Here is a 57671-nt window from a genome sequence, read left to right as displayed (position 1 = left end):
GGGCGCGACCTCGTTCCCGGCCGGCTCACTCGGTGCCGCAAGCGCGACCTTCCCGGCCGGCGCGGCAGGTTCTTCGGCGGTGCGCAGCTCGGCTGCCGCCACCGCGACCGCTGCCTTGCCCTCAGTCCCGGAGGCGCCCGCCTCCGCCGAAGCATCGGCGGGAATGGGCTGAGCAGCAGCCGTAGCCGCGCTGGCGCTTTCGGTCGGCTCGTCACGGGGAACGAGCGTGCCGTCCGGCTTGACGATCATGGTCCGCACCTTGCGCGGCGCCACAGCCGGGGCAGCTTCCTCTTCGGCAGCGGCATTGTCCGCAGATGCATCAGGCGTCAGACGCGCGACTTCTTCCTCTTCCGGCGGAGATACGCCAGGCAAGGCGTCCCCGTTTTCACTGCCTTCAAGCGGCAGGGATTCCGGCGTCAGCGTTCTCTGCACCACGTCCATCGGTTCTTCCGTCGAGGAGACCAGAGCCTCCTGGCGCGGAGCGGTGCCCTGGTCGCCGGCCACCCGGTCGTAGACCGCTTTGTCCTGGTTCGGCACGGTTTTGCCGCCCTTCTGTTCCGGGACGATCTTGACCGGGTCCTTGTCGGCTAGGATGATCCTGGGGCCGTCGCCCGACAGGACAGCACTGCTTCCGCCCATCCAGGCGTAGACGGCGGCGCCGCCGAGGATGATGACACCGGCCACGCTTGCAGCCAGCAGCATCGTGCGCTGCGAGCGGCGGCCATAGCCCTGTTCGGCGAAATCTTCGCTCTCGGCCCGCGGCATCGCCGCCAGCCGCTCGGCGTCCTGCGCGGCGCTGCGGCGCTCCGACATGGAACGCTGGAAGTCCTCTTCCATCGCCTTCTCGAATTCCTCGAAGTCGTCGAGCGACGCGAGCGGCGCGCCGCCATTGCCCGCCGATCCGGCGCGCGCTGCGGGCGCGGCGTCGGCCTGGCTCGAGCGTCCGCTCTTTGCGGCCGGCGCCGGCGTATTGAAGAGCTGTGCCATTTCCGCGTCGATATCGAGGTCGAAATCGCCAGGATAGGAAACCGGTTTCTCTTCGGCTTCCAGCGACGGAAGCTGCGGGACATCGAGATCGGCGATCGGCGCGACGCCGCTTTCCATCTCACCGATCATGGCGGGATCGAAAGGCAGCGGACTTTCCGATGACGTTTCTACGGCCTCGGCAACCCCGGGGGCTTGATCCACTGCTGACACCGGCGCCTGTTCGCGACGCAGTTCCGGCGCGCTCACCGGAGCAAGTGCCTGCAGGAACGGCTGAGCCGCCGGCTCCACCAGCGCAGGATGCCCTGCGACCGGAGGCGCTTCGGCAACTGCCTTCGGCGCGTTCACCGGAGCAAGCGCCTGCAGGAACGGCTGAGCCTCCGGCTCCACCAGCGCAGGATGTCCCACGGCCGGAGGCGCTTCCGCAGCTGCCTTCGGCGCATCGTCTTTCAACAGATCCATGTCCAGCGCAATGTCGGCGAGTTCCAGCTCGAAATCATCGAGATCGAAGCTCGGCTCGGACTCGGCCTGCGGCGCTACGTTTTGCGCGAACTCCGCTTCCCGCACGGCGGGCGCCTCAGGGGCGACGGCCGGAGCCGGCGCCTGCACGGCGGCAGGCGCCGGCATCGGAGTGGCGTAGGCGCGCTGCTGAGATGCACCGGCTGCCGACGCGACGGGCGTCGCGCGGCTGAACATCGGCGTAAAGGGGTAAGTGTTCTTCTTTGCGACAGGCGCGGAAACAGCGGGCGCCGGCTGCGCGGCAACCGATGCGGCCGCAACGGCTGCAGCCGGGACGATCGGTATTATCGGAAAGCGCTCCACATCGGCGAGCAGCCGATCCACGGGCTCGGGAGCCGCCGGTTCGGGCGGCAGGGCCGGCGACACATGCGCAGCAACCGCCTCGGTGACCGCTGCCTCCTGCGGCTGTTCGGGCTCCGCCATATACAGGTAAACCGGTTCCGCGATATGGGCGCGTTCGGCAGCCTTGCCGGCCGCGGCGAGCCTGGAGGCAAGCGGCTCCTGCCAGTCTTCGAATACCGGGAGGTCCGGGGTCTCGGGCTGCTGGACCGGCTGCATGCCGTCGCCAACGGGCGCGGCCTCGGCCGACAGATCTTCATAGCCGAGCGACAGTTCGAGTTCGCGTTCCAGATCGACGGCGGAATCGACGTCCTGCGTCACAAAGACATCCGCCTCGCGATCGCTCGGCACCTGATCTTCTTCTGGAGAAAACGCTACCGGCTCGCCGGAGAGTTCTGCAGCGCGTTCTACGGCCGGCGCCGACGGCTCCATGAGCGGCGCTTGGCTTTCCGGCTCTCGGCTTTCCAGCACAGGCTCAGGCGAGCCCGCCGCAGTCGCGGCCGGATGCTCGACAAGCCCGCTATCGGGGTGGACCGGTGCCGCGCGCGGGGCGTCATAGCTGTCGAATGCGCGCAGCAGCTCGTCTTCGAGATCGAAGGCCGGATCGCGCCGGATCGTCTCCTGGTGTCGCTGCAACTCCTGCAGTTGCTGAACTGCTGGCCGAGCATCGTAACCGACAATGCGGGCAAGTTCGCTCAACGGATCATCATCGGCCAATTTGTCGAATTCTGCCGGCCCGCTTCGTGCGAATTGTTTGTCTGCCATAGTTTCCACTCACAACTGCCTGCGTTGAATTGCCAGCGCATTGTGGGGAAATGGTGACACTACTTACCGCATCTCTTCCGGCGCCGAGGTGCCCGTAACGGACAGACCCGACCTCAATACCGAGGCGACAGCATGCACCAGCCCGAGTCTGGCAATGCTTAATTCTCTGTTCTTATCGTTAACAAAACGTAATTCCGGATTTTCTTTACCTTTGTTCCAGAGAGCGTGGAAGGCTGCAGCAAGATCATACAGGTAAAAAGCGATTCGATGAGGCTCCTGCGAGAGTGCTGCGGCCTCGACGACGCGAGGATATTCTGCGAGCTTGGCGACGAGCTGCAATTCGGCAGGATCGACGATCGCTCCGATAACTGCACCGGCAAGATCGATCGAGGGCAAGTCGAGATCCGGGAAAGCTTCTTTCGCCTGGCGGAACACCGAGCAGCAGCGTGCATGCGCATACTGAACGTAAAAGACCGGGTTGTCCTTCGACTGTTCCGTCACCTTAGCAAAGTCGAAGTCTAGCGGCTCCGAATTCTTCCGGTAGAGCATCATGAACCGGACCGGATCCCGGCCGACTTCATCGACCACGTCCCGCAGCGTCACGAAGTCGCCCGAGCGCTTCGACATCTTCACCGGCTCGCCGTTCCGGTAAAGCTTGACCAGCTGGCACAGCAATACAGTCAGCTTCGCCGTGCCATCGGATATCGCCCGCGCCAAGGCTTCCAGGCGCTTGACGTAGCCGCCGTGGTCGGCCCCGAGGACGTAGATCATCTCGTGGAAGCCTCGGTCGAACTTGTCCTTGAAATAAGCAACGTCGGCGGCGAAGTAAGTATAGCTGCCGTCCGACTTGATGAGCGGCCTGTCGATGTCGTCGCCCACTTCGGTGGAACGGAACAGCGTCTGCTCGCGGTCCTCCCAATCCTCGGGCAATTGGCCCTTCGGCGGCGGCAGCGTGCCCTTGTAGACATGTCCCTTGAAGGTCAGGTCGTTGATCGCGGTGCGAATCCGCGCTGCGCCATTGTCGTGCAGCATCCGTTCGGAGAAGAAGACGTCGTGGTTGACGTTGAGCGCGGCCAGGTCCTCACGGATCATCGCCATCATCGCGTCGATGACGCGCTCCTTGACGAGCGGCATCCACTTGTCTTCCGGCATGATCCTGAGGCTCGTGCCGAATTCGTCGGCAAGCGCCTCGCCGACCTGTACGAGGTAATCGCCGGGGTAAAGCCCCGGCGGTATCTCGCCGATCTCTTCGCCGAGCGCCTGCCGGTAGCGCAGAAAGGCCGAGCGGGCGAGCACGTCGATCTGCGAGCCGGCGTCGTTGATGTAGTATTCCTTGGTGACGTCGTAGCCGGCGAAGGCGAGAAGGTTCGCCAGGGCATCGCCGACGACGGCGCCGCGGCAATGGCCGACATGCATCGGCCCGGTCGGGTTCGCCGAAACATATTCGACGTTCACCTTCCGCCCGGCACCGATAGTGCTGCGTCCGAAATCCGTGCCCGCCCGCACCATCGCCGAAAGAAGCTTCTGCCAATAGGAGACCGACAACCGGACATTGATGAACCCGGGCCCGGCAACGGACACGTCGGCGACCTCCGGATCCTGGCGCAACTTGTCGACGATGAGATCGGCAAGGGCGCGCGGGTTCGTGCCCAGCGACTTTGCGAGGACCATTGCCGCGTTCGTCGCCACGTCACCGTGGCTGAGGTCACGCGGCGGCTCCACATTGACCCGTCCAAAATCGATCTCTGATCGCTTTTCACGAACGATATCAAGCGATTCCAGAATGTTTTTAACTCTTGATTCGAAGTCTGTGAAAAGGTTCATCTGATCCATCCGCTCTTTCCCAGTCCAACTGGAGAATGGCGCAAAACTCAAAAAGGAGGCCGGGTCCGTAGGAACCTGCAGCCTCCGCGCGGCGCGTCACTACCGCAAATCCGGCGTGTGGTCAAACAAGCGCCGATGCACGCTGATCGCGAAGGTATCGGTCATGCCGGCGAGATAGTCTCCCACATGGCGCGCGCGGGCCGGCTCGGCCATCCCGGCGATCTGGTCGATCCAGTAGTGTTCCTTCATCAACAGCGGGTCGGCCATGAACGCCCGATAGAGATCCGTGACGATCGATGCCGCCGCCTGCCGCACGCGCATCACCTCCGGGTGGCGATAGATGCGTGTCATCAGCAGGTTCTTGATCTGCCGGTCGGTCTCGCTCATCTCCTCGGAGAACATGGCGATAACCCTGCCGGCCTTGCGCAGGTCGCTCGCGCTCTCGGGTCGAACTTCGCGCAGACGCGCCTGGGCGACGCCGATGACGTCCTCGACCATTGCGGTGATCTGCCGGCGCATGATCTCGTGGGTGAAGCGGCCATCGTCCAGGCCGGGATAGCGGTCGTGCACGTCGCGCATCAGGCGGGCAAGGAACGGCACCTCCTCCAGCATGTCGAGCGTCAAGTACCCTGCTCGCAATCCATCGTCGATGTCATGGGTATTATAGGCGATATCGTCGGCGATTGCTGCGACCTGGGCTTCGAGGCTTGCGAAACTTGCCAATTCGAGATCATGGACGGCGCAATAATCCAGGATCGGCTGCGGCACCGGTCCGCGGATGCCCTCGCCTTCCGGCGTCATCAGCGGGCCATTGTGCTTGACCAGTCCTTCGAGGCTCTCCCAGGTGAGATTCAGGCCGTCGAATTCCGCGTAGCGGCGCTCGAGCTTGGTGACGATGCGTAGCGACTGCGCATTGTGGTCGAAGCCGCCATAGGGTTTCAGCACCTCATGCAGCGCATCCTCGCCGGTATGGCCGAAGGGCGTATGGCCGAAGTCGTGGACCAGCGCCACCCCCTCGGCCAGGTCCTCGTCGAGCTTCAAGGCCCGAGCCAGGGCGCGGGCGATCTGCGCGACTTCGATCGTGTGCGTCAGCCGGGTGCGGTAGTGATCGCCGTCGGCGGCAATGAACACTTGGGTCTTGTGCTTCAGGCGACGGAAGGCGGTCGTGTGGACGATGCGGTCGCGGTCGCGTTGAAAATCGGAACGCGTCGGACTAGAAGCTTCGGGATAGAGCCGGCCGCGTGATGCCCAGGGATTGGAAGCAAAGATCGCGTGCTCACCATAACCGAAGCCGAGCGCCTGTCTGTCGAATGCCATTTCACACCTGTGATGCGGTCCCATTGACGGGACATTCAAGCCTTCATACCTATAGTATGCGTTGCAGGAAAGCGACGAGGGAATAGCTGATCAATCACCGCTGATCCCGGTGGCTTGCCTCTCGAGCCCAGCAATTGTAGCGCCGGGTTGCAAACGAATCTCTCCGGTTCTTGACCCCGGCAGGAGGCCAGACATGATGCAGGATACAGTGACGCTTTCGGATGCGGCAGCCCGGCGCATCGCCGCCATACTCCAGACCGAGCATGACAAGACGGCAATGCGCGTCTCCGTCGAAGGCGGCGGCTGTTCAGGCTTTTCCTACAAGTTCGACTTGGTGGACAAGGAAAACGACGACGACCTGGTTCTCGAGAAGGGCAATGCGAAAGTGCTGATCGACAGCCTCTCGCTGGTCTATATGGGCGGTTCGGAGATCGACTTCGTCGACAACCTGCTCGGCCAGTCCTTCCAGATCAAGAATCCGAATGCCGTTGCAAGTTGCGGCTGCGGAACAAGCTTCTCCGTCTAGCCTCTTTTCCGATTGCCTCTACAGATAGGGTGAGCCCAGCCAGAGCAGGCGGTTCGCAAGCCGGTTGAGCATGGGCTCGGCTTCAAGGCTCGCGAGCGTCACCTCGGCGGCCATCTCGCGCACAGCGCAGAATTTCTCGCTGATCGCCTGCGCAAAGGCGTCATCGAGAATCTCGAGGTCGAATTCGAAATTCAGCCGCAGGGAGCGCGGATCGAGATTGCTCGATCCGACATAGGCCCAATGGCCGTCGACGACGATCAATTTCGAATGGTTGAAGCTTCCCTTCGCCCGCCACACGCGACAATGGCCTTCGAGCACCTGGTCGAATTGCGCCGTCATGGCGCGGTCCACGAGCGTCAGATTGTTGACCGCCGGCACGATGATGTCAACTTCGACGCCTCGTCGCGCAGCCGTCACCAGCGCGCTGATGAGCTCCCTATCCGGCAGGAAATAGGGCGACATCACCCGGATGTGCCGACGCGCAATCGAGAAGGCGCCCATCAGCATCTTGTGGTTGGTCTCGTTGGTGCTGTCGGGTCCCGAGGGCACGGCGCGCATCAGCACCGACGGCACATCGCCCCGCTCCTCCAGATCCGCCAGCCGCCAGGCTTCGCCCGACAGCAACTCTCCGCTCGAGAATTGCCAGTCTTCGGCCGCCACCTGGAAGATGTCGGCGACGATCGGCCCGGCGACGCGGAAATGCGTGTCGTAGGAAGCGGCGATCCCGGCGACCTCGGTAGTGAAGCCGGCGCGAATGTTCATGCCGCCGGTGAAGGCGACCCCGCCGTCGACGACGACGATCTTCCGGTGGGTCCTGAGATTGGCATAGGGCAGCCGCAGGCCGATGATGATGTTGCCGTTGAAGACGGCCGTCGTGACGCCTCCCTCCTGGAGATAGCCGACGATGCTCGGCACGGAATAGCGGGCGCCGACCGCGTCGATCAGGACCCGCACGCTGACGCCGCGCTTGACTGCGGCGATCAGCGCATCGGCAAAGCGAAGCCCGATCTGGTCGCGATCGAAGATATAGCTTTCGAAGAGGATGCTGCGGCGAGCGCCGGCGATCGCCTCGAGCATTGCCCCATAGACCTCGTCGCCGCCCTCCAGCGTGGTGATGTGGTTCCCGGTCGACATGGAGAAACGTGATACGCGATCGCCGAGAATTTTCATCGCCGCGAATCGCTGCCCGAATCGGACTGCCACGTTTTCATCCGTGACGTCGGAACCGAGAAACGGGTCCGGGCCGCTCGCGCGCAGGAGCGAGCGCTGCAGGCCGATCGAGGATCGGCGAATGCGGTTGATGCCGGCTACCGCATAGATGGCCGCGCCGATGACCGGAGAGAGGAGAACGACGCCGACCCAGCCGGCCGCGGCGCGGACATCGTCCTTCGTCATCGCCGCATGAATGATCGCCGGCACCCCCAGCGCGAAGGACAGGAGCGCCAGGAAATGCGGCCAATAGTTCTCGATGAACGCGATCATGCGCGGGACTATAGACGGACCGAATGAGGAATCAATTCCGCCACCGACGGCTGGATTCCTTCAGCGAACGCGCAAGGAAATGGGCCTCTTAGCGGCAATCCCGCCTCTCGCTGGGGATTTGTCAAAAGAAACCGCAGCCGCTAAAACGACTCGGCGCCAATGCGAGACCACAAAAGAAAGGCAGATGCGGCCCATGAAGATCGCCACCTGGAACATCAACGGCGTCAAGGCGCGGTTCGACGGTCTCGTTTCCTGGCTCAAGGCATCGAACCCGGACATCGCCTGCCTGCAGGAGATCAAGTCGGTCGACGATGCCTTCCCGCGGGAGGAGATCGAGGCGCTCGGCTACCACATCGAAACCTACGGGCAGAAAGGGTTCAACGGCGTGGCGCTGCTTTCCAAGCTGCGGCCGGACGAAGTCAACCGCGGTCTGCCCGGCGACGATTCGGACGAGCAGTCACGCTTCATCGAGGGCGTCTTTTCCGTTGCAGGCGGATCGATTCGCGTCTGCTGCCTCTACCTGCCGAATGGCAATCCGGTCGGCACGGAGAAATATCCCTACAAGCTCGGATGGATGCAGCGGCTCACGTCCTTCGCGAAGGAGAGGCTGCTGCTCGAAGAGCCGCTGATCCTCGCCGGCGACTACAACGTCATTCCCGAGGCCCACGATTGCTGGGACGTGAATGTGTGGCGCAACGACGCGCTGTTCCTGCCCGAGACACGTTCGGCCTTCCGGCGGCTGCGCAATCTCGGCCTCACCGACGCCGTACGCGCGACGACGGATGAAGTGCCGCTCTATTCCTTCTGGGACTATCAGGCCGGCTGCTGGCAGAAGAATTTCGGCATCCGCATCGACCACCTGATGCTGTCGCCCGAGGCCGCCGACAAGCTGGTTTCGACATCGATCGAAAAGCATGTCCGCGCCTGGGAAAAGCCGTCCGACCACGTGCCTGTGGCTGCCGAATTTGCTTTTTGACACTGCAGCGCCGGGCTTCCCGTCCGAAGGCTCATTCCTGTGCTTGTCACAGGAATCCAGCCAGCCCAAGTCTTTGGGCTGAAAAAGTCTCTTCCGCGCCGCGGACGCGCCGCTGCTGGATCCTGCGATCTAAGAAGGCATGCGACAGCTGGAACTACAGGTCCGGCCCGGCCCGCCTATTCGTCGGCCTGCGGATGCATGTTCTGGGCCATGGCGATCGCGACGCGGCGGTCGTCCTCGGTCGCAAGCGAGAAGGCCTGCTCCTGCATGGACTGGAGCCACGGCCTGTCCTTCGGCGAACACTGGTCGAGCGCCGCCGTCATATAGGCGAGGCCGCGCACCGTCTGGCCTTCCTGGAAGATGACGTTTCCGAAGACACCCATGGCACCGGCATGGCCGTTCTTGCGCGCCCGGTTCAGCCATTTCTTGGCCTGCTGAACATTGACGGTGCCGCCCTCGCCCGAAAGCAGCATCCGCGCCAACTGGAACTGCGCTTCGGCGATGCCGAAGGTCGATGCCGCCTGGAAATAGAGCTGCCGCGCCTGCGGCAGGTCCGCCTGGACCGGACTGTCCGGAATGCCGCGGCGGTAATAGCCGGCAAGTGCGATCAGCGCGTTGACGAAATAGCCGGTGTCCTCGGAACCGGGCTCGACGCCTTGCTGGGCGATCTCGCTGTAGATCTTGAACGCTTCGAGATCGTTCTCGGCGACCCCGTCGCCATAGGCATACATGTTGGCAAGCGCCCAGCGCGACCCCGTGTGGCCCTTTTCGGCGGCATAGCGGTAAGCTTCGACCGCCTCGTCCTTGCGACCGCTCTTGTAGGCGGAGAAGCCGAATTTGAAGAGTGCGAACGGACCCGATTCCTTCGTCACGCCCGCGGAGGGATCGAAGGCCCGCGCCGGTCCTGCAGCGGTGGCGCCAACCGCCAGGGACATGCCCAGCACCGCCATTTTCAGCGACTTTAGTTCACCCGCGCGCATCACAATCAGCTTCTTCCGTCCCAGCCGGCTACGCCGACCCAATCACCACGCACATCGACCAGTCCCAGGCCCCGTGCCGCTTTAGCGTTCTGCCCTATCAACGCCCGTCGACTCGTTCGGTTGCCGCGCGCGTCAGCGCCGTCGCGATCGATATCGGCCCGACCACGCGCCAAGCGCCAACTGCTAAGGGATGTCATGGCGGCACACAAACTCAGTTCACCTCAAACGCAAACACGGCACTCGCACGTTTGTCGCTATTATCGCTGCTCCCATTTTGTGGCGGGAAATGGACATATTCGACCCGGGGCGGATACTAGCAAAGCATAGTAATAAATGTGTTGCTGAATCGTCACATTCGCGATTGCTTATAAGAAGTGGCCGAAGTGATCGCTTCTCACAAAAGAAAGGCCCGGCAGAACCGGGCCTTGAGACGCTGATCGATGGAGATCAGAACCTGACTTTTAGCGATGTGGAGATCGCGCCGACGAAGTCGTTGTCGAAATCGTAGGAAACGTCGTCGCCAATCGTTTCACCTTGATAGGTTACCTCCCCCGAGCTACCGCTCGTCATGATCCCGACGACACCAGCGAGGCGAAGTTCAACATTTTCCGTCGGAGCGTACGTTACCCCCGTGCCAACCGTCCAGGTGTCAGTCTGCGCACCATAGCCGTGGCTCGTGCCGCGATCCCAGGTGAGGCTGACCGCGCCGCTCCACTGATCGTTGAACTTATGACCAATGCCGCCGGTAACTGTCCAACCATCGCGATACAGGAGGTCCAGTGTGGTGCACGGTTGCGCAAGCGTGCCGCCTCCGGCAGGGCAGAATTCCAGCACCTGCAACTGGCTCCAATCCGTCCATTTGACCGAGCCGAATGCCAGCCAGCCAGGAGCGATACCCGACTGGACCTTCAGTTCCAACGAGTCCGGCATGGACGCGAAGCCGGATACTTCATAGAAGTTTACAGCGGCAGGACCGCGGACATTGCGGAGGTCGATGGTGCCAGCAAGATTGTCGAGATCGACGGCGCTGTTGTACACGAGGCTTGCTCGCATCGCGTATTCCGGGATTTCATAGGCGACGCCCGTTCGCCAGCCCCAACCGTCGCCCTCGAGGTCCAGCCTGCCGACGCCCGAGAAAGGCACCCCAGTGCCAGTGAAGTCCTGCACGAGCCGTTCTTTGAAGCCGCCGACCTCTTGGTAGAAGGTACCCCCGATAACACGGACAAACCCGGGGCCCATATCCCATTTGTAGGAGCAGGTCGCGGCGTAGTTATCACTTTCGACTTTTGTTTCGATGTTGCTGTTAGCGCCGGCCCAGTTCTGGCCCGGATTGGTGTGAGCGCCCCAAGGCTGCGAGTAGTCCGCCATACAGTCAATACTGTCACCCAAGGCAGCCTTTACACCAATGCGGGGCGCCCAATACCCCTCTGTGTCGTCAGCGGTATTCGGACGAGAGTTAAGGTCACCGCCGCCGAAGCCGGTCCCGGGCGGAGGAAAACCAGTTGTTGTGTCCGTATCAACAACGTTCTTCAACTCTCGCTGCGGACTGACGTAAGTCGCCGTCGCTTCCGCCGCGTAATCCGATGGATCGAACAAGAGATCGATATTGTAACCGCTGCGCTCGAGCCCCCCAGCCTGCGCAGCCGACGCGACGAGCACTCCGGCGACCGCTGCGAGAATGCTCTTCTTCAGTTTATTTCGAGCCATTCAGCTCCTCCCCTGCATTTCAATCAATGCGGCGTTTGACCTCGCGCCGCCGCACTTGGGCTGACTATTCGTCACGATGCCGTGATTGGCAATTCGCGGTCGGAGGGCTAAAGCCGACGAATTCAGTCATCAAATTTACGTAAGAGTTTCATGATTCGGGCATATTCCGGGGAACAAAAAAATTATTACTCACCACCAGTATGATCTTCGCTCATAATAGAAATTTTTTCCAACAATCCAGCAGTGTGTGACGTCACGACAACAACATTGCTTTTTGCAAAACAACCCGCCGGCTGTCCGCGAGAAAACGCCGCTACAAAACCCGCGCGTGTAATTCGGAGCTTGATCGACCAGCGGGGAAATTGATTCGAAGTTGCCTCGATACGAAAAAGTCCGCTGCATTTCTGCCGCGGACTCTCATATCCAAGCTGGCACTGGATTAACCCGCTTCCGACACGCGGCTTAGTGCAACGCCGAGCGAGTCCTTCTGCAGGTTGAGTTCGGCCAAGCGTTCCCGCTCCGCTTCGACCAATTCCGGCTTCGCATTGGCGACGAATTTTTCGTTGGCCAACTTGCCGAGGATCCTCTCGCGCTCGGACTCGACCTTGGCAATTGCCTTCTCGAGGCGCAATTTTTCTGCCGCCAGATCGACGAGGCTGCCGAGCGGCAGGCAGGCCGTCGCCTCGCCGATCACGATCTGTGCGCTGCCACGCGGCGCCACCGCCGCGTGCTCGATGCTCTCCACCCGCGCCAACCGCTTGATCGCCGGGCCGTGCCGGTCGAGCCGCTCGCTCGTCAAACCCTTGGCGCCGACGACGACCAGCGGCGCCATTGCGGCCGGCGGGACGTTCATTTCCGCCCGGACCGAACGAATGCCAGAGACGAGATCGATCAGCCAATTGATTTCGTCCGCGGCGAGATCGTCCGCGTAGAAGGCCGCCGGCCATTCGGCGTGGCAGAGCAGCGTCGCGCGATCGCGCCCCGGACCGCCGGTCTTTTCCCAGAGCTCCTCCGTCATAAAGGGCATGAACGGATGCAAGAGCTTGTAGGTCTCGTCCAGAACGTAGGCGACGCAGGCCTGCGATTCGCGCTTGGCTGTCTCGTCCTCGCCGCCGAAGACCGGCTTCAAAAGTTCGAGATACCAGTCGCAGAACTGGTTCCATATGAAGCGGTAGAGACTTCCCGCCGCGTCATTGAAGCGATATCCCTCGATCGCCTCGGTGACATCGCGAATTGTGCGCGAAAGTTCGGTCAGAATCCAGCGGTTAACCGTCAGCGAGGCGGCTTCCGGGATGAAGCCCTCGCTGCTCGTGGCGCCGTTCATCTCGGCAAACCGCGTGGCGTTCCAGAGCTTGGTGCCGAAGTTGCGATAGCCGGCGATGCGGGCCGGATCGAGCTTCACGTCGCGCCCCTGGGCCGCCATGATCGCCAGCGTGAAGCGCAGCGCATCGGCGCCGTACTCGTCGATCAGTTCGAGCGGGTCGATGACGTTGCCCTTCGACTTCGACATCTTCTGCCCGTTCTTGTCGCGAACCAGCGCGTGGACATAGACGGTGTGGAACGGCTCGACCGGCGTGCCGTCGGCGTCCTTCATGAAATGCAGGCCCATCATCATCATCCGAGCGACCCAGAAGAAGATGATGTCGAAGCCGGTGACCAGGACGTCGGTCTGATAGTATTTTTCGAGCTCCGGCGTCTCACTCGGCCAGCCGAGCGTCGAGAAGGGCCAGAGGGCGGACGAGAACCAGGTGTCGAGCACATCCTCGTCGCGCGTCAGGATTTCGCCCGGTTTGAAGTTTTCAAGCAGGTCCTCGACATAGGCCTTCATAGGTCCTTCATGCGCGATGTAATGCTGAATTGCCGCGTGCAGCGCCTCTTCCTCGGTCTTCTCGACGAAAACCTGGCCGTCCGGACCGTACCAGGCGGGGATCTGGTGGCCCCACCAGAGCTGACGCGAGATGCACCAGGGCTGGATGTTCTCCATCCACTCGAAATAGGTCTTCTCCCAGTTCTTCGGGACGAAGCTCGTGCGGCCTTCCCTGACCGAGGCAATAGCCGGCTTGGCCAGCGTCTTTGCGTCGACATACCATTGTTCGGTAAGGCGCGGCTCGATCGGCACGCCGCCGCGGTCGCCGTGGGGAACCATGTGCTTGTGCGGCTCGATCTTGTCGAGCAGCCCAGCCTCCTCGAAGATCCGAACTATGATGCCTCGAGCCTCGAACCGGTCCTTACCCTCGAGTTGATCCCAGGCGCCATGCAGGGCCGCCGGTTCATCGAGGCCCTCGAGAAAGTCCTCGTTGTTCTTGATGGTGATCCGACCTTCTACGGTCATGATGTTGATCGCTCGAAGTCCCGCGCGCCTGCCGACATCGAAATCGTTGAAATCATGCGCAGGCGTGATCTTAACGGCACCCGTGCCGGCCGTCGGATCGGCATAGCTGTCGGCGACGATCGGGATGCGGCGTCCGACGATGGGCAGGATCACGTGCTTGCCGATCAGCGATTTGTAGCGGGCGTCGTCGGGATTGACCGCGACACCGCTATCGCCGAGCATCGTCTCCGGCCGCGTGGTCGCCACGACCAGGTAGTCCCTCGTTTCCCACTCGGTGGCCCTTCCGTCATCGTCAAACGCGACCGGGTACTCATAGGTCACGCCAGGTTCCAGCGGGTAACGCAGATACCAGAGATGGCCGTTGACCTCATGCTGCTCGACTTCGAGATCCGAAATCGCCGTCAACAACTTCGGGTCCCAATTCACCAACCGCTTATCTCGGTATATGAGGCCCTCCTTATAGAGCGTCACGAAGACTTCGAGGACAGCTTCGGAGAGTCCGTCGTCCATGGTGAAACGCTCGCGCGACCAGTCGCAGGAGGCGCCGAGCCGCTTCAGCTGATTGAAAATCAATCCGCCAGATTCGGCTTTCCATTCCCAGACCTTGTCGATGAAGGCCTCACGTCCCATCTGCCGACGATGCTGTTGGCTCTCCATCAGCTTCCGCTCGACGACCATCTGCGTGGCAATGCCGGCATGGTCCATGCCCGGCTGCCAGAGGACATCCTTGCCGCGCATGCGCTCGAAGCGGACCATGATGTCCTGGAGCGTGTTGTTGAGCGCATGGCCCATGTGCAGGGAGCCGGTGACGTTCGGCGGCGGAATCACGATGCAGAAGGTTTCGGAGTCCGGCTTTGCGCCGGCGCCGGCACGAAACGCGTTTTCATCGTCCCACGTCTTGGCGATACGCGGATCGACGGATGCAGAATCGTAGGTCTTGTCGAGCATTCTTTGACCGATTTTCGAGAGTGATGTCAGGGTTTGTAAACCGGAACGGCCCGTCCAAGTCAACACAAACGGGGAAAAAGCCGCGACGATCACGGCTTTGACCTGTCAACTCAAGGATGTCCCAGCAGCTTTTCTGAAACGGCTCGATGCACCGGAAGGCGCAGAAGCGGTTCCGTCGCCTCCTAGGCGCTCCGCAACGGTTTTAGCGCCGGGGACCGCGCGCGACCCGTTCGATCTCCTCGCGCACCAATCGCTCGACCAGCGTCGGCAAATTGTCGTCGAGCCATTCCTGCAGCATTGGCCGGAGCATCGCCTCGGCGATCTCGTCGAAAGACCGCCGCGGTCCGTGGTCCACCGCGTGGGCCAGATCTTCAAAAGCACGCGCCACCTGTCGGCCGACGGAGGGCGATACGATCGCCCCGGCCTCCTTGTCGCCTCTCTGGGCCACCTCCGGAGCGGAGGAGTGGGCCGGCGCCGGCGGGACGGCCGCCATCGCCACGGGCTCTTCGGCAAGGCTGTGCGGCGACGCGCTTTCGGGCAGCTGCTCGGTAGCGGCCGAGGGCGCTTTCGAAAACGACACACCCGCCATCCGTGATGTGATCAGCGGGCTGTCCACTGCCGATTTTTCCGGCGGACTTCTTTCTGCCAGACTGGGCTGCTCGGGGATCGGGGCCTCCTTGGCAGCGTAATGCGACGCATGCCGTTCGGAGGCCGCACGCACGCGCGCGGCGACGTCGGCGAGCGAAAGGGGCGACGAAGCGGATGCCGTTGCCGTCCCCGCGCCGCCATTGGCCGGCTCGGCGTCCGACAGGGAGATGCGCGACGGGAGGTGGTGTTCGGACGAAGCGAATGCCGCAGCATCGATTTCGGAGTCGATCGTCAGCTCGATCTCGTCGTCCGGGCCGTCCTCGAAGGTTTGCGGTACAGAGGCGCCGGCCAGACCAGGCTCGTTGTTCTCGATGATCTTGCGAATGGATGCCAGGATCTCATCCATCGAAGGTTCTCGTGCGACATTGAGCTGTGCCATTTCAATCCTCGTTTGCTGCGGACAGGCGCGTCTCAGAAGCGGTCCGCGTGCCGATTTCGAACGAACCTTATGTGAGTTCGCGAACGAAACAAATGTCGCGAATCAGCTGAGGAAATTCTTGCACAGATTTGTTTTTTGAAGGAGGTGCCAAGGCTACGAAAGCAAATAACGCGCCGATGGTAGCCCACGGCGCGCCATACTACTTTGCAACATCAGCCCTCTCCTTGAACCGAGGGCGGCTCAAGGAGAACGATGCGGCGGAGACTTTAGCGTCCGTCTACGGTACGCAGGCCGAACCACTTGTCCTTGACGGCTTCATAGTGCTGTTCGGGGCGATATTCGGCGACTTGCAGGCCTTGAACGGCGACGGTCAACTTGCCCATGGCAGCAAGCAGGGCGTAGCTTGCCACGACGGCATCGCGCTGGGCGGCGGCAAGCGATTCCTGCGCATCCAGAACGTCCTGCTGCGCATCGAGCACGTCGAGCGTGGTGCGCTGGCCGACCTTGCGTTCTTCGATGACACCTTCCAAAGCGAGATTCGCGGCCGAGATCTGCGACCTGCTGGCGGTGATCCGGGCAAGCGCGGATTCGAGCTGCGCATGGGCGGAGACAACCGTCTGCTGCACCGAGGCGCGCGCGGAATCGACGAGGATGCGCTGCTGGCCGAGAATTTCCTTCGCCTGGCGAATCTGGCCGTATTCAGCGCCACCCTGGTAGATCGGCACCTCAAGGCGGGCGGTGACACTCGCGGTGGTGTCGTCGAGTCCGCTCGTGCCGGAATTGCCGGTGTTGCGCGTGACCGATCCCTGGAGGACGACGCCTGGCAGCATCGTGCCCTCGGCCGATTTCACCTGGAAACCAGCCGAATCGACATTATACTGCGCTGCAAGGATCTGCGGGTTCTCCCGCAGGCCGGTGGCAACCGCCTGATCCAGAGACCGCGGCATGCCCTTCGTTGCAGGACCGGGCTGGCGGATACCCGTCGGGGCGGCGCCGACGATCTGCACATAGACCGCTTCGCTCTGCTTCAATTGGGCAATCGCGGCGACGAGCAGCGACTGCGCGTTGGCAAGTTCGGCCTCCGCCTGGCTGACGTCGGTCCGCGTGCCCTCGCCCACGTCAAGGCGGGCCTGGGCGGCATTCAACTGTTCGCGGAGGAAGGCGAGGTTCTGACGGCGGATGGAGACGATCTGCTGGTCGCGGGCGATATTCGCGTAGGACTGGGCAGCCGACAGGAGAATCTGGATCTCGTTGGCCTTCAGCGTCTCCCGCCCGGAGAAGACGTCCGACTGCGCCGCCCTGACGTTGTTCAAGGTCTGAAATCCGTCGAAGATCGTCTGAGTGATCGAGATGCCGACCTGCCCGTCATGGAAATCACGGGTCCCGGTTCGCTCCTGATCGACGCGCGTCAGCGTCCCGGTTGCAGAGGCAGAAACCTGCGGGCGATAACCGGACTTGGCGATCGGAACGCCCTCATCCGTGGCCCTGAGGCCGGCGCGAGCGGCATTGAGATCCGGATTGTTCGCATAGGCCTTGGCCATTGCCCCGAAGATCGTCTCAGCGAGCACGGCGTGCGGCGCAAGCAATACACTGGTCGAGACAGCCGCCCACAAGGCTGCTTTGCGGACAATCGACACCATCTTCCCTCCGTTCAGCCGGGCGGCACGCACCCGGCAATTTCCAGCAGACCAAATCCCCACGGGCGGCCTGTTCAATCCCCATGCGGCAATCCGCCCTGCCGCCCCTCGGCGGGCAAATCACCACGTCGTTCCACTTTGAACCCCGGATTCGACCTTACGACAACCGTACACTGCATGCGAGGGGGGCATTTCAAAAAGAAACACATGATACGTTGCCGATTGGCAACATTGCAGATTTCAGCCAAAAAGACGCGTGCTGAGATGCCTCAATAAGTGGCACCTCAGAAAATAAAAGACCGCTCGCGATTGAACCCGGGCAGCGGCTTTACGGACGTATTGAAATCGGATCGCTCGGAAGTCCTGCCCGATTCTCGCACATAGAGTTTCGCACGCGATGCGTTACCAAACCCTTCCACGGCGACCAGTCGGCCGCCGTCGCGAAGCTGCTCAAAAAGGGAAGCGGGAATCGTTTCGACCGCACCATTGATGAAGATCACGTCATAGGGCGCTTCGGCAGCATACCCCTTGTTAAGATCGCCGCCCACGACCTTGACACTGCCATAGCCGAGCCGCGCCAGCGTCTCAGTCGCTGCGGCCGCCAACGCCTCGTCGCTCTCCAGCGCCACGACCGAGCCGGCGATCAGCGACAGCAGCGAGGAAGCATAGCCCGTCCCGGAACCGATCTCGAGCACCTTGTCGGCTTTGGTGATCTGGGCGAGCTGCAGCAGCTTTGCCAGCGGAGACGGCTCCATGAGGTAGCGCGGGGTGGCGCCGCCGACGAGCTCGATATCCGTGTCGATATAGGCGAGTTCCTTCATCTTCGCCGGCACGAATTCCTCGCGCGGCACGGAGAGGAAGGCAGTCAGAACCGAATGGGAGGTCACATCCGTCGTCCGGATCTGATTGTCCACCATCTTAATGCGCGCTGCTTCGAAGTTCATGATACTGCCTCGTGTGCGAATGGGCGCGGCGCCGCCATCCCGGAACCCCGCGCGATCTAGCCAGGCTGCGTGAGAGCCTCTTGCCTAAGCTCATAATTCGCCGCACCGCCGGTTTCAAGCGACCGCGGCATTCGGCCCGCAAAAAGGAAAGCCGCCGGCGCGACGGCCGGCGGCTCGAATGCGATTGGTTGGCGTGTTCAGTGCGACGGGGATCGTCAACGGCCGGGAGCGGCCTCGAGCCCGACAAGGGCGATCTTCCCGTAGCCTGCTCCCTGTATAAGGTTCATGACGCTCATGAGCTCGCCATAGTCGACGAGCCGGTCGGCGCGAAGCAGAACGCGGGTTTCCCTGTTTCCATTGGCGATTCGATCGAGCTCCGCGACGAAGGCGTCACGTGCCGTCTCCTCATTGCCGATCGCCAGCGAGAGATCCGCCTTCAAGGTCACGAACACCGGCTTGTCGTCACGCGGCGTCGGCGTGGCGACCGATTGCGGCAAGTCTACCTTCATGTCGACCGTCGCCAGCGGCGCAGCCACCATGAAAATGATCAGGAGAACCAGCATCACGTCGATGAACGGTGTGACGTTGATCTCGCTGTTCTCGTCGAGGTCGCCGCTGCCTTCGGATATCCGTCCCGCCATGTCCGCTCACCCGATCCTGGCAATCGACGCATCGGCACCATGGCCGTAGCCGTCCTGCCGGCGCGGCTGCGGCTGCGGCTTGCGGATGTGGCGGTGATCGAGATCGCGGCTCACCAGCCGTTCCACCGCGGCGGCGGCATCCGCCAGGATGAGCTTGTATCCGCCGACCGAGCGGGCGAAGTAGTTGTAGATCACCACTGCCGGAATGGCAGCGACAAGCCCGATGGCGGTCGCCAGCAGAGCTTCGGCGATGCCTGGCGCGACAATTGCCAGATTGGTCGTCTGCGCCTTGCTGATGCCGATGAAGGAATTCATGATCCCCCAGACCGTGCCGAACAGACCCACGAAAGGACCGACAGAGCCGATCGAAGCCAGAACGCCGGTGCCTGCGCTCATCCTCTTGCCGGCGCGGATTTCGATGCGGGAGAGCAGCGAGGCGACGCGCTCCTTGACGCCTGCCGCCGGCGCTTGATCCAGGACCGCTTCGGAACGGGACATCTCATCGACGGCGGCGGCGATCATTTCGCCCGCCGCACCTGCCTTGCGGTCAAGCTTCAGCTCTGCCAGACCGTTTGCGGCCGTCAACGCCCGAACCGCGCGGTTCATCCGCGCCTTCGCAAAGGCCAGTTCCAGGGTCTTCACGAAGAAAATCGCCCAAGTCGCCACCGAGGCCAGGGCAAGCGCGATCATCACGCTTTTGACGACCACGTCAGCGGCGAGGAACATACCGACCGGCGACAGGTCGTGCGGAAGATTTGGCGCGCCTCCGGCGGCGACCGCGTCACCTTCGGCCGGCGCTGGCGTGGTTACGGGGACCGGGCTGCTTCCAGCCTCTTCCGGCAGCGGGGCAACGGTCTGCTCCCCGACCGGCGCCGATGGTGCTGTCTGGGCTACGCCCATGCATGGGCCGGACAGGAAAATGGCAAGTGTCGCCGCCAGCAACATGGTCTGGGTCGGCCGGCTCCGATTCGACATCTCGTTCCTCACTATTTCGTGCGCTTCCGATCGACGTCGGCGCTTCGGGCAATCGAGGTCGCTGGCCGAAGGCGCCAGGATTCCTCGCCGGCACGGTCTTTTACGCAATGCCGGTCCGTATGACAAGAATACTGGAGTAAAATAATCATGAATAATCGAGAGGCAACGCCAAACGGTGCTGCAGACCCTCGTCTCTTGGGCTCAGGATCTAGAATGCAGGCGCTTCGGAGGAAAAACTGTCGCTGCGCCAATCATAGCGGCGGTGCTGCTCCCACGGTCTCTGCGTCGATGGAAACGACCTCACGACGCGCATGCGCTGAGGCTGCGCCGCGTCGGCATAAACCTCGATCGCGCCGGTCTGCCGCAAGGTTCTGCCTGTCACGAGCAGCGTCTTGCCCGACGAACAGGCCGGCAACGCCCGCCTCGTTGCGGCCACCACTAGGTCGACGCGGCCGCACAGGTCTGCAAAGGCGTCCGGCGCTTCAACCACGGCAATTGTCCAGCCTTCCCTGCTTACACCGACGCACCACTCGCCCTTGCGACAAGTAAATGCGCCCCGCTTGGCCGCAACCAGATAAGACACCGCGTCCCCACTCGCCATTCTGCCGGCAGGCTGAGGGCCTGGCACGGTCCGCGCTCGGCGGTCGACGCCCTCCTTGGAGAGGCGGCCTGCGGCGGACGCGTTGACCGGGGCAATATGGCTTTCGAGGGCAAGTGCCCGTTGCCATTGCGAGAAGATGAACTCGGGTGGCCGCGCCTTGTTGGTGGCGATCGCCTCGCCGGTGATCAGGCCGACGAGTTGTCCGTCTTCGGAGATCGCAATTGAGGGCAGTTCTGCCTGGCGTTCCAGTGCCACGGACAACCCGCCCATGACGATCAGCGCCGCGCCGGCGAAAGCGAGCCGGGTTCTGAGCACGCAGAGCAATACGCCGCCGAATGCGAGCAGGAAGAACCCTGTGAGGCCGATGCGGCCAGTGACCCACTCACCGTCGAGTGTCGCCACATAGCGCGCGACCGCAAGCATCCAATCCAGCCCCTGCCCCATGACCACCAAGGGGTAATATTCGAGCCCGAAGGGCATGAGAAGCATAGCGAAGAGTCCGAAGGGCATGATGAGAATGCCGATCAGCGGTGTCGTCAGGACATTGGCGAGCAGTCCGTAGGCGGGCAACCGCTGGAAATGCGCTGCTGCATAGACGGCAGTGGCTAACCCGCCGATGAGCGACGTCGCGACCGTGGCCACGACGGGACCGGAAACCTGGCCGAGGCTCCGCCGAGAGATCCTTTCCTCTGCATTCCGCAGCCGATGGTCGCGCCAGCGAGCGTAGCCGGCCACGAGCGCCAGCGTCGCGGCAAAGGACATCTGAAAACCGGGACCGGCAACGGCCGAGGGCGACCACGCAATGATGATCAGAGCGGCAAGCGCGACATTGCGCAGGCTGATCGAGACTCGGTCGAAAAGAACGGCGACAAGCATGATCGAGATCATGATCCAGGATCTGAGCGCCGACACTGCACCGCCGGAAATCAGAATATAAAGGAAGACCATGGTGAGCGCGCCTGTGGCCGCGTATTTCTTGATCGGGCGCTTCGCCGCCAGGCCGGGAACCAGGCTCAGCAGGGTTCGTGCACCGATGAGAAAGGTGCCCGCCGCCAGCACCATATTGAGCCCGGAAATCGCCAGGACGTGGGAAAGGCCGGCGGCCCGCAGCGTCTCCACCGTTTCCCGGCTGATGGCACGCTCCTCGCCGGTCACCAATGCGGCAGCGATGGCGCCGGTGTCGCCGCCGATTGCCGCCCGAATCCGATTGCCCACCCCTTCGCGCAAAGCCGCAAGGCGGGCGTCCATCTGCAACGAGAGCGACAGATCGCCGTTGCCGTCCGCCGGCCTGCGCGGCGCACCGTAGAAAAAGCCGACGGCGCCCACGCCCTTGAAATAGGCACCGAAGGCGAAATCGTTGAGGCCCGGCAGCGCCGGTCCGGACGGCGGCGAGAGACGAACCTTGCCTTCGATGGCCGCGCCGATGGCGAAGGGCTCGTGGCGACTGCGGGCCACCAGCGTCGCCTGCCCGGGCGGCTTGCGGAGCTTCGGCTCGGAGGTGCCGACGATCTCGACCAGGTAGCGCCACCGCCCCTTGTCGTCCGGCTCGCGCGAGAGCACGGTGCCGCGCAGGTTCGTCGTCACCGGGCCATCAAGGACGATCGTGTCGACACGGCGCGTTTCGATCACCGCAAGCAGCATGCCAGCGACAAGGATTGCTGGCGCGAGCAGGAGCGGCCGCCACGCACGCAGTTTCCCCCGGCATAGCAATGTAGATATGCCGAAAACGCAAAGCAGCGGTGCGAGTTTGGCAAGTCCGACGTTCTCCGGCAGCGAAAACCAGATAAGCGCCCCGAGCGCCAGAAGCACCGGAACCAACGCAAAGCCATGGCCGAAATCGTCTTCCTCGCGCAGCATCGCGCGCAGAGAACCAGCAACGGCGGCTGCTGGAAAACGAAAGGGGCTGACAGAAGAGCGGCGATCGAGCCTTGCGAGGGGAGCTGTGTGCGCCTTGATCTGCGGGTTTTCGCGAGTATCGACGACCAAGTCGGCGGCTGACAGGCTCCATGCGCCGCGCTCCGCGTCGCGCATCACTGCCGGTCCCTCCCCCTCCCGCATTTCGCCCTGCTCTGCCCCCTCTGGCCGCCCGCACCGATCCTGCAACCAAAGGAACCTTATTGCAATCGCAAGACTATCTGCCGAAAAAATAGGCAGATCTGAACTGACCTGCCTGAACCGTGAGATTAGCGATCATTGATCTTTGCGGATATATTGCCATACCATGCGATTGTTGCGCCGCCATATGCACATTTTCGCATCGCACAATTTGCCTTTCGTACAGCTTGGCAGTCGAAAGTAAATCATATAGCAAATTCGCAACGCTTAATTTGGTGGCCAGGACGACGTGCCACAGCGCCAAAAGACGGAGGGTCCCATGTCAGGAACAAGCGCGACAATCTCAATCGATGGAAAAGCAGCGGACCTGCCAGTGAGATCGGGATCGATCGGCCCGGACGTGGTGGATATCGGCTCGCTTTACAAGCAGACCAAGATGTTTACCTACGACCCTGGCTTCACGTCAACGGCATCGTGTGAATCCAAGATCACCTATATCGACGGCGACGAGGGCGTGCTGCTGCATCGCGGCTACCCGATCGAACAGTTGGCCGATCACGGCGACTTCCTGGAAGTCTGCTATCTTCTTCTGTACGGCGAACTGCCGACGAAGGCGCAGAAGGACGACTTCGACTATCGCGTGACGCATCACACGATGATTCACGAACAGATGTCGCGGTTCTTCACCGGCTTCCGCCGCGACGCTCACCCGATGGCCGTCATGTGCGGCTGCGTCGGCGCTTTGTCGGCCTTCTATCACGACTCTACCGACATCACCGACCCGCATCAGCGCATGGTCGCGTCGCTGCGCATGATCGCCAAGATGCCGACAATTGCGGCAATGGCCTACAAGTACCACATCGGCCAGCCCTTCGTTTACCCGAAGAACGACCTCGACTACGCCTCGAACTTCCTGCGCATGTGCTTTGCCGTGCCCTGCGAGGAATATGTGGTGAACCCTGTCCTGTCGCGGGCGATGGATCGCATCTTCATCCTGCACGCTGACCACGAGCAGAACGCCTCGACCTCGACCGTGCGTCTCGCCGGCTCGTCGGGCGCAAACCCGTTCGCCTGCATCGCCGCCGGCATTGCCTGCCTCTGGGGTCCCGCGCACGGCGGCGCCAACGAAGCGGCCCTCAACATGCTCGCCGAGATCGGCTCGGTCGACCGTATCCCGGAATATATCGCCAAGGCGAAGGACAAGAACGATCCGTTCCGCCTGATGGGCTTCGGCCACCGCGTCTACAAGAACTATGATCCGCGCGCCAAGATCATGCAGAAGACGACCCATGAGGTGCTCGCTGAGCTCGGCCACAAGGACGATCCGCTCCTGGAAGTCGCGATGGAACTCGAGCGCATCGCGCTGACGGACGAGTACTTCATTGAAAAGAAGCTCTATCCGAACATCGACTTCTATTCCGGCATCACGCTGAAGGCGCTGGGTTTCCCCACCACGATGTTCACGGTGCTCTTCGCGCTTGCCCGCACCGTTGGGTGGATCGCCCAGTGGAACGAGATGATCGAGGATCCGGAACAGCGCATCGGGCGTCCGCGTCAGCTCTATATCGGCGCGCCGCTGCGCGACTACGTGCCGATCTCCAAGCGTTGAAGCGCCCACCTCGAAGCGAAAAGCCCGGTCAGGACTGGCCGGGCTTTTTCTTTTGGAGAAAGTTCATGACGATTTCCGCCGCTTTCTCGCCCGGAGGGCTGTCGGTCGCCATGCGCTGCTGCACGAGAGCGAAGCCATCGAGCATCGCAGCGCGCTGCGGCGTGTCGCTCGATAGCCTCTCGAACCAGCGCGTCAGTGTCCCTGGCCGAATGGCCTTGTTGAAATATTCGGGAACAATCGGAAAGTCTGCGATGAGGTTCGGCAGTGCCGCCGTCCATATCCGGATCTTTTCATGGAGGAGCGTGACGAGCCAGTCCGCACGATAGGTCGAAACGACCGGGACACCCGCGAGCGCCAATTCGAGGATGACCGTGCCTGACGCCGCGATTGCCGCGTCCGCCTCGCCGAATGCCCGCCACTTCATTTCCGGATCAACGGTTATTTCCGGCTGGATTTTCCAGGATGCGGTCAATTCCCGCACGCGATGTTCCTGGCGCGGGACGGTCGGCAGCAGGAAACGCGTGCCCGGGTTGCGTGCAGCAATCTCCGCAACGGCCTCCGCGAAAGCCGGCAGCAGGCGGCTGATTTCGCTCGCGCGCGATCCCGGAAGCAGCAGGCAGGTCTTGCCCCCTTGCCCCCGCCCCGTTTGCAGCCTCTGACGCCGGTGTTCCCGAACCGCGAGCAGGTTGGCGTCCGACGCCAGCCGGTGGCCGACATAGCTGGTCGGCGGGCCGCCGAGCGTCGCCATCACCGCCGGCTCGAAGGGAAGCACGGCAAGCACATGGTCGACATAGCCGAGCATCCGGGGCGCCCGCTCGGGCTTCCAGGCCCAGACGCTCGGACAGACATAGTCGATGATCGGCATGTCCGGCATTGCGTCGCGCACCTGCCGCGCGACGCGATGGGTAAAATCGGGGCTGTCGATGATGACGAGCGCATCCGGGCGCGCCGCCACGATGGCGCGGGCCGTTTGTCTGATGCGCAAAAGAAGCTTCGGCAGACGCGCCAGGACCTGCGAGAAGCCCATGATCGACAGTTCGCTGTAGTCGAACAGCGAGACAAGTCCCTCGGCCTCCAGCGCATCGCCGCCGACGCCGACGAGTTCGATCGGCGCGCCCATCCGCCCCTTGAGCGTCCGCACCAGATCGGCGCCGAGCAGATCTCCGGAAACCTCCCCGGCTATCACCGCCAGCCGATATTTCCGGCCGTTCATCGCGCCCGCTCCCGGGCGTCGCGCTCGATTCCAAGAACGAAGAGGCCGCGGCGGTTCGCCGTCTCGATAACGGTCGACCGTTCGAGGACCAGTGCACGCCCGGCCTCGACCGCTATGCCGGCGAGCCCCGCGGCGGCGGCGCCTGCCACGGTCGAGGGCCCGATCGACGGGAGATCGGCCCGTTCGTCCTGCTGCGGTTTGCAGAGCTTGACGAGAACGCCGCGACGGCGGCTCGATAGGCGGCCATCGGCCTTGAGTTCGGCGACCCGCGCCAGCATTGCGTCCGTTCCTTCGGCGCCCTCCAGGGCCACCACCCTGCCCCCGACGGCGACGGCGCCCTGCCCGACGTCAAGCGCTCCGAGCGCGTTGGCGGCGGCAATCCCCGCCTCGATGTCGCGCCGATCCTCGTCCGCCGGCGCGTGTTCTCCGATGGAGCCGGCTTTGGCAAGCAGATCGGGAACCACCTCGTGCGCGCCGATCACTCGGGCGCCGCTTGCCTCGATAAGATCCATCGCCATGCGCAGCACGGCATCATCGCCGCCGGATACCAGCGTCCTCAGGACACTCGGTACTTTTGCGAGCGTTTTCAGCGTCGGCCGGATGTCGCGCCAATCTGGCCGCCTTTGGACCGATCCGGATAGCACGACCCGATCGATCCCCTCCGCCGCAAAGGCTTTGCTGATCGCGGCGAAGTCGCCGATGGCCAGCGTCGCGTGGTCGAAGCCGCTCCAGTCGCCATCCGCCTCTCGCGAAAGCGCTATGACGAACGGATCTTCGCCCTGCCTGCGGGCCGCCTCTGCAACATGGTGGGGAAGCGCACCGGCGCCGGCAATGATGGCAAGCCTGCCGCTGCTGCGCGGCAGGTGCGACGCGGCCATGGCCCTCAACCCTTACCGCCGCGATTGGGCGATGAAAGTGCGCGGTCGCTTTCCGCAACGATGAAATCGAGAATCTCCAAAGCCGGCGGGCAGTCGAGATATTCGCCGCGAATCGCAGCCGCGTTGGCGCGGATCGATTCCGGTCCCTCGAAGATCTGCTTGTAGCAGCGGCGCACCGCATGGATGACCGGGCGATCGATGCCGGCGCGCGTCATGCCGACGACGTTGAGGCCGCTCAGCACGCCCGGGTTGCCGTTGAGCATGCCATAGGGAATGACGTCGTAGCTGACGGCCGACAGCCCGCCGATAAAGGCCTGCTTGCCGACCCGGGTGAACTGATGAACGGCCGAGCCGCCGCCGAGAATGGCGCGATCCTCGACGGTCACATGACCGGCAAGCATCACGTTGTTCGACAGGATGATGTTGTTCCCGAGCCGGCAGTCATGCGCCACATGCGAATAGGCGAGGAACAGGTTGTTGTTGCCGACGATGGTCGTCCCGCCGTGTTCGACGGTGCCGGTATTCATCGTTACGCCTTCGCGGATCGTGCAGTTCTCGCCGATTACGAGAGTCGTATCCACGGCGCTGTGATGCACGCTCTGGGAATCACCGCCGATGACCGCCCCGGGGAAGATCTTCGTGCCCTTGCCGATCGTCGTGCGCCCGATCACGACCACATGACTCAGGAGCTCGATATCGTCGCCTAGAACGGCGTTCGGCCCGATATGGCAAAACGGGCCGACCTTGACGTTCTCGCCGATCACCGCGCCGTCTTCGACCACGGACGCCGGGTGGATCTTGGCACTTGATGCAATCATGTTCAGGCGTCTTCCTTGCTGACAATCATCGCGCCGATATCAGCTTCCGCGACAAGTTGCCCGTCAACTTTTGCGTCACAGTGAAACTTCCAGATATTGCCCCGCTGCTTCTGCTTGGTGACATGGAACTCGACACGGTCGCCCGGCACCACGGGCTTGCGGAAGCGCGCGTTGTCGATCGTCATGAAGTAGACGAGATTGCTGCCGATGCCCGTTTTGCGTGCGCAGATGGCACCCGCCGTCTGGGCCATGCCCTCGATCAGCAGCACGCCCGGCATGATCGGCTTTTCCGGGAAATGGCCGGTGAAATGCGGCTCGTTCGCCGTCACGTTCTTGATGCCTATCGCCGAATTGTCGTCATCGATCTCGATGATGCGGTCGACGAGCAGGAACGGATAGCGGTGGGGAAGAAGTCTGAGGATCTCCTGAAGGTCTGCCGTGCCGAGAACTGTCGCAGCGTCATTCATCCTTGCCACCCTTTTTCTTATGCCTTTCGCTTGAGCGCATGGCGATTTCCGCGATCTCCCGCAGGAAGTCGCGCATCGGCCGCGCCGGAATTCCGCCGTATCGCTCACCCGCCGGAACGTCGCTCGCCACACCGCTCATCGCGGCGATCTGTGCTCCATCTCCAATCGTGATGTGTCCGTTGACGCCGGCATTGCCGCCGATCATTACGCCGTCGCCGATGCGTGTGCTGCCGGCGATGCCGACCTGGCTGACGATGCCGCAGTAGCGGCCGATGCGGACGTTGTGACCGATCTGCACGAGATTATCGATCTTCGTGCCCTCGCCGATCACCGTGTCGTCCATCGTGCCCCGATCGACCGTCGTATTGGCTCCGATCTCCACATGGTCCTGGATGATCACGCGGCCGACCTGAACGATCTTGATCATCCCGCCCTTCGGACCAGGTGCATAGCCGAAGCCGTCCTGACCGATGCGCGCGCCGGGATGAATGATGACATTGTTGCCGATCAGCGCACAGAGGATGCTGGCGCCGGCCGAGATCGTGCAATCCCTGCCGATCCGAACACGGGGGCCGATGACCGCACCGGCGGCGATCCGCGTGCCGCTGCCGATCTCCGCACCGGCACCGACGACCGCCGTCGGCTCTATCTCGACTCCAGGCTCGAGTCGCGCCGTCGGGTCGACGAAGGCTCCGGGCGCAATACCCCGCCCGCTGGTGTTGAACGATGGACGCAGTGCCTCACCGTGCAGCAACGCGCCGGCGAGCGCGAAGGCCGTATGCGGCTTCTGGGTCAGGAGAACGGGAATATGGCCCGGAACGATCGAGGCGACGGCCTTGTCGCAGATGATCGCGGAAGCCTGGCAGCTCTCGAATTCATCCCGGCTCTTGCGCGACAGCATGTAGCAAATGTCGCCGGACTTGGCGCGATAGACCGGTGCCACCGTATGGATGGTGCGATCGGCCGCGCCGGCATCAGAGAGTTCCGCCCCAAGCCGATCCGCGAGGTCACCCAGACGAATCCCTTGATGGGGCGGAAAAAACCAGTTCTGTTCCATGGACACTCCAGAACGTTTTCGTGGCAGTTCTGGACTGCACTTATCAGAACGACGAGTTGATACCAAACTTGAAGTTCTGGATCTCGTCGAAGTCTTCCTTTGCAACCGGCACTGCGTAGTCGACACGCAGCGGTCCGAACGGCGAAGCCCAGATCAGGCTGACGCCGACGGAAGCGCGCAGCGAGGCGTCCGTACCGCGGGCGAACTCGCCCGCACCCGTCAGTTCCACATCGTTGCCATAGAGCGTACCGGCATCGACGAAGAAGGCGCCACGGAAGCCGCTGTCACGCGGAATGCCCGGCAGCGGGAACGAGGCTTCGGCCGAGGCGGTGAAATAGGTGGTGCCGCCGAGCGCGTCGCCATTGTTGACGCGCGGACCGATGCCATTGCGTTCGAAGCCGCGGATGTCGTTGCTGCCCAGCTGGAACTGGTCGAAGACTTCCATCGAGCCGGAGGTCTTGAAGAGGTGCCCGGCGCTGCCGGCGAGTGAAGCGATGATGTCCGCCTCGTCGTTCACCGTGTAGTACCACTTGGCCTTACCCGTGAGCTTGTAGAAGTCGGACGTGCCGCCGAGGCCGGCGAACTCCTGCGTCACCGACGCGAGGATACCCTCGTGCGGCAACTGCGCATCGTCCAGCGTGTTGTAGGTGACCGACTGCGATACCGACGAACGTGTCCACGGGCTGTCCTCGACCACGCGGTCATAGGGCGACGACAGCTCGTCCTGATCGCCGAAATATTCGAGCTCCGTGTAGTTGTAACGCAGCGTCGTCGACAGGTTCTCGGTGATCGGCGCGGTGACGCGCAGGCTGAAGCCCTGATCGTTGTAGCTGTAGTTGTCGTCGTCGTAGTCGTGCTCGTTCTTGAAGAGGTCAAAACCTGCGGCCAGGCGATAGCCGAGGAAGTAAGGCTCGGTGAACGAGACATTGTAGGTCTGGCTGTCTTCGCCCTTGCCGGCGGCCAGACGGATATATTGACCGCGTCCGAGGAAGTTCTTCTCTTCGATCGAGGCTTCGACGAGGAAGCCGCCGCCGCTGCCGGCGGCATAGCCGGCGCCGATGCCGAACGAACCGGTCGACTGGTCCTGCACGTCGACGACGACGATGACGCGGTCAGCCGCACTGCCCGGCTGGGTGGTGATGTTGACCGACGAGAAGTAGCCGAGGGCCTCGAGCCGGCGCTTGGCGCGGGCGATCATTTCCTGGTTGAAGGCGTCGCCTTCGCCGACATCGAATTCGCGGCGGATGACGTAGTCGCGCGTACGCGTATTGCCGCGGATCTCGATGCGCTCGACATAGGCGCGCTCGCCCTGGTCGACGAGATAGTCGACGGCAATCGTGTGATTGGCGAGATCGCGATTGCCGCGCGGCGTCACGCGGGCGAACGGATAGCCCGCCGAGGCGACACGCTTGGAGATCGCGCTCATCGTGTCCTGGATGTCCTTGGCCTTGTAGACGGAGCCTTCATGGCTCTGCAGGAGGCCTTTCAGCTCCTCCGCATTGATGCCCTCAACCGTCGACTCGACGTTGATGGCACCGAAGTCGTAGCGCGGACCTTCTTCGACAGTGATCGTCACCGTATATTCGTTGGTCGCCTCGTTGAGCGTTGCTTCGGACGAGATGATGTTGAAGTCGGCATAACCGCGATTGTAGTAGAATTGCCGCAGCAGCTCTTCGTCGGCACGCAGCTTGTCGGGGTTGTAGACGTCCTTGCGAGTCAGGAACGAGAAGATCCCGGATTCCTTGGTGGCAATCACCGACTGCAGGCGGCCGTCGCTGTAGGCCTCGTTGCCGACGAAATTGATCTGCGTGATCTTGGTGCGCTCGCCCTCGTTGATGACGAAGGCAAGGTTGACGCGGCCTTCGGCGATCGGCACGACCTGCGTCGTCACCGTCACGTCGCTGCGGCCGATGGCGGCATAGGCATCCTTGATGGCCTGGATATCAGTCTCGACGGTCGCCTCGCTGTAGGGACCGAGCGGCTGCGTGCGAACCACGCCCTGCAGCTTGTCGTCCTTGATCTTGCGGTTGCCGTTGAAGACGACCTGGTTGACGAGCTGATTCTCGCTGACATTCACGACGAGCGTGCCGCCGGAGATGCTGATGCTGACGTCGGAGAAATAGCCGGTTGCGTAGAGCCGCTTCACCGAAGCGTCGATATCCGCATTGCTGAAGCTCTTGCCGGGGACGATCGTGATGTTCGCGCGAACGGTTTCCGGGCTGACGCGCGTGGCGCCACGGACTTCAACACGATTGATGACCGCGGCCTGGGCGACCGACGCGCTCGCAACCAGTGCCGCACCGGTTCCTGTCGCAACCATGCTTGCCGACAGCGCAAACGCCGACACCGCGTTCAAAAACCTTGAACCAGCTTTCATTGCAATTCTTACCTTTTTCCAACGTCCCGCGGCAATTTCGTACCGACTCCGGTCACGGTTGCCGTTTTACCCGCTTTTCCCATACAAGCAAGCCAGCTCGTTAATTTCTGTTTACTTCAATTCGAACCGTGGCTTAACAGCCACTACGGCGTTGCGTTATCGTAAACAAATCGTTGCAAAGCAAGCTTGTGAAACTCGCTCGTCACAGCTTTCCCAAAAGTTCAGATCCCCTCGTCGGCGCCCGTCAGTGCTAACCGAACAGCCAGTTGATGTCGTTCCAGGCGGCAAAGACCGTGAGCATCAGCACCATGGCGAAACCGATCCGGAATGCGAGTTCCTGGGCCGCCGGGCCGACCGGCTTGCCGCGCAACGCCTCGACCGCATAGAACATGAGATGGCCGCCATCAAGCACCGGAACCGGCATGAGGTTAAGCAATCCTATCGAGACCGAGAGGACGGCGGCAAAATTGAGCACTTCGGCGATGCCGAGCTTTGCCATCTGGCCGGACATCTGCGCGATGCGGATCGGCCCACCCACCTGATCGGCATTCATGCGGCCGACAAAGAGATTCGACAGATAGTCGAACGTACCGGTGACGATCCGCCAGCTCTGCAAGGCGCCCTGCCCGACCGCTTCGAGCGGGCCGTAGGTCTCGACACGGAAGTTGCCGGCCTCCTGATTCGTGCCGATGCCGATCTTTCCCTCCTCGACCTTGTTGCCGAGCGGATCGACGGATTCGGTGCGTTGCGGCACCATGTCGAGGTCGACGGTGGCGCCTGCGCGCTCTATGCGGACCTTGATCGGGAGTTCCGGACGAACACTGACGTAACGGCGCACGTCGTCGAAGGTGGCGATAGGCTTGCCGTCGATCGAAATCAACTTGTCGCCCGGCAGGACCCCGGCCTTTTCGGCCGCACTGCCGGGTGCGACGAAGGCCACCACCGGATCGGCCACGGCGCGGCCATAGATCGAGAAGAGAACGGCAAAGATGGCGATCGCCAAGAGGAAGTTGGCGATCGGGCCGGCCGCGACGGTTGCAGCCCGTTTCCACAGCTTGGCGCCGAGAAAGGTGCGGGCGCGCTCTTCCGGCCTGATCGTTTCCAGCCGCCGGTAGTCGGGCGTGCTTGCCGCATCCTCGTCGCCGAAGAATTTCACATAGCCGCCAAGCGGGATCGCGCAGAATTTCCACCTCGTTCCGTGCCGATCCGTCCAGCCGAAGAGCTCCGGGCCGAAGCCGACGGAGAAGGCAACGATGCGAATTCCGGACCAGCGGCCCACGAGGTAGTGCCCCATCTCATGGACGAAGACCAGCAAGGTCAGGAGGAACAGGAAGGTGGGAATGGTGTATTGAAGATTGTCTAGCAGAAGGCTCATATCGATTCCTATCGCATCCGCGTTGTCGCCGCCGTCAGACTTTGGATGCCGCGCGATCTTACCCTTATTTCTACCGGGATTTAAGGAAGTATGCAGCAGCGCCGGATGCGATGACGGAAGTGTGAGGTGATTTCCGGGCTAGAGGCCCAACAGGACGGAGGCGAAGTTCTCGTTCCTTCCGCCGCCGAGCAGGAGTTGAACAAGGACCAGAAGCAGCGCCGCGACACTGGCGAAGATCAACCCGTCGACGCGGTCCATAACGCCGCCGTGACCAGGGATCAGATGGCTCGAATCTTTCACGCCGAAGCGCCGCTTCACGAAGGATTCGAACAGGTCCCCGATCTGGCTTGCAATGGAGAGCAACAGCGCCGCGACCGGCATGCGCGCGTCGTCGAGCGAGAAATGGGCCATGAAGACGGCGACCCCGGCAAGAACGCCGCAGATCGCGCCGCCGACCGCGCCCGACCAGGTCTTGCCGGGCGAGATCGCTGGAGCCAGCTTCGGACCTCCGACCGCCCGCCCGACGAAATAGGCGAAGATGTCCGTTCCCCAGACCACGGCAAACACGAAGAGCATCGCAATGAGGCCCAGATAGTCCGCGCCACGGATCGCCGCCAGCGATATGCTTGTCAATCCGGCATAGGCGACGCCGGCCGGCAGCCACCAGCTCGTCCTCTTGATCAGCACCCAGAGAGTGGAAAGGACGATGCTGCCGGCAAGCACCGGCAGGCTGTAGGGCATATAGTCCATCAGTACCAAGGCGGCGATGACGGCCTGCGACAGCCAGCCGAGGGCATTGCCCTGGAAATCCCGCTCGGCAAGCTTGGTGATCGTCGACCATTCGTAATAGACGAGCAGGCCGATTGCGATAGACAGAAGCTGGAAGGCAAAGCCTCCGGCCCAGGTGGCACCGAGGGTTATCGCAGCAAGCACAATGCCCGATGCGATGCGGAGTTTGAGCTCTCTCTGCATCAGGACCCGACCGCCAAAGTCGGTTGCGGCAGCCCGCCGAACCGGCGTTCGCGGGAGGCATATTTCTCGATGGCGGCGACGAATGTCTCGCGCGTGAAGTCCGGCCAGAGTTCGGGAACGAACAGCAATTCGGAATAGGCCCCCTGCCAGAGCAGAAAGTTTGAAAGACGCTCCTCGCCGCTCGTCCGCAGGATGAGATCAGGGTCCGGAATGCCGGCGGTGTCGAGCGCCGCCGCTATGCGGTCGACGGTAATCTCGTCCGGGTGAAGGCGGCCGGCCGCCACCTCTTCTCCAAGACGCCGCATCGCTCTCGCCAATTCGTCGCGGGCGCCGTAGTTGAACGCGATCACAAGCGTGATCCCGGTGTTGGCGATCGTCGTCTCCTCGGCCTCGAGCAGGAGCGGCAGGATGTCGCCGCCCAAGTTGCCCCGATCGCCGATGACGCGGATACGGACGTTTTCGCGGTGAAGGTCCGCGAGATCCCGGCGGATGAAGGCCTTGAGCAGGCCCATGAGATCGCTGACCTCGTCTTCCGGCCTGCTCCAGTTCTCGGAAGAGAATGCGAACAGCGTCAGATAGCGGATGCCGAGCTCGGCGGCAGTCTTGACGGCACCGCGCACCGCCTCGACGCCCTTGCGGTGTCCCATGGTGCGGGGCAGTCCACGCGCGTTCGCCCAACGACCGTTGCCGTCCATTATGATGGCGACGTGAGCCGGCACGTTTGTGGGAACGAAATCTTGCATGGGCCGTCCGAAACTAGAGACTCGATTTTTCCGCGGTCAGACCTGCATGATTTCCTTTTCCTTCTCCGCGAGCAAGCGGTCGATTTCGGAAATCACTTCGTCGGTCATCTTTTGCACCCGCTCGGACTGAGCACGGCTCTCGTCCTGGCCGATGTCACCATCCTTTTCGGCTTTTTTCAGGCCGTCCATGCCGTCTCGGCGGACGTGGCGCACGGCCACTTTGCTCTTCTCGGCATAGTCGTGGGCGACCTTGACGAGGGACTTGCGGCGTTCCTCGTTCAGCTCCGGCAACGGAATGCGCAGATTCTGCCCATCGATGATCGGGTTGAGACCAAGATTGGACTCCCGGATCGCCCGATCCACGGCGCCGACCATCGACTTGTCCCAAACGGAAACCGAGAGCATCCGCGCCTCCGGGACGGTGATGTTGGCGACTTGGTTCAGGGGCATGCGCGAACCGTAGGCTTCGACGGTCACCGGATCGAGAACGTTCGCGGATGCACGACCGGTCCGCAGCGATGCGATGTCGTGCTTGAAAGCGGCGATCGCTCCGTCCATGCGGCGCTTCAATTCCTTCAGATCCACACCTTCACTCATGGTTCAGACTCCCATTTCTTCATCTCGGCGGCCGTCCCGGCCTCTGCAGATTATCAATTATCAGACACGATGGTGGCACGACCGCCACCGGTCAATATGTCCGCGAAGCCGCCCTTCTCATGGATCGAGAACACGACGATTGGAATGGCATTTTCCCGCGCCAGTGCCACGGCAGCAACGTCCATGACGGCGAGCCCCTTCTCGAGAACTTCGCTGTGGGTCAGGCGGTCGAAGCGCGTCGCGGACGGGTCCTTCTTCGGATCGGCGGAATAGATGCCGTCGACCTGAGTGCCCTTGAAGATCGCCTCGGCGCCCATCTCGGCGGCGCGGAGCGCCGCTGCGGAATCCGTCGTGAAGAAGGGATTGCCCGTGCCACCGGCGAAGATCACGACGCGGCCGAGCGAAAGGTGATAGAGCGTGGCGCGCTGCGAGAAGCTCTCGCAGATCTCCGGCATGGCGATCGCCGACAGCACCACCGTATCGATATCGAGCTTGCGCAGCGACGTCGCCAGCGCAAGCGCATTGATGACGGTCGCCAACATGCCCATGTGGTCGCCTGTCACCCGGTCGCCGCCCTTCGAGGCGACGGCGACGCCGCGGAAGATGTTGCCGCCACCGACGACGACACCGACTTCGACACCCATGGCCCGCGCCTCGGCAATGTCCGAGGCGATACGGTCGGCGACGGCGACGTCGATGCCGAAACCCTGGCTTCCCATCAAGGCTTCACCGGAGGCTTTGAGAAGAACGCGCTTGTAGATTGGCTTGGCCGACATCATCACTCCTGAGCAGATCGGCACGCATGGGCGACAGGCGCACACAGCGGCATGAGGACAATTCGTCTTGCGTGGTATCGACCGCCCCTGGCACAGCCCCGGCGGGTCCGCCGCAATAACGCATGCCGGATACACGAAGGGCACCGCGTTGTCACGCGATGCCCCCAGCTTTTCCCAATTGGAAAGAAGAAATCAACCCTTTGCGGCTGCTGCGACTTCCGCCGCGAAATCGGACTCTTCCTTCTGAACGCCTTCGCCGAGCAGCAGACGTGCGATACCGGCAACTTCGATCGGCGCACCGACGGTCTTCTCGGCTTCCTTGATCGCCGCCTCGACCGTCTGGTCGGGGTTCATGACAAAAGCCTGCGACAGGAGCGCAACTTCCTCGAAGAACTTGCGCATGCGGCCGTCGACCATCTTCTCGATGATGTTGTCCGGCTTGCCGGAAGCGCGCGACTGTTCGATGAAGACGTTGCGCTCACGCTCGGCGACGGCCGGGTCGATCTCGCTCGGGCGAACGGCAAGCGGGTTGGTCGCGGCGACGTGCATCGCAACCTGACGGCCGATCGCATTCAGCGCTTCCTTGTCGCCGGTCGACTTCAGAGCAACCAGCACGCCGAGCTTGCCGATGCCGTCGCCGGCGGCGTTGTGGATGTAGGTCGCAACTACGCCGTCCTCAACCTTGAGGAGGGCGGCACGGCGCAGCGTCATGTTTTCGCCGATCGTCGCGATGGCGTCCTTGATCGTATCCTCGACGGACTTGCCGGTTGCCGGATAGGCCGCCCTGGCGACAGCCTCAACAGTGCCTTCGGTACCCAGCGCGACATTGGCGACGCCGCGGACGAGGTCCTGGAAAGCGTCGTTGCGGGCCACGAAGTCGGTCTCGGAGTTGATTTCGACGACAACGGCCGTGTTGCCGGCACTGGCGATGCCGATGAGGCCTTCGGCAGCCGTGCGGCCGGACTTCTTGTCGGCCTTGGCAATGCCCTTGGCGCGCAGCCAGTCGATGGCGGCTTCCATGTCGCCGTTGGTCTCGGCCAGCGCCTTCTTGCAATCCATCATGCCTGCGCCGGTCTTTTCGCGCAGATCCTTCACCATTGCGGCAGTAACAGTCATCTTCTTGCCTCTTTGTCTGTTTCGCTGGCGCGCCAATCGCGGGTGGCGCCGTGCCAGTGGGTTTGGCAGGGAATGGCCTTTCAGTGTGACATCGTTATGACGCTGCCGTCGCGATGCTTGCGCGGGCAAAAACGTCTGCCCGACCGCACCATTCCTCGCTGAAAAAGAACAAGGCCGTTCAGATTTTCATCACAAACGGCCTCGTCCCGATATTTCATGGGTACGGCAGCCACGTATCGGCTGCCGTGGGCCAGATCAGGCTTCGGACGATTCGTCGAGAGCCGGCTCGACCGGTGCCTCTTCGGCTGCGCCGAGGTCACGGCCGGCAGCGCCCTGCTGACGGGCAATGCCGTCGATGGCAGCACGGGCGATGAGATCGCAATAGAGAGCGACCGCGCGCGATGCGTCATCGTTGCCCGGGATCGGGTAGTCGATCTGGTCCGGATCGCAGTTGGAGTCGATGACGGCGACGACCGGAATACCAAGGCGCTTGGCTTCTTCGATCGCAATCGATTCCTTGTTGGTGTCGATGATGAACATCAGGTCCGGCGTGCCGCCCATGTCGCGGATACCGCCAAGCGCCCGGTTCAGCTTCTCGCGCTCACGCTCGAGGTTCAGACGCTCCTTCTTGGTGAAGCCGGAAGCTTCGGAAGCGAGGATTTCGTCGAGCTTGCGCAGGCGCTGGATCGAGTTCGAGATCGTCTTCCAGTTGGTCATCATGCCGCCGAGCCAGCGAGCATTGACGTAATACTGGGCGGAGCGCTTGGCAGCGTCGGCGATGATCTCGGAGGCCTGGCGCTTGGTGCCGACGAAGAGCACGCGTCCGCCATTGGCAACGGTGTCGCTGACGACCTGCAGGGCGCGCGACAGCATCGGAACGGTCTGGGCGAGGTCGATGATGTGAACGTTGTTACGATCGCCGAAGATGTACGGCTTCATCTTCGGGTTCCAGCGGTGCGTCTGGTGGCCGAAGTGCACGCCTGCTTCGAGAAGCTGGCGCATGGTAAAGTCAGGCAATGCCATGCCTTTTTCTCCTTTTCCGGTTGAACCTCCGCAAGGCGTCGAACGCATCTAGATGCGCCCACCGGCGGAACAATCCGGATTTCTCCCGGAAAATCCCATGCCTCACGTGTGGAATGGGCAGCCCCTTAGCTGCAACTGCCCGATAAATCAAGTCAGCAAGTCAGTTTTTTGCCGCGACTGCTCTGCACAGCTCCGGCGATGGCCGCTACTTGCACTCTTCCGCGTTGAAGACTTCGAGATCGGCAAGCTTGCCGCTGAGCACGAAGTCACCATAGTCCATCGTCAGGTCGCGGGTGACGCCATTCTCGTAGAGCTTGAAGGACATGCGGTAGATTGGCAAAGCGTCGCCGCTCGCCTCGTCGTTGAAATAGGAGATCGTCACCGGCCAATAGCTTTCACCGGCGAGCTTGCCCGCCTTGCCGGCGTCCGCATCGTCGGGGGCGGGCTTGCGCGGCTTGCCGACGAAGGTCGAGGTGATCAGCGTCTTGTCACCCGAATCGGACCCGTCGAAGATGCGGGATTCGAAAAGGCCCTCGCCGCGCTTGGCCCGCTCGATCACCTCCAGCATATGCTCGGTCGGGAAGCGGCTTTGGGCGAGCGCTACCTCGCGTTTGTCAGGCGCCGTCAGTTCCACCTTGACGCCGGACTTGTCGTCGTGAGCGTTGCCGCGCACTTCCTTGTCCAGCTTCTCGTCGGTGAAGGAGCGGGTGAGAAAGCGAAAGCTCCTGTTCTTCAAGTCCTCGTAGGTGGTGGTCTGCTGGTCGGTCAGGCGAACTTCCTCGCCGGTATCGACCTGGGTGACGAAGCGGAAGCTCACTGTATATCCCTCGCAAGCCGACCCATTGAACTCATAGACCATGCGTCCATACATGCCGGTGATGCCGGAGCGATCGGAGGCATTCTTCAGTTCGAGATCGTAGACGGCGCGGTGCGGCGTCAATGCGGCCGCATAGGTACCGCCAGCGACGGTCACGGCGGCGAGGCAGACGCTCCCCAGAGCGAGAAGACCAAAGCCTTTACGAAACATCCGTTTCCTCCTGTTGGACTCGCCGGCAATGGGATAAACAAACATTCGGCAGAAGCGAGGCAGATCCGGTCCGTGCCTGTCGCGATCCCTGCTTCGCATGCAGGATTTTAACACAAAAGACAACAAGGGAGCCCTCCATGTCCGCAGAGATTGAAACGCGTCTCAACGAACTTGGTATCGTCATTCCGGAGGCGGTTGCGCCGGTCGCCAACTACGTGCCTTACGTCATCACCGGCTCGACGCTCTACATCTCCGGCCAACTGCCGATGGAAAGCGGAAAGGTCGCGATCACCGGCCATGTCGGCAAGGATGTCGACGTCGCCGCGGCGCAGCGTGCCGCCGAACTCTGCGCGATCAACATTCTGGCCCAGGCCAAAGCGGCGCTCGGCGGCGACCTCGGACGCATCCGCCGCCTCGTGAAGATCAATGGCTTCGTCGCCTCGGTTCCCGAATTCACCGAACAACATCTCGTCATTAATGGCGCGTCGAACCTCCTTGCCAACGTGCTCGGCGAAGCCGGCAAGCATGCGCGCGCCGCCGTCGGCATGGCGTCCCTGCCCTTCAACGCGGCCGTCGAAATCGACGCCATCCTCGAAATCGCCTGACCGGGTCGCTTCATGAAGGATATTTCCTGGCTTAAAGCCCAGCCGATCGCCCACCGCGGCTATCACGACATGAATCGAGAGGTCTGGGAAAACACGCTTTCGGCCTTTTCCCGCGCTGCGGAGGCGGGCTTTGCGATCGAATGCGATCTGCAGTTTACCGCCGATAGCGTTCCGGTCGTCTTCCACGACCACGATCTGCAGCGCCTCTGCGGCATCAGGGGAGACGTTCGGGCGAAGACCGCCGGCGAACTCGGCCTATTGTCGATCGGCGGCACGAAGGACAGGATTCCGACGCTCAAGCAGATGCTTCGTCTCGTCGACGGGCGGGTTCCTCTCGTGCTTGAACTCAAGGGCCGCAAGGACGACGACGAGGGGTTCGCGGCGGCCGTGCTCGACACGCTCGAGGACTACGCAGGGCCAGTCGCTCTGATGAGCTTCGACCATTGGCTGCTCAAGGACCTGAAGGCGCTAGACGCCCCCTATCCGCTCGGTCTCACCGCCGATGGCGCCAATCCCGAGAAATTCTTCGTGCACGAGGAAGCCATGCAGCTCGGGCTGGACTTCATTTCCTATTTCTACGGGGACCTGCCGAATCCCTTCATAACCAAGGAGCGCGCCATGGGCCGCACCGTCATCACCTGGACGGTGCGCGATGGCCGGGCGCAGGAGCACAGCTTCGCCCATGCCGATCAGATGACGTTCGAGGGTTTCGATCCAAGGGAGACCATGATTTCCTAGGCGCATGTCAGACGCGATCAACATCCGCATAGAGCATTCGTTCACTTCGATACCACCGGCGAGCTGGGACAGGCTTACCGGCGCTTCGAAGACCTCTCCCGGCATGCCCTATAACCCCTTCCTATCGCATGCCTATCTCTCGGCGCTCGAGGAGTCCGGTTCGGCGACGACGGAGACGGGCTGGCTCGGTCAGCACCTGCTGCTCGAGGATGCGGACGGCTCGTTGCGCGGCGCGCTCGTCTGCTACCTGAAGAACCACAGCCAGGGAGAATACGTCTTCGATCATGGATGGGCGAACGCCTTCGAGCGCGCCGGCGGCCGCTATTATCCGAAGCTGCAATGTTCCATACCGTTCACGCCGGTGACCGGGCCGCGCCTGCTCAGTGCCGCGGGCGGCGATCTAAAACCGGTGCGGGAAGCGCTTGCCGCCGGCCTCAAAGAGCTTTCGCGCCGACACGGCGTCTCCTCCGCCCACGTCACCTTCGTGCTGCCCGAGGAGATGCCGATCTTCGAGCGCTCCGGATTTCTGCACCGAACCGACCAGCAGTTCCACTTCATCAATGAAGGCTACGGCTCGCACAACGATTTCCTTGCAACGCTCGCGTCGCGAAAACGCAAGGCGCTGAAACGGGAGCGTCGCGCCGCAGTCGAGAACGGGATCACCATCGAGTGGCTGACCGGCAGCGACCTCACCGAAGCGATATGGGACCAGTTCTTCGCCTTTTATATGGATACCGGCGGGCGCAAGTGGGGCCGGCCATACCTCACTCGCGCCTTCTATTCGCTGATCGGCGAGCGGATGGCCGACGACATTCTGCTGGTCATGGCCAAGCGCGGCGGCCGGTATATCGCCGGGGCGATCAATTTCATCGGCGGAGATGCGCTCTACGGCCGGCATTGGGGCTGCATCGAGGACCATCCCTTCCTGCATTTCGAGGTCTGCTACCACCAGGCGATCGACTTCGCGATTGAAAAGGGATTGCGGCGTGTCGAAGCGGGCGCGCAAGGCGAGCACAAGCTGGCGCGCGGCTACATGCCGGTGACGACCCATTCAGCCCATTTCATCACCCATCCGGGCCTGGCAAGAGCCGTCGCCGACTACCTGGAGCAGGAGCGCCGCGATGTGGAGGAGACTGGCGAATTCCTTGCGGAGCACGGGCCCTTCCGCAAGGGTGAGCGCCAACAGGATTGATAGGCAGCGGGACTTGCCGCTGCGAACCAGCAAGAGGAAACGACATGAGCGGCTATGACACCAACAACATCTTCGCCAAGATATTGCGCGGCGAAATTCCCTCACACCGGGTCTATGAGGACGAGGCTACGGTGGCGTTCATGGATGTCACGCCGCAGGCGGAGGGGCACGTGCTCGTTCTGCCTAAGGCGCCGTCGCGCAACATCCTCGACGCCGACGTTGCCACCCTGCCGGCGCTGATCGCCACGGTCCAGAAGGTCGCGATCGCCGTCAAGGAAGCTTTCGGCGCCGACGGCGTGACGATCATGCAGTTCAACGAGGCGCCGGCCGGCCAGTCCGTCTTCCACCTGCATTTCCACGTTATCCCGCGCCGCGAGGGCACTCCGCTGAAGCCGCATTCCGGTAAGATGGAGGATGGCGACGTGCTGGCGGCGAATGCGGAGAAGATTCGCCGGGCGCTGTAGGCCCCCCTGTCAGAAACCCAGCCACCATAAGCCGCCGGCGAGCGTCAGAATCGCGGTCGCGATGCCAACTGCCGGCTTTTGCCTGGCAACAAAGAAGGCGACGGTGCCGACCAAGACGGCGCCGACCCGCAGCCAAAGCGGCGACTGCGCCAGCACTCCAGTCGGGTAAAGGATAAGCTTGGCGATCACTGCGGCAACCAGGGCGGTCGCGACCGCCCTCACCCAGTTCAAAGCCTCCGAATCATCGCGAAGTCGCTTGCCTGCAAGCACGCCCAGCCAGCGCCACAGGTCGGTCGCCAGCCACCCGGCTATCGCTATGAAGGCATAAGCCCACCATCCGTCCGTCCAGGTCACGGGCGCGCCTCCCGCCTGGAACGCCAGAGACGCTCCGCGCCCCAGGCGAGCGTGCCGCCGCCGACGCCCGCCAACAGAACGTCGAACTCCGGTGCGATCCAGTAGAACAGCGGACCTGCAACGAGACCCACCGCAAGCGCCACGTAGATAACCGGGTGGCGGGCCGAATGCCAGATCGAGGCAAGGAAATAGACCGGCGTCAGAAAGAAAAGGCAGCCTGCCACCACCGGCGGAAACTCGGCGACAAGGTGATAGACGACGCCAACCAGCACCATGTTTGCCGCGACGAGCGTCATCCCGAAGCCGGCGAAGAAGGCGACGCGATGCTCGCGCGGAACCTTTGGCACACGCTCCATCGCAAAGACCCACGCGGTAATGGCGATAAAGTGCGACAGAATGAGAAGCAGCCAAGTCGGCGTTCTGGAGCCACGTAGTTCGGGGACTAGCGCCGCAACCATCGGCATCAGGCGGACCGACGAGAGTGTGACCGCCAGGAACGCCGCCGCGAGGCTCGCGCCGCTCATGATCGAGCTGACGAGAATGACCTTCGCCGGCAGAGCCCAGACGATGCCGGTCATGAAGACGACCTGCTCCGGCGGGATGCCTGCCTGAGCGGTCAGGGAGCAGAAGCCGACGAAGGAGAGCATAAGTATGATCGCCGGTAGACTGAAAATCCCCCGAGCCCCGGTCAGAAACCAGGCCAGCGCCGACCGTTCGTCTTCGATATCATCCATTGAATCACGCGGAATGAGATCGCCCCTCAACAAGACGGTGCCGGGTGAACCACCCGGCACCGTCAGGCGAAAATGGCGATGGCGCTATTTCTTACGCGGAACCTTGGGAACCGTTCTCCCCTTCAGCGGAGCCGCATCCGAAGCGGCTTTGGCGGCCTTCTTCGGCTTCGACTTCGGAGCTGCCTCGGCGGCGACGGTTTCCTTCTCTTCCGACTTCTTCGGCTTGGCGTTCTTACCGGGCCGCGACACTTCCGCCTTCGGCTTGATCGGTGCCGTCTCCGGCACGGCATCGAGGATCAGCCCCTTGGTGCCGTCTTCCTTCATGCCGATCGTCACCTTGACGACGCCGCCCTTCTTGAGCTTGCCGAAGAGGATTTCGTCGGCGAGCGGCTTCTTGATGTTTTCCTGAATGACGCGTGCCAGCGGCCGCGCGCCCATCTTTTCGTCGTAGCCCTTGTCCGCGAGCCAGGCTATCGCCTCCGGCGCGAGGTCGAAGGTGACGTTGCGCTCGGCCAACTGCGTCTCGAGTTGCATGACGAATTTCTGCACGACCTGGTGAATGACAGGCGTCGGCAGAGAGTTGAACGGAATGACCGCATCCAGGCGGTTGCGGAACTCCGGTGTGAACAGGCGGTTCAGCGCCTCGATGTCCTCGCCCTCGCGCTTCGATGAGCCGAAGCCGATCGCCGGGCGCGCCATGTCGGAGGCGCCCGCGTTGGTCGTCATGATCAGGATGACGTTGCGGAAGTCGATCTTCTTGCCGTTATGGTCCGTCAGCGAGCCGTGATCCATCACCTGCAGCAGGATGTTGAAGAGATCCGGATGCGCCTTTTCGATCTCGTCGAGCAGCAGCACGCAGTGCGGATGCTGGTCGACGCCGTCGGTCAGCAGGCCGCCCTGGTCGAAACCGACATAGCCGGGAGGTGCGCCGAGCAGGCGCGAAACCGTGTGCCGCTCCATGTATTCCGACATATCGAAGCGCAGCAGCTCGACGCCGAGCGACGTCGCCAACTGTTTCGCCACTTCCGTCTTGCCGACGCCGGTCGGACCGGAGAACACATAGCAGCCGATCGGCTTGTTCGGTTCGCGCAGGCCGGCCCGGGCGAGCTTGATCGACGAGGCGAGCGCCTCGATCGCCAGATCCTGGCCGTAGACGACGGAACGAAGTTCCTTCTCAAGATTGGCGAGAACGGCTTCGTCGTCCTTCGAAACCGACTTCGGCGGGATGCGCGCCATAGTGGCCACTGTCGCCTCGATTTCCCTTTCGGTGATCAGCTTGCGGCGTTTGCTGACTGGCAGCAGCATTTGGGCCGCACCCGATTCGTCGATCACGTCGATCGCCTTGTCGGGCAGCTTGCGGTCATTGATGTAGCGGGCCGAAAGCTCGACCGCCGCCCTGATCGCCTCGTTCGAATATTTGAGGTGGTGATACTCCTCGAAATAGGGCTTCAGCCCCCGCATGATCTCGATCGCGTCGGCAACCGTCGGCTCGTTGACATCGATCTTCTGGAAACGGCGGACGAGCGCCCGATCCTTTTCGAAGAACTGGCGGTACTCTTTGTAGGTGGTCGAGCCGATGCAGCGGATCGAGCCGGAAGAGAGCGCCGGCTTCAAAAGGTTCGATGCGTCCATCGCACCGCCCGATGTCGCGCCCGCGCCGATCACCGTATGGATCTCGTCGATGAACAGGACCGCGCCGTGATATTCCTCGAGCTCCTTGACGACCTGCTTCAGGCGCTCTTCGAAATCGCCGCGATAGCGCGTGCCGGCGAGCAGCGTTCCCATGTCGAGCGCAAAGATCGTCGCGTCCTGAAGCGCCTCCGGCACCTGCTTCTCGACGATGCGCTTGGCAAGCCCCTCGGCGATCGCCGTCTTGCCGACGCCGGGATCGCCGACATAGAGCGGGTTGTTCTTGGACCTGCGGCAGAGCACTTGGATGGTTCGGTTCACCTCGGCGTGCCGGCCGATCAGCGGATCGATCTTTCCGGACTTGGCCTTTTCGTTCAGGTTGACGCAGTAGGCCGTCAGCGCATCCTGCTGCTTCTTCGGACCGGTCTCCTCGCTTTCGCGCGATGATTTCTGTTCCGAATCCTGATCCTCGGCGCCGCGCACCGGCCGCGATTCCGAGCTCCCGGGGCGCTTGCCGATGCCATGAGAGATGAAGTTCACCGCATCGTAGCGGGTCATCTCCTGCTCCTGCAGGAAATAGGCCGCATGGCTCTCGCGCTCGGCAAAGATCGCGACGAGCACATTGGCTCCCGTCACCTCTTCGCGGCCGGAGGATTGAACATGAATGACGGCCCGCTGGATGACGCGCTGGAAGCCGGCGGTGGGCTTGGAATCTTCATCGTAGCCGGTGATCAGATTGGACAATTCGTTGTCGACATAGTCCGTCACGGTCTTGCGAAGTGTTTCTAGATTTACATTGCACGCGCCCATCACGGCCGCCGCATCGGCATCATCGATCAATGCCAGCAGCAGGTGCTCGAGCGTCGCATATTCATGATGGCGCTCGTTGGCAAAAGTCAGTGCCTGATGCAGCGCCTTTTCGAGGCTGGGCGAAAAAGTTGGCACGTTAGGTCCTCATTTCTTTTCCATGACGCATTGCAAGGGATGCTGATGCTGCCTGGCGAAATCCATCACCTGCGTCACTTTGGTTTCGGCGACTTCGTAGGTAAAGACGCCGCATTCTCCAACGCCGTGGTTGTGGACATGAAGCATGATGATCGTCGCTTGTTCCCTGTCCTTCTGAAAAAAACGCTCCAGAATGTGGACGACGAACTCCATCGGCGTGTAATCGTCATTCAAAAGCAGAACGCGGTACAAACTCGGCTTCTTGGTCTTCGGCTTGGTGCGTGTGATAACGGACGTGCCACGACTGGGGCCGCCTCCGTCTCCATCGCTTCCCTGCTGCATCCGGACCGGCATGGCGATCATTCTGTTTCATTCCCTTGACGGCCGCAATCCACCAACGTGGCTGCGGCCTGCTTGCCTTTATCTAATGGTTCGTTCTTGGATTTTAAGACCGAACCAACGCACTGCAATCATATTCGCACGGCCAAGCACAAGATTGATCAATTTTCTTCGGCCGCTACAGTCGACGTTGAATCTCTGGCCAAGCTACCGAAGTAAGCCCGGAAACCCGATACCCCAAGAACGACAAGGCCGGCCGCGGCAACCGCGACCGGCCTTTTGGCAATGGCGATATTCTAATCGTCAGGCGGCGGCAGCTGCGGACTTCACGGATGCCGTTGCCTTGGCGACCGGTGCCTCATAGGGCTTGTAGGCGTCCTTGGCGAGATCGGCATACATCTCGCCGATCTTCGATGCTTCGGCGACGAAAGATTCATAGCTCGACTTCAGATAGTTCGTCTGCAGTTCGAAGGCAGCCTCGAGGCTCTTGGCGCCCGACAGCTTTTCAAGATGGGCAATGCCATCTTCGAAGGACTTCTTCGAGTAGTCTGCTGCTTCGGTTGCAATGGCCTGGAAGCCCTTGGTCATCGCAGAGTAGCTCTTTACAGCCACGTCGAGTGCTTCCTTGCTCTTCTTGTTTGCATCGTCGAAGTTGAACATCAAGTTTCTCCTTGTGGGCGGTGGGCAAGCGTCAGTCTAGGTGCACTGCACAAAAAGTCAAGTTCAGTGTGCGATGCAGTAAAACACAATTCTTGCAACGACTTGATGAAGATCCGGCGACATGCGGATAAATTATCTAAAAGTAAGACTTATAAGAAAAAACCGGCCCGATTGCTCAGGCCGGCACACTTTGAGACACGCGGCCGTCGACCGGCCATGCGACGTCCAGCTCAGAGATCGACGTCGAGGATCGCCATCGAGAAATTATAGGAGAGTTCGCCGTCTTCGTCGTCGCGGAATATGACTCCGAGAAATTCGTCGCCAAGATAAACCTCGGCGGATTCGTCCTTCCTGGGACGGGCCTTGACGACCATAGCCGGATTCAAGGTGCGCTTGAAATAGGCCTCAAGCTTGCGGATTTCTTCGGGCTTCAAATCTATTCTCCGTAGCCGATTGATTTGCCGCGCTTCTCGCATGCGGCGTTGCCAGGTGTAAACCCATCACGGCGCCGAGCCCCCATGAAGATGATTAACGACAGCCGTAACGCGTTGAATTGCCGCTCAGATTTTTCATTTCCGCGAACAAGGCGATGAACGCGGCCCTTCCTCCGCGTCAGATATCGAAGCTCGCCAGGATCTGGTCCATCTGCCGCGAGGGTTCGGAGCATCCGGCCTCGCCGACGACCCTGGCCGGAACGCCCGCTACCGTCGTCTTCGGCGGAACCGCCTTCAGCACGACCGATCCGGCCGCCACCCGCGAGCAATGGCCGATATGGATATTGCCGAGGATCTTCGCGCCGGCGCCGATCAGCACGCCGTCGCCGATCTTCGGGTGACGGTCGCTGCCCTCCTTGCCGGTGCCGCCAAGGGTGACGCCATGCAGGATCGACACATTGTCGCCAATCACCGCCGTTTCGCCGACGACAAGCCCCGTCGCGTGGTCGAGGAAGATGCCGCGCCCGACGCGTGCGGCCGGATTGATATCGGTCTGGAACACACTCGAGGAGCGGCTCTGGAGATAGAGCGCAAAATCCTTCCGCCCGCGGTCCCACAGCCAGTGGGCCAGCCGGTGCGTCTGGATGGCATGGAAGCCCTTGAAATAGAGCACGGGCTCGAGGAACCGCGTGCAGGCCGGATCGCGGTCGTAGACCGCCTGGATGTCGACCCGCAGGATCGCGCTCCATTCAGGCCAGTCCTCGAGCATCTCCAGAAAGGTCTGGTGAAGAAGGTTTGCCTGCAGGTCGGGGTGATCAAGCCGTTCGCAGATCCGGTAGATCACGCTCTCTTCCAGCGAATGCTGGTTGACCACAGTCGAATAGAGAAAGGCCGCAAGCATCGGATCCCGCTCGGCGGCGAGGCGCGCTTCTTCGCGCAGACTGTCCCAGATGGGGTCGACTGCCTTCAGCGGTTCCGTATGGCGAAGTTCGCTCTTGGCGACCATGGTCGCGCTCCTTCCTGGGTCAATCTGCCGGCTTGCGCTGCGACATATATAGGGCAATTCCCGACCAACATAAATGGCCCCGCACGTTTCGATCGGCGGTCATCTTTGACTAGGCGCGGCCGAGCTCGGCGAGAAACTCCAGGACCGCCTTCTTGAAGACGCGGTCGCCAACGGCCAGCATATGGTCGCGGCCCGGAATGTCCACGGCCATGGCATGCGGCATCAGGGCGGCAAGCTCCTGGGCGGAGCCCGCCACGTCGTCCTTCGTGCCGACCCCGACCAGAACGGGCACGTCGATGCGCCCGACATCCTCGGCGGAAAGCAGATCGCGCGAGGTCGATATGCAGGCGGCAAGCGCCTGGCGGTCGCTCTTCGTCTGGTCGGCAAAGGCGCGGAACATTCGGCCGCGTGTATGCGTCACATCTTCGAGCGATGGCGCAAGCAGCGCGTCGGCGATCGGGTCCCAGTCTCCCACTCCGGTCACCATGCCTATTCCCAAGCCGCCGAACACCAGCGAGCGGACGCGATGCGGGTGATGCAACGCCAGGAATGCGGAGATGCGCGCGCCCATCGAATAGCCCATGATATGCGCCTCTGGGATGCCGAGATGGGCCAGAAGCGCGGCCGCGTCGCCGGCCATCTGGTGCGGGTGGTACACGGAAGCGTCATAAGGCTTGCTGCTCGCCCCGTGACCGCGGTTGTCGAGTGCGACAACCCGGTAGCCAGCGTCGCCGAGCGTCTTCAGCCAGCCTGGGTATACCCAGTTGACATTGGCGCTCGAGGCGAACCCGTGAATGAGCAGCACAGGATCCCCCGACGGGTCGCCCTCGTCGAAATAGGCAATTTCCAAGCCGTCGTGGGTGAAGCGCGAGAAAGGCGGTGGGTTCAAATCCATGGTTTTCCCAGACATCATCTGTTTTCGCCGAAACTAGGCGGTAACCGAAGAGGCGAAAACCCCCGCCCGTCAAAAACCACAGGCGCGTCGTGATTGCTGCTACACATTTGCGCCAAAGCTCACTATGGTGCCGGCAAAAATATACAGACTTGCATTCAGCGGAGTACGACATGGCCGGCCACAGCATCCCCCATTTCCAGAATGACGGCGGGCACCGGGTTATCGAGATCGGCGTCAAGGAATTCATGTGCACCGGCGCATCCGTTCCCTTCGATCACCCCCATATCTTCATCGACATGGGCGACGACAACGAGAAGGTCTGCTCCTATTGCTCGACGCTCTATCGCTACAACGCGAGCCTGAAGGCGACAGAGACGATTCCGCCGGGCTGTCTCTTCGAGACCAAGGCGGCCTGACCTGCCCGCAGCCACCGGCGCGACATCGATGCAAAAGGCTGGTCCCGTCGCAATCGTCGGCGCTGGCATCGCCGGCCTGACAATGGCGCTGTGCCTTGCGCGGCAGGGCTTTGCTTCAGATATCTTCGAGCAGGCAGACGCACTGAACGAGGTGGGCGCCGGGCTGCAATTGTCACCGAACGCCTCGCGCATCTTAGTGAAACTCGGCTTGCTCCCTGCGCTCGAGGCGGTGTGGGGTGAACCGAAATCGATAGGGCTCGTCGACGGACACTCGCTGCGTCCGCTAGCAGACGTGCCAGCCGGTGCGGCAGCGCGCATCCGCTGGGCAGCACCCTACGGGGTCCTGCACCGCGCCAGCCTGCAGAAAATCCTCCTGGACGCAGTACAGTCGGAGCCGGCCTGCCGCCTGCATCTTGGCAAGCGCATCAAGGGCGATCCGGTGGCGGCGGCTGCCGCGGCAACGGGACGCCGCCCATCAATCGTCATCGGCGCCGACGGCATCTGGTCGGAGGCGAGAGCCGCTATTCCGGCCGCCGGCGCCGCCCGGTTCTCCGGCAATGTCGCTTGGCGGCTGTTGCTGCCGAACACAGAAGAGACGGGCTGCCTTTCGGCGGATCGCGTCACGGCCTTCCTTGGGCCGGAGGCTCATCTGGTCGCCTACCCGCTTCGCGAAATCGACGGCTTCAATCTGGTTGCGGTCGTCGGCGGCACGCCGGCCGAGGGGGCCTGGACGGGTCAGGAATCACCGGAGCGACGACGCGAATTCACGGCCGCTTTCGAAGCATGGCACCCCGATCTGCGATCGTTGATCGAAGGTTCCGGCTCGGCCACCTATTGGCCCTTGTGCACCGTCGAGGAAGGCGCCTGGCACAACAGGCGGGACATCGTGCTGATCGGCGACGCCGCCCATGCGATGACGCCCTTTGCGGCCCAGGGTGCTGCGATGGCGATAGAGGACGCCAGTGAACTGGCGCTTTGTCTTGCCGAGTGCCCCGACGCTCCGGCCGCCTTCGCGCGTTACGAGCAGGCGCGCCGGGCACGGATCGCCCGGGTCCGCAAGCGTGCCGCCTTCAACCGCTTTGCCTATCACGCCCGCGGGCCGGTCAGGGTCGCGCGAAACCTGGTCCTCGCGCTGAAGGGCCCGGAAGCGCTCGCAGCCGATCTCGACTGGCTCTATGGATATGGCGCCTCGGAACGCGAGAAGGCCTGACCGGCAGGCAGCAAATCCCTGCCGCCTGCCCCGGTCACTCGGATGGCCCGATCAGGCGGCATTGGCCGCCGCGAGACCTGCCTCGATGTCGCGGCGCAGGTCGGCAACATCTTCCAGACCGATCTGCAGCCGGATGACGGGCCCTCCTGATGGGCCCTTCGCGATCTTGCGATCGGAAAGGTTCGCATGCAATGCGAGGCTCTCGAAGCCGCCCCAGGAATAGCCGAGGCCGAAGAACGAGAGCGCATCGAGGAAGGCATGCGCCTTCGCCTTGCTTGTTTCGGGTTCGGCCTTCAGGACAAATGAGAAGATGCCGCTCGCCCCGCCAAAGTCGCGCTTCCAGAGCTCGTGCCCGGGAAAGCTCGGCAGCGCCGGATGCAGCACCCTCTCCACCTCGTCCCGACCCTCGAGCCAGGTGGCAATCGCCAGAGCGCTGTCCTGGTGGCGCTCCAGGCGAATGCCCATGGTGCGAAGGCCGCGCAGAATCTGATAGCTGTCGTCCGGTGAGACGCAGACGCCGAGCGTCACCATCGCCTCGGTCAGGGCCGGCCAATGGGCAGCATTGGCCGAAACGGTTCCGAGCAGCACGTCGGAGTGCCCGGAGGGATATTTCGTCGCCGCGTGGATGGAAACGTCGACGCCATGGTCGAGGGGGCGGAAGTAGATCGGCGTTGCCCAGGTGTTGTCCATGGTGACGACGCAGCCGTGGCGGTGGGCGGCATCGGCAATCGCCCGGATATCCTGCATCTCGAACGTGTTCGAGCCCGGCGCCTCCGTGTGCACCAGCCGCGTGTTCGGCCGGATCAGGCCCTCGATGGCAGTACCGATCATCGGATCGTAATATTCGACCGTGATCCCGAGCCGGGTCAGCATCGTGTCGCAGAAGTGCCGGGTCGGGAAATAGACCGAATCGACGATCAGAGCGTGGTCGCCCGACGAAAGATAGGCGAGGAAGGGCACCGTGACAGCGGCCAGCCCCGAGGGTACGAGAATCGTTCCGGCGGCGCCTTCGAGTTCATTGATCGCCTCGCAGAGCGCGTCGGTCGTCGGCGTGCCGCGCGTGCCGTAGGTGTATTTCTGCGCCCGCGTTTCCATGGTCTTCGCATTGGGGAAAAGTACGGTGGACGCGTGGACCACCGGCGGATTCACGAATCCGTGGAAGTCGGAGGGGTTGTTGCCTGCATGCGCGAGGCGGGTGTTGATGCCGACCTCTCCACGCGCGCTCATCTTGTCTGCCATTTTAACGAATCCGCCGTTGAAAACTGGATGGAGACTCATCGAACGCGGCACGGGTGAGGGTCAAGGGAAAATTCGCTACGGCGGCCGTCGACCCGGTCCCCGCGTATCTGACGGTTTTTTATCCAGAAGCGGACGATTTCCCGCAAAATCTGCTTAAAATTCTGACGAATTTTCAGTTTTTCACATCGAAAATCAGAAAATCGGCAACATCTCTTGACCCCCATGGATTTTGAGCATGAGATAGATTGCACTCATGCCAGGAGGGTGGCTGAGGCTGCACGCGCCGACAGAGCGCACCAGTGCAGACGGGAACTTACGAACAACCGAAAAGGTTCAAAAAAATGGCAAGAAGAATTCTGACAGCTCTTGTTGGCGCTGCTGTCTTGGGGATTGGCGCAAATGCGGCATCGGCCGCGACCCTTGACGACGTGAAGGCCAAGGGCTTCGTCCAGTGCGGCGTGAACACCGGGCTCGCCGGTTTCGCGGCCCCTGACGCGTCCGGCAACTGGAGCGGTTTCGACGTCGACTACTGCAAGGCGATCGCTGCTGCAGTGTTCGGCGATGCCACCAAGGTCAAGTACACGCCGACCTCCGCCAAGGAGCGTTTCCCGGCGCTGCAGTCCGGCGAAGTCGACGTTTTGGCCCGCAACACGACCTGGACCATCAACCGCGACACGGCGCTCGGCTTCAACTTCCGCCCGGTCAACTATTATGACGGCCAGGGCTTCATGGTTCGCAAGAGCCTCAACGTGAAGTCCGCACTCGAACTTTCCGGCGCTGCCGTCTGCGTCCAGACCGGCACGACCACCGAGCTGAACCTCGCCGACTACTTCAAGACCAACAACCTGCAGTACAACCCGGTGGTCTTCGAAAAGCTCGAGGAAGTGAACGCCGCCTATGATGCCGGCCGTTGCGACGTCTACACCACCGACCAGTCCGGCCTCTATTCGCTGCGCCTCACCCTTTCGAAGCCGGATGATCACATGATCCTGCCGGAGATCATCTCGAAGGAGCCGCTCGGTCCGGCCGTCCGCCAGGGCGACGACCAGTGGTACGACATCGTCAGCTGGGTTCATTATGCCCTGGTCCAGGCCGAGGAATTCGGCGTCACCCAGGCAAATGTCGAAGAGATGAAGAAATCGGCCAACCCGGACGTTCAGCGCTTCCTCGGCGTCGAAGCCGACAGCAAGATCGGTACAGACTTGGGCCTCACCAATGAATGGGCCGTCAACATCATCAAAGCCGTCGGCAACTACGGCGAAGTCTTCGATCGCAACATCGGCGCTGGCAGCCCGCTGAAGATCGAGCGCGGCCTGAACGCGCTTTGGAACAAGGGCGGCATCCAGTACGCACCGCCGGTCCGCTAAAAGCTGGTCGGCTTGAGAGTCTCGGAGGAGCGGCACGCCGCTCCTCCGTTCTACAATAAGAACGCCCGAAAACAGGGCGGATCGGGGAAAGAGGCATTGTATGGCCATTGGCGTTACAAACGCGCCTGAGAAGAGCAAGTCCTCGGGATCTATCATCAACGATCCTCAGGTACGCGGCATATTCTACCAGGCAATCACCATCATCATCCTCGCAGTTCTCGTCTACTGGACCATCCAAAACACGGTCGAGAACTTGCAGCGCGCGAACATCGCATCCGGCTATGGCTTTTTGAACGGCCGGGCGGGGTTCGATCTCGGACAATCACTGATCGCCTTCACGAGCGATTCCACCTACGGCCGCGCTCTGGTCGTCGGTTTCGTCAACACCCTGCTGGTGGCGATCACCGGTATCATCACGGCAACGATCATCGGCTTCATCGTCGGCGTTGGACGTCTGTCGCACAACTGGATCATCGCCAAGCTCTCGCTCGCCTATGTCGAGGTGTTCCGCAACATTCCACCGCTGCTGGTCATCTTCTTCTGGTATAGCGGCGTTCTGGCGATCTTACCCCAGGCGCGTGAGGCGCTCGCCCTACCTTTCGATATCTATGTGAGCAATCGCGGCGTTGCGTTCCCGAGAGCCATCTTCGGAGAGGGTTCGCAATATACACTGTTCGCCTTGATCATCGCCGTCGTCGCGAGCTTCGTTTTCGCCCGCTATGCCCGGCAACGGCAGGAGGCAACCGGTCAGCGACTGCCCGTTTTGTCGATCGTGCTCGGCTTGCTCATCGGTCTGCCGCTGATAACGTTCCTGGCGACCGGCGCTCCGCTGACTTTCGACATTCCGATCGCCGGCAAATTCAATCTTACGGGCGGTTCGGTCGTCGGACCGGAATTCATGTCGCTCTTCCTCGCGCTGTCCTTCTACACTGCCGCCTTCATCGCGGAAATCGTCCGGGCGGGCATCCGGGGAGTTTCAAAGGGGCAGACGGAAGCCGCTCACGCACTTGGCATACGCCCAAGGCTGACGACTCGTCTGGTCGTCGTTCCGCAGGCAATGCGCATCATCATTCCGCCACTGACCAGCCAATATCTCAACCTCACCAAGAACTCGTCGCTTGCGGTCGCCGTCGGCTATGCGGATCTCGTCGCCGTCGGCGGCACGATCCTCAACCAGACCGGACAGGCGATCGAAGTGGTCAGCATCTGGCTCATCGTCTATCTGAGCCTGAGCCTCGCAACCTCGCTGTTCATGAACTGGTACAACGCCCGCATGGCGCTGGTGGAGAGGTGAGAACATGAGCACGCAACAAGCATCCTTCGTTCGTGCTTCGATGATCGAAGCCTCACCCGCCCCCGCCCTGGAAGCTGGCATCGTCCGGTGGCTGCGCAAGAACCTCTTCGCCACGCCGAAGGACAGCGTCCTGACGATCATCAGCCTGCTCATCCTGGCATGGCTGGTGCCGCCGGCGATCCAGTGGCTTTTCGTAGACGCGGCATGGACGGGCGGCGGTCGCGGCGTCTGCGCCACGGTCGCCCAAGGCGGCTCGCAACCGGAAGGCTGGAGCGGCGCCTGCTGGGCTTTCGTCAATGCAAAGCTCGGGCAGTTCGTCTTCGGCCGCTATCCGCTCGAGGAGCAGTGGCGCCCCGCTCTCGTCGGCATCCTCTTCGTGCTGTTCCTCGTTCCGATGCTCATCCCAAAGATTCCTTACAAGGGGTTGAACGCGGTTCTGTTGCTGGCGGTCCTGCCGATCCTCGCCACGATCCTGCTTCCCGGCGGCTGGCTCGGCCTCACCTATGTCGAGACGGCGCTTTGGGGCGGTCTCATGGTCACTCTGGTCCTCTCGTTCGTCGGGATCGCGGTTTCGCTGCCGCTCGGCATTCTGCTGGCGCTCGGACGGCGATCGAACATGCCGGTGATCAAGATGCTCTGCACGGTCTTCATCGAGATGGTGCGCGGCGTTCCGCTGATTACGGTGCTGTTCATGGCTAGCGTCATGCTGCCGCTGTTCCTGCCGCAGGGCGTCACCTTCGACAAGTTCCTTCGTGCCTTGATCGGCGTGTCGCTCTTCGCCTCCGCCTATATGGCGGAGGTTGTCCGCGGCGGCCTGCAGGCCATTCCGAAGGGCCAATATGAAGGCGCCGATTCGCTCGGTCTCAGCTACTGGCAGAAGATGAACCTCATCATCCTGCCGCAGGCGCTGAAGCTGGTGATCCCCGGTATCGTCAACACCTTCATCGGCCTGTTCAAGGACACGTCGCTCGTTTCGATCATCGGCATGTTCGACCTGCTCGGCATTGTCCGGCTGAACTTTAGCGACGCGAACTGGGCGTCCGCGGTAACGCCGCTGACGGGCCTGATCTTCGCAGGCTTTGTATTCTGGCTTTTCTGCTTCGGCATGTCGCGCTATTCAGGCTTCATGGAACGCCTGCTCGACAAGAGCCACCGATAAAAAGGGGAAATATAATGGCAAATACGGCCACCGCTTCAAAAATGACCGTCTCGAAGACGGATGTCGCAATCGAAATCACCAACATGAACAAGTGGTATGGTGACTTCCACGTACTGCGCGACATCAATCTTAAAGTGATGCGCGGCGAGCGCATCGTCATCGCCGGCCCGTCGGGCTCCGGCAAATCGACGATGATCCGCTGCATCAACCGCCTCGAGGAACACCAAAAGGGCAAGATCGTCGTCGACGGCATCGAACTCACCAACGACCTGAAGAAGATCGACGAAGTGCGCCGCGAAGTCGGCATGGTGTTCCAGCACTTCAATCTCTTCCCGCACCTGACCATTCTGGAAAACTGCACGCTGGCGCCGATCTGGGTGCGCAAAATGCCGAAGAAGCAGGCCGAGGAAATCGCAATGCATTTCCTCAAGCGCGTCAAGATTCCCGAGCAGGCACTCAAATATCCGGGCCAGCTCTCCGGCGGCCAGCAGCAGCGCGTCGCGATTGCCCGTTCGCTTTGCATGAACCCGAAGATCATGCTTTTCGACGAGCCAACGTCGGCGCTCGATCCGGAAATGATTAAGGAAGTGCTCGATACGATGGTGGGCCTTGCAGAAGAAGGCATGACGATGCTGTGCGTCACTCACGAAATGGGCTTCGCCCGCCAGGTCGCCAACCGCGTCATCTTCATGGACCAGGGCCAGATCGTCGAACAGAATTCGCCGGCCGAATTCTTCGACAACCCGCAGCATGAGCGCACCAAGCTGTTCCTGAGCCAGATCCTGCACTGAAATCGCGGTACGAGTTCGCACGAAAAGCGGCCCGTCATTACTGACGGGCCGTTTTCATTTATGCCCCGGGCCAGGAAGCTCAGTGAAGAGAATGGGCGGTCGTCGACCGGCCGGTCCTCAAAGAACCGGCAGCGTCGGACGCTTTGCCAGCGCGGCCTCGATAATTCCTTCAACCCGCCGACGCTCTGCACCGGCGAGCGGCAGCCGCGGGGCGCGGACGCGATCGTTGGAATCGATCGCAAAAACTTCCGCGAGCTTGATGTTCTGGACGAGATTGGTGGAGACGTCGAGGTCGAGCAGCGGGCGGAACCAGCGATAGATCGCCCTCGCCTCTTCGAGACGCCCGGCTTGGACCAGCTTCCAGATCGCCACCGTCTCCTTCGGGAAGGCGACGACAAGGCCGGCGACCCAGCCATGGGCACCCATCAGCAGGCTTTCGAGTGCCAGGTTATCTACGCCGGTGAAGCAGTCGAAGCGTTCGCCGAAGCGGGTCAGAACGTCGGTCACGCGGCGGATGTCGTCGGTCGATTCCTTCATCGCGACGACGAGTTCGTTTCTGGCCAGTTCATCGAACATCGAAAGCGTCACGTCGACGCCGTAGGCGACCGGGTTGTTGTAGACCATGATCGGCAGGCCTCCAGCGGCAGCGACCGCCTGGATATGGGCGAGCGTCTCCGCCGGCGCGGATTTATAAGGCACGCCCGGCAGAACCATGAAGCCGTCGGCCCCGGCCTTGGCTGCTGCCCTCGCCGCCGCTTCGCCGCGGCGCGTGGCGCTTTCGCAGATCGTCATCAGCACCGGCTTGCCGCCGGCGACCGACTTGGCGATCTTCAATATCTCGATTTTTTCCTCCGGTTCCAACGTCATGTTCTCGCCGAGCGAGCCGCAGACGATCATGCCGTCGACGCCTGCCTCGAACTGCAGCGCGAAGCAGCGCTCCATCTCGGCCTTGTCGAGACCACCTTCAGTCGTGAATTTCGTCGTTACTGCCGGAAATACGCCGCGCCACATGAGAAGCCTCCTTCGATCTGATATATCAGCCAACTTGCCATGATTTCGGAACTGTGTCAATCTCTGATATATCACAAGCGCAGGGACATTCATGCCGTCGCAGTCGCAGGCCCATCTCGCCTATCTGGCGCTCGAGCGCCTCATCGTCACCTTGAAGCTGAAGCCGGGAACGCTCGTCACCGAACGGCAGTTGCTCGAACTCGCCAATCACGGCCGCACACCGGTCCGGGAGGCGATCCAGAAACTCGCTTGGCAGGGCCTGATCGAGGTCCGCCCGAGGGTCGGTCTTGAGATCAGCCGCATCCGACCGGACGATCGGATCCATGTGATGCAGACGCGTCAACAGCTCGAACCGGTGGCGGCCGCGCTTGTTGCCGAACATGCAAGCGCCGATGCCCGCCGAGAGATGAGCGACTGCAGGCGGCAGATGCTGGACTGCGCCGCTCACGGCGATCTCGAGGGCTTTCTGGTGGCAGACAAGATGTTCGACGAGGTGATGGAAGAGGCCTGCCCGAACCGCTTCCTGACGGCGGCCCTGTCGCCGCTCCAGACCCATGCGCGC

The 57671-nt window shown here is 62.1% G+C and carries 51 protein-coding genes (2 of these 51 cut by a window edge); 14 read left to right on the top strand and 37 right to left on the bottom strand.

All coding sequences use genetic code 11. From position 1 onward, the window contains the following. The 3 genes from NXT3_RS08070 to NXT3_RS08060 form a co-directional block, all read right to left on the bottom strand. Window positions 1-2607 carry the 5' portion of an SPOR domain-containing protein gene (locus tag NXT3_RS08070; protein ID WP_104839074.1) on the bottom strand. The gene continues 402 nt to the left of window position 1, outside the view, so 2607 of the gene's 3009 nt are visible here — the first part of the coding sequence; it begins with the start codon at window positions 2605-2607; its stop codon lies beyond the left edge, outside the window. 63 nt (window positions 2608-2670) lie between these two features. Continuing rightward, entirely contained in the window at window positions 2671-4431 is a 1761-nt protein-coding gene (gene argS, locus NXT3_RS08065; RefSeq protein ID WP_097526885.1) for an arginine--tRNA ligase, read from the bottom strand. Between the two features lie 99 nt (window positions 4432-4530). Then, on the bottom strand, window positions 4531-5748 hold the full coding sequence (locus NXT3_RS08060) for a deoxyguanosinetriphosphate triphosphohydrolase (RefSeq protein WP_104839073.1): 1218 nt from the start codon (window positions 5746-5748) through the stop codon (window positions 4531-4533). A gap of 193 nt (window positions 5749-5941) precedes the next feature. Between NXT3_RS08060 and erpA the strand changes: the two genes are divergently transcribed. Further along, window positions 5942-6274 carry an iron-sulfur cluster insertion protein ErpA gene (gene erpA, locus NXT3_RS08055; protein WP_037384536.1) on the top strand — a complete coding sequence of 111 codons (333 nt, stop codon included), beginning with the start codon at window positions 5942-5944 and terminating at the stop codon, window positions 6272-6274. A gap of 18 nt (window positions 6275-6292) precedes the next feature. Here the strand turns inward: erpA and NXT3_RS08050 are convergent, their stop codons facing one another. After that, complete coding sequence (locus NXT3_RS08050) at window positions 6293-7756, bottom strand: phospholipase D-like domain-containing protein (protein ID WP_097538489.1); 1464 nt, start codon at window positions 7754-7756, stop codon at window positions 6293-6295. Window positions 7757-7949: 193 nt separating this feature from the next. Here NXT3_RS08050 and xth point away from each other — a divergent pair, with 193 nt between their 5' ends. Then, window positions 7950-8732, top strand: a complete 783-nt coding sequence (gene xth / locus NXT3_RS08045) for an exodeoxyribonuclease III (RefSeq protein WP_104839072.1) — start codon at window positions 7950-7952, stop codon at window positions 8730-8732. A gap of 176 nt (window positions 8733-8908) precedes the next feature. Here xth and exoR read toward each other — a convergent pair whose 3' ends face one another. The 9 genes from exoR to NXT3_RS08000 all read right to left on the bottom strand — a co-directional run bounded on the left by exoR (window position 8909) and on the right by NXT3_RS08000 (window position 22582). Further along, the gene (gene exoR, locus NXT3_RS08040) at window positions 8909-9712 is read right to left on the bottom strand and encodes an exopolysaccharide production regulator ExoR (RefSeq protein ID WP_037422955.1); all 804 of its coding nucleotides are present in this window, start codon (window positions 9710-9712) and stop codon (window positions 8909-8911) included. Between the two features lie 447 nt (window positions 9713-10159). Further along, a complete protein-coding gene (locus NXT3_RS08035; protein ID WP_037422958.1) occupies window positions 10160-11419 on the bottom strand; it encodes an OmpP1/FadL family transporter in 1260 nt (419 codons plus the stop codon). Between the two features lie 439 nt (window positions 11420-11858). Further along, window positions 11859-14699 carry a valine--tRNA ligase gene (locus tag NXT3_RS08030; RefSeq protein WP_104839071.1) on the bottom strand — a complete coding sequence of 947 codons (2841 nt, stop codon included), beginning with the start codon at window positions 14697-14699 and terminating at the stop codon, window positions 11859-11861. Window positions 14700-14901: 202 nt separating this feature from the next. Beyond that, the gene (locus NXT3_RS08025) at window positions 14902-15726 is read right to left on the bottom strand and encodes a PopZ family protein (protein WP_104839070.1); all 825 of its coding nucleotides are present in this window, start codon (window positions 15724-15726) and stop codon (window positions 14902-14904) included. A gap of 266 nt (window positions 15727-15992) precedes the next feature. Beyond that, window positions 15993-17366 (bottom strand): outer membrane channel protein TolC, encoded by a 1374-nt coding sequence (tolC, locus tag NXT3_RS08020; protein WP_104839069.1) that lies wholly within the window; start codon window positions 17364-17366, stop codon window positions 15993-15995. 281 nt (window positions 17367-17647) lie between these two features. Next, complete coding sequence (locus tag NXT3_RS08015) at window positions 17648-18307, bottom strand: protein-L-isoaspartate O-methyltransferase family protein (protein WP_037422970.1); 660 nt, start codon at window positions 18305-18307, stop codon at window positions 17648-17650. A 215-nt stretch (window positions 18308-18522) separates the two neighbouring features. After that, on the bottom strand, window positions 18523-18948 hold the full coding sequence (exbD, locus tag NXT3_RS08010) for a TonB system transport protein ExbD (protein WP_104839068.1): 426 nt from the start codon (window positions 18946-18948) through the stop codon (window positions 18523-18525). Window positions 18949-18954: 6 nt separating this feature from the next. Further along, the gene (gene exbB, locus NXT3_RS08005) at window positions 18955-19923 is read right to left on the bottom strand and encodes a tonB-system energizer ExbB (RefSeq protein WP_104839067.1); all 969 of its coding nucleotides are present in this window, start codon (window positions 19921-19923) and stop codon (window positions 18955-18957) included. Between the two features lie 208 nt (window positions 19924-20131). Then, window positions 20132-22582, bottom strand: coding sequence for a ComEC/Rec2 family competence protein (locus NXT3_RS08000; RefSeq protein WP_104839066.1), 2451 nt, complete (start codon window positions 22580-22582; stop codon window positions 20132-20134). Window positions 22583-22898: 316 nt separating this feature from the next. On the opposite strand from NXT3_RS08000, the gene gltA reads away from it, so the two are divergent. Then, the gene (gene gltA / locus NXT3_RS07995) at window positions 22899-24188 is read left to right on the top strand and encodes a citrate synthase (RefSeq protein ID WP_037422981.1); all 1290 of its coding nucleotides are present in this window, start codon (window positions 22899-22901) and stop codon (window positions 24186-24188) included. 28 nt (window positions 24189-24216) lie between these two features. On the opposite strand, the gene lpxB is transcribed toward gltA, so the two are convergent. The 14 genes from lpxB to NXT3_RS07925 all read right to left on the bottom strand — a co-directional run bounded on the left by lpxB (window position 24217) and on the right by NXT3_RS07925 (window position 38627). Then, complete coding sequence (gene lpxB, locus NXT3_RS07990; protein ID WP_104839065.1) at window positions 24217-25401, bottom strand: lipid-A-disaccharide synthase; 1185 nt, start codon at window positions 25399-25401, stop codon at window positions 24217-24219. Beyond that, window positions 25398-26279: an LpxI family protein gene (locus NXT3_RS07985; RefSeq protein WP_104839064.1), complete on the bottom strand. Its 882-nt coding sequence runs from the start codon at window positions 26277-26279 to the stop codon at window positions 25398-25400. The genes lpxB and NXT3_RS07985 overlap by 4 nt, the downstream gene beginning before the upstream one ends. Window positions 26280-26284: 5 nt before the next feature. After that, a complete protein-coding gene (gene lpxA, locus NXT3_RS07980; protein WP_037422992.1) occupies window positions 26285-27103 on the bottom strand; it encodes an acyl-ACP--UDP-N-acetylglucosamine O-acyltransferase in 819 nt (272 codons plus the stop codon). Beyond that, window positions 27100-27564: a 3-hydroxyacyl-ACP dehydratase FabZ gene (fabZ, locus tag NXT3_RS07975; protein ID WP_012707899.1), complete on the bottom strand. Its 465-nt coding sequence runs from the start codon at window positions 27562-27564 to the stop codon at window positions 27100-27102. Before fabZ ends, lpxA begins: the two co-directional genes overlap by 4 nt. After that, window positions 27557-28621 (bottom strand): UDP-3-O-(3-hydroxymyristoyl)glucosamine N-acyltransferase, encoded by a 1065-nt coding sequence (lpxD, locus tag NXT3_RS07970; protein ID WP_104839063.1) that lies wholly within the window; start codon window positions 28619-28621, stop codon window positions 27557-27559. The genes fabZ and lpxD overlap by 8 nt, the downstream gene beginning before the upstream one ends. A 43-nt stretch (window positions 28622-28664) precedes the next feature. Continuing rightward, window positions 28665-30998 (bottom strand): outer membrane protein assembly factor BamA, encoded by a 2334-nt coding sequence (gene bamA, locus NXT3_RS07965; RefSeq protein WP_104839062.1) that lies wholly within the window; start codon window positions 30996-30998, stop codon window positions 28665-28667. 250 nt (window positions 30999-31248) lie between these two features. After that, window positions 31249-32373 (bottom strand): RIP metalloprotease RseP, encoded by a 1125-nt coding sequence (rseP, locus tag NXT3_RS07960; protein WP_037423001.1) that lies wholly within the window; start codon window positions 32371-32373, stop codon window positions 31249-31251. Window positions 32374-32511: 138 nt separating this feature from the next. Next, window positions 32512-33345 (bottom strand): phosphatidate cytidylyltransferase, encoded by an 834-nt coding sequence (locus tag NXT3_RS07955; RefSeq protein WP_037423003.1) that lies wholly within the window; start codon window positions 33343-33345, stop codon window positions 32512-32514. Further along, window positions 33345-34088 carry an isoprenyl transferase gene (locus tag NXT3_RS07950; RefSeq protein WP_104839061.1) on the bottom strand — a complete coding sequence of 248 codons (744 nt, stop codon included), beginning with the start codon at window positions 34086-34088 and terminating at the stop codon, window positions 33345-33347. The genes NXT3_RS07955 and NXT3_RS07950 overlap by 1 nt, the downstream gene beginning before the upstream one ends. A 36-nt stretch (window positions 34089-34124) precedes the next feature. Further along, window positions 34125-34685 carry a ribosome recycling factor gene (gene frr, locus NXT3_RS07945; protein ID WP_037423008.1) on the bottom strand — a complete coding sequence of 187 codons (561 nt, stop codon included), beginning with the start codon at window positions 34683-34685 and terminating at the stop codon, window positions 34125-34127. Between the two features lie 53 nt (window positions 34686-34738). Next, a complete protein-coding gene (gene pyrH / locus NXT3_RS07940; RefSeq protein ID WP_037423036.1) occupies window positions 34739-35461 on the bottom strand; it encodes a UMP kinase in 723 nt (240 codons plus the stop codon). Window positions 35462-35653: 192 nt separating this feature from the next. Continuing rightward, window positions 35654-36577 (bottom strand): translation elongation factor Ts, encoded by a 924-nt coding sequence (tsf, locus tag NXT3_RS07935; RefSeq protein ID WP_037423011.1) that lies wholly within the window; start codon window positions 36575-36577, stop codon window positions 35654-35656. 255 nt (window positions 36578-36832) lie between these two features. Further along, window positions 36833-37600 (bottom strand): 30S ribosomal protein S2, encoded by a 768-nt coding sequence (rpsB, locus tag NXT3_RS07930; RefSeq protein ID WP_014328193.1) that lies wholly within the window; start codon window positions 37598-37600, stop codon window positions 36833-36835. Window positions 37601-37805: 205 nt separating this feature from the next. Next, window positions 37806-38627 carry a cell envelope integrity EipB family protein gene (locus tag NXT3_RS07925; protein ID WP_104839060.1) on the bottom strand — a complete coding sequence of 274 codons (822 nt, stop codon included), beginning with the start codon at window positions 38625-38627 and terminating at the stop codon, window positions 37806-37808. A gap of 137 nt (window positions 38628-38764) precedes the next feature. Between NXT3_RS07925 and NXT3_RS07920 the strand changes: the two genes are divergently transcribed. Genes NXT3_RS07920 through NXT3_RS07905 form a run of 4 tightly spaced genes read left to right on the top strand, consistent with a single transcriptional unit; the run spans window position 38765 to window position 41626 of the window. Further along, window positions 38765-39232, top strand: coding sequence for a RidA family protein (locus NXT3_RS07920; RefSeq protein WP_037423017.1), 468 nt, complete (start codon window positions 38765-38767; stop codon window positions 39230-39232). 12 nt (window positions 39233-39244) lie between these two features. Beyond that, window positions 39245-39970 (top strand): glycerophosphodiester phosphodiesterase, encoded by a 726-nt coding sequence (locus tag NXT3_RS07915; protein WP_097526831.1) that lies wholly within the window; start codon window positions 39245-39247, stop codon window positions 39968-39970. Between the two features lie 4 nt (window positions 39971-39974). Then, window positions 39975-41162, top strand: a complete 1188-nt coding sequence (locus tag NXT3_RS07910; RefSeq protein ID WP_104839059.1) for a GNAT family N-acetyltransferase — start codon at window positions 39975-39977, stop codon at window positions 41160-41162. Between the two features lie 44 nt (window positions 41163-41206). Further along, window positions 41207-41626 carry an HIT family protein gene (locus tag NXT3_RS07905; protein ID WP_104839058.1) on the top strand — a complete coding sequence of 140 codons (420 nt, stop codon included), beginning with the start codon at window positions 41207-41209 and terminating at the stop codon, window positions 41624-41626. A 9-nt stretch (window positions 41627-41635) separates the two neighbouring features. Here the strand turns inward: NXT3_RS07905 and NXT3_RS07900 are convergent, their stop codons facing one another. The 8 genes from NXT3_RS07900 to NXT3_RS07865 form a co-directional block, all read right to left on the bottom strand. Further along, the gene (locus NXT3_RS07900) at window positions 41636-41980 is read right to left on the bottom strand and encodes an AzlD domain-containing protein (protein ID WP_037423028.1); all 345 of its coding nucleotides are present in this window, start codon (window positions 41978-41980) and stop codon (window positions 41636-41638) included. Next, the gene (locus NXT3_RS07895) at window positions 41977-42714 is read right to left on the bottom strand and encodes an AzlC family ABC transporter permease (protein WP_104839057.1); all 738 of its coding nucleotides are present in this window, start codon (window positions 42712-42714) and stop codon (window positions 41977-41979) included. Before NXT3_RS07895 ends, NXT3_RS07900 begins: the two co-directional genes overlap by 4 nt. Before the next feature lie 84 nt (window positions 42715-42798). Continuing rightward, window positions 42799-45288 (bottom strand): ATP-dependent Clp protease ATP-binding subunit ClpA, encoded by a 2490-nt coding sequence (gene clpA, locus NXT3_RS07890; RefSeq protein WP_095677937.1) that lies wholly within the window; start codon window positions 45286-45288, stop codon window positions 42799-42801. A gap of 9 nt (window positions 45289-45297) precedes the next feature. Further along, the gene (gene clpS, locus NXT3_RS07885; RefSeq protein WP_037423043.1) at window positions 45298-45651 is read right to left on the bottom strand and encodes an ATP-dependent Clp protease adapter ClpS; all 354 of its coding nucleotides are present in this window, start codon (window positions 45649-45651) and stop codon (window positions 45298-45300) included. 279 nt (window positions 45652-45930) lie between these two features. Beyond that, window positions 45931-46287 carry a phasin family protein gene (locus tag NXT3_RS07880; protein WP_037423046.1) on the bottom strand — a complete coding sequence of 119 codons (357 nt, stop codon included), beginning with the start codon at window positions 46285-46287 and terminating at the stop codon, window positions 45931-45933. 230 nt (window positions 46288-46517) lie between these two features. Further along, entirely contained in the window at window positions 46518-46721 is a 204-nt protein-coding gene (locus tag NXT3_RS07875; protein ID WP_014764223.1) for a DUF3126 family protein, read from the bottom strand. 178 nt (window positions 46722-46899) lie between these two features. After that, window positions 46900-47727: a serine O-acetyltransferase gene (gene cysE, locus NXT3_RS07870; RefSeq protein ID WP_037423049.1), complete on the bottom strand. Its 828-nt coding sequence runs from the start codon at window positions 47725-47727 to the stop codon at window positions 46900-46902. Between the two features lie 109 nt (window positions 47728-47836). After that, on the bottom strand, window positions 47837-48622 hold the full coding sequence (locus NXT3_RS07865; protein WP_104839056.1) for an alpha/beta fold hydrolase: 786 nt from the start codon (window positions 48620-48622) through the stop codon (window positions 47837-47839). Window positions 48623-48792: 170 nt separating this feature from the next. Between NXT3_RS07865 and NXT3_RS07860 the strand changes: the two genes are divergently transcribed. Further along, complete coding sequence (locus NXT3_RS07860) at window positions 48793-49038, top strand: zinc-finger domain-containing protein (RefSeq protein ID WP_037423054.1); 246 nt, start codon at window positions 48793-48795, stop codon at window positions 49036-49038. Between the two features lie 28 nt (window positions 49039-49066). After that, window positions 49067-50248 (top strand): FAD-dependent monooxygenase, encoded by a 1182-nt coding sequence (locus tag NXT3_RS07855; RefSeq protein WP_104839055.1) that lies wholly within the window; start codon window positions 49067-49069, stop codon window positions 50246-50248. Window positions 50249-50299: 51 nt separating this feature from the next. Here NXT3_RS07855 and NXT3_RS07850 read toward each other — a convergent pair whose 3' ends face one another. After that, on the bottom strand, window positions 50300-51487 hold the full coding sequence (locus tag NXT3_RS07850) for a cystathionine beta-lyase (protein WP_104839054.1): 1188 nt from the start codon (window positions 51485-51487) through the stop codon (window positions 50300-50302). Window positions 51488-51828: 341 nt separating this feature from the next. Here NXT3_RS07850 and NXT3_RS07845 point away from each other — a divergent pair, with 341 nt between their 5' ends. From NXT3_RS07845 to NXT3_RS07830, 4 genes are all read left to right on the top strand, one after another. After that, window positions 51829-52854 carry an amino acid ABC transporter substrate-binding protein gene (locus NXT3_RS07845; RefSeq protein WP_037423063.1) on the top strand — a complete coding sequence of 342 codons (1026 nt, stop codon included), beginning with the start codon at window positions 51829-51831 and terminating at the stop codon, window positions 52852-52854. Window positions 52855-52954: 100 nt separating this feature from the next. Beyond that, window positions 52955-54148, top strand: a complete 1194-nt coding sequence (locus NXT3_RS07840; protein WP_037423066.1) for an amino acid ABC transporter permease — start codon at window positions 52955-52957, stop codon at window positions 54146-54148. 4 nt (window positions 54149-54152) lie between these two features. Beyond that, a complete protein-coding gene (locus tag NXT3_RS07835) occupies window positions 54153-55307 on the top strand; it encodes an amino acid ABC transporter permease (RefSeq protein ID WP_037423069.1) in 1155 nt (384 codons plus the stop codon). Between the two features lie 14 nt (window positions 55308-55321). Then, window positions 55322-56098: an amino acid ABC transporter ATP-binding protein gene (locus NXT3_RS07830; RefSeq protein ID WP_014764213.1), complete on the top strand. Its 777-nt coding sequence runs from the start codon at window positions 55322-55324 to the stop codon at window positions 56096-56098. Window positions 56099-56215: 117 nt separating this feature from the next. Here NXT3_RS07830 and NXT3_RS07825 read toward each other — a convergent pair whose 3' ends face one another. Beyond that, complete coding sequence (locus tag NXT3_RS07825; RefSeq protein ID WP_037423074.1) at window positions 56216-57109, bottom strand: dihydrodipicolinate synthase family protein; 894 nt, start codon at window positions 57107-57109, stop codon at window positions 56216-56218. A gap of 91 nt (window positions 57110-57200) precedes the next feature. On the opposite strand from NXT3_RS07825, the gene NXT3_RS07820 reads away from it, so the two are divergent. Next, window positions 57201-57671 carry the 5' portion of a GntR family transcriptional regulator gene (locus tag NXT3_RS07820; RefSeq protein ID WP_097526838.1) on the top strand. 147 nt of this gene lie beyond the right edge of the window, so only the first 471 of its 618 coding nucleotides appear in the window; its start codon is at window positions 57201-57203; the stop codon falls past the right edge of the window.

Origin of the sequence: Sinorhizobium fredii, from assembly GCF_002944405.1 — a bacterium.
GTDB lineage: Bacteria > Pseudomonadota > Alphaproteobacteria > Rhizobiales > Rhizobiaceae > Sinorhizobium > Sinorhizobium fredii_C.
The sequence above is the reverse complement of the archived record's forward strand: the minus strand, read 5'-3'. Positions and strand labels throughout refer to the sequence as shown.

Excerpts from the sequence above, each read along its gene's own strand:
- argS (WP_097526885.1), bottom strand. The coding sequence starts at position 4,431 with ATGAACCTTTTCACAGACTTCGAATCAAGAGTTAAAAACATTCTGGAA.
- NXT3_RS08060 (WP_104839073.1), bottom strand. The coding sequence starts at position 5,748 with ATGGCATTCGACAGACAGGCGCTCGGCTTCGGTTATGGTGAGCACGCG.
- erpA (WP_037384536.1), top strand. The coding sequence starts at position 5,942 with ATGATGCAGGATACAGTGACGCTTTCGGATGCGGCAGCCCGGCGCATC.
- NXT3_RS08050 (WP_097538489.1), bottom strand. The coding sequence starts at position 7,756 with ATGATCGCGTTCATCGAGAACTATTGGCCGCATTTCCTGGCGCTCCTG.
- xth (WP_104839072.1), top strand. The coding sequence starts at position 7,950 with ATGAAGATCGCCACCTGGAACATCAACGGCGTCAAGGCGCGGTTCGAC.
- exoR (WP_037422955.1), bottom strand. The coding sequence starts at position 9,712 with ATGCGCGCGGGTGAACTAAAGTCGCTGAAAATGGCGGTGCTGGGCATG.
- NXT3_RS08035 (WP_037422958.1), bottom strand. The coding sequence starts at position 11,419 with ATGGCTCGAAATAAACTGAAGAAGAGCATTCTCGCAGCGGTCGCCGGA.
- NXT3_RS08030 (WP_104839071.1), bottom strand. The coding sequence starts at position 14,699 with ATGCTCGACAAGACCTACGATTCTGCATCCGTCGATCCGCGTATCGCC.
- NXT3_RS08025 (WP_104839070.1), bottom strand. The coding sequence starts at position 15,726 with ATGGCACAGCTCAATGTCGCACGAGAACCTTCGATGGATGAGATCCTG.
- tolC (WP_104839069.1), bottom strand. The coding sequence starts at position 17,366 with ATGGTGTCGATTGTCCGCAAAGCAGCCTTGTGGGCGGCTGTCTCGACC.
- NXT3_RS08015 (WP_037422970.1), bottom strand. The coding sequence starts at position 18,307 with ATGAACTTCGAAGCAGCGCGCATTAAGATGGTGGACAATCAGATCCGG.
- exbD (WP_104839068.1), bottom strand. The coding sequence starts at position 18,948 with ATGGCGGGACGGATATCCGAAGGCAGCGGCGACCTCGACGAGAACAGC.
- exbB (WP_104839067.1), bottom strand. The coding sequence starts at position 19,923 with ATGTCGAATCGGAGCCGGCCGACCCAGACCATGTTGCTGGCGGCGACA.
- NXT3_RS08000 (WP_104839066.1), bottom strand. The coding sequence starts at position 22,582 with ATGCGGGAGGGGGAGGGACCGGCAGTGATGCGCGACGCGGAGCGCGGC.
- gltA (WP_037422981.1), top strand. The coding sequence starts at position 22,899 with ATGTCAGGAACAAGCGCGACAATCTCAATCGATGGAAAAGCAGCGGAC.
- lpxB (WP_104839065.1), bottom strand. The coding sequence starts at position 25,401 with ATGAACGGCCGGAAATATCGGCTGGCGGTGATAGCCGGGGAGGTTTCC.
- NXT3_RS07985 (WP_104839064.1), bottom strand. The coding sequence starts at position 26,279 with ATGGCCGCGTCGCACCTGCCGCGCAGCAGCGGCAGGCTTGCCATCATT.
- fabZ (WP_012707899.1), bottom strand. The coding sequence starts at position 27,564 with ATGAATGACGCTGCGACAGTTCTCGGCACGGCAGACCTTCAGGAGATC.
- lpxD (WP_104839063.1), bottom strand. The coding sequence starts at position 28,621 with ATGGAACAGAACTGGTTTTTTCCGCCCCATCAAGGGATTCGTCTGGGT.
- bamA (WP_104839062.1), bottom strand. The coding sequence starts at position 30,998 with ATGAAAGCTGGTTCAAGGTTTTTGAACGCGGTGTCGGCGTTTGCGCTG.
- rseP (WP_037423001.1), bottom strand. The coding sequence starts at position 32,373 with ATGAGCCTTCTGCTAGACAATCTTCAATACACCATTCCCACCTTCCTG.
- NXT3_RS07955 (WP_037423003.1), bottom strand. The coding sequence starts at position 33,345 with ATGCAGAGAGAGCTCAAACTCCGCATCGCATCGGGCATTGTGCTTGCT.
- NXT3_RS07950 (WP_104839061.1), bottom strand. The coding sequence starts at position 34,088 with ATGCAAGATTTCGTTCCCACAAACGTGCCGGCTCACGTCGCCATCATA.
- frr (WP_037423008.1), bottom strand. The coding sequence starts at position 34,685 with ATGAGTGAAGGTGTGGATCTGAAGGAATTGAAGCGCCGCATGGACGGA.
- pyrH (WP_037423036.1), bottom strand. The coding sequence starts at position 35,461 with ATGTCGGCCAAGCCAATCTACAAGCGCGTTCTTCTCAAAGCCTCCGGT.
- tsf (WP_037423011.1), bottom strand. The coding sequence starts at position 36,577 with ATGACTGTTACTGCCGCAATGGTGAAGGATCTGCGCGAAAAGACCGGC.
- rpsB (WP_014328193.1), bottom strand. The coding sequence starts at position 37,600 with ATGGCATTGCCTGACTTTACCATGCGCCAGCTTCTCGAAGCAGGCGTG.
- NXT3_RS07925 (WP_104839060.1), bottom strand. The coding sequence starts at position 38,627 with ATGTTTCGTAAAGGCTTTGGTCTTCTCGCTCTGGGGAGCGTCTGCCTC.
- NXT3_RS07920 (WP_037423017.1), top strand. The coding sequence starts at position 38,765 with ATGTCCGCAGAGATTGAAACGCGTCTCAACGAACTTGGTATCGTCATT.
- NXT3_RS07915 (WP_097526831.1), top strand. The coding sequence starts at position 39,245 with ATGAAGGATATTTCCTGGCTTAAAGCCCAGCCGATCGCCCACCGCGGC.
- NXT3_RS07910 (WP_104839059.1), top strand. The coding sequence starts at position 39,975 with ATGTCAGACGCGATCAACATCCGCATAGAGCATTCGTTCACTTCGATA.
- NXT3_RS07905 (WP_104839058.1), top strand. The coding sequence starts at position 41,207 with ATGAGCGGCTATGACACCAACAACATCTTCGCCAAGATATTGCGCGGC.
- NXT3_RS07895 (WP_104839057.1), bottom strand. The coding sequence starts at position 42,714 with ATGGATGATATCGAAGACGAACGGTCGGCGCTGGCCTGGTTTCTGACC.
- clpS (WP_037423043.1), bottom strand. The coding sequence starts at position 45,651 with ATGATCGCCATGCCGGTCCGGATGCAGCAGGGAAGCGATGGAGACGGA.
- NXT3_RS07880 (WP_037423046.1), bottom strand. The coding sequence starts at position 46,287 with ATGTTCAACTTCGACGATGCAAACAAGAAGAGCAAGGAAGCACTCGAC.
- cysE (WP_037423049.1), bottom strand. The coding sequence starts at position 47,727 with ATGGTCGCCAAGAGCGAACTTCGCCATACGGAACCGCTGAAGGCAGTC.
- NXT3_RS07865 (WP_104839056.1), bottom strand. The coding sequence starts at position 48,622 with ATGGATTTGAACCCACCGCCTTTCTCGCGCTTCACCCACGACGGCTTG.
- NXT3_RS07860 (WP_037423054.1), top strand. The coding sequence starts at position 48,793 with ATGGCCGGCCACAGCATCCCCCATTTCCAGAATGACGGCGGGCACCGG.
- NXT3_RS07855 (WP_104839055.1), top strand. The coding sequence starts at position 49,067 with ATGCAAAAGGCTGGTCCCGTCGCAATCGTCGGCGCTGGCATCGCCGGC.
- NXT3_RS07850 (WP_104839054.1), bottom strand. The coding sequence starts at position 51,487 with ATGGCAGACAAGATGAGCGCGCGTGGAGAGGTCGGCATCAACACCCGC.
- NXT3_RS07845 (WP_037423063.1), top strand. The coding sequence starts at position 51,829 with ATGGCAAGAAGAATTCTGACAGCTCTTGTTGGCGCTGCTGTCTTGGGG.
- NXT3_RS07840 (WP_037423066.1), top strand. The coding sequence starts at position 52,955 with ATGGCCATTGGCGTTACAAACGCGCCTGAGAAGAGCAAGTCCTCGGGA.
- NXT3_RS07835 (WP_037423069.1), top strand. The coding sequence starts at position 54,153 with ATGAGCACGCAACAAGCATCCTTCGTTCGTGCTTCGATGATCGAAGCC.
- NXT3_RS07830 (WP_014764213.1), top strand. The coding sequence starts at position 55,322 with ATGGCAAATACGGCCACCGCTTCAAAAATGACCGTCTCGAAGACGGAT.
- NXT3_RS07825 (WP_037423074.1), bottom strand. The coding sequence starts at position 57,109 with ATGTGGCGCGGCGTATTTCCGGCAGTAACGACGAAATTCACGACTGAA.